The sequence below is a fragment of the Vibrio sp. JPW-9-11-11 genome (assembly GCF_013369335.1).
Classification (GTDB): domain Bacteria; phylum Pseudomonadota; class Gammaproteobacteria; order Enterobacterales; family Vibrionaceae; genus Vibrio.
The window spans coordinates 57,672-105,286 of record NZ_SZQJ01000002.1 but is presented as its reverse complement, the minus strand read 5'-3'; the positions used below and the strand labels follow the sequence as shown (position 1 = coordinate 105,286).

Here is a 47,615-nt window from a genome sequence, read left to right as displayed (position 1 = left end):
TCCTTTGCTAATAAATAGCTAAAGTAATGTTTGAATTGACTGTGCTGAATCTTTCGATTCAATGGTCACTTCGTATCATTGAAACCTAATTTGATACCGAAGTATCTAATTGGATTATCATCAACGAGTGCCCACACAGATTGATAGGTCTATATTTTTAAAGAGCTTCTCTTCTTTGTGATTCATATCACTTCGGAAGAGGCGGCCATTCTAGCGATTTAAGTTTTAGTGTCAACCACTTTTTTAAAAAGTTTTTTCAAGCGTTGCCACTTGGCTAGTAAACCGTGCCGACTTCGTTTGAACCCTTGTGAGCTCTTGCCCTGTCGACGAGGAGGCATTATAGAGATCGCGCTCACATTGGCAAGCGTTATTTTGAAAAAATTGCAAAAATAACGTTTAAGCGCTGACTTTTCGCTCAAAGCCTTATTTATCCAATTTTACCCCAATATAGCGAACACTATACCCACAGAGTTATCCACAATCGCTGTTTTTCAGGTAAAAGAAAAGGCCGCATTGCGACCTTTCCTCTTATATAGAAGAACAGATTAAATACCTGAACCATCTTGTTCGTCACTGCTATCTTCGTGCAGTCCACACTCACGCTTTAAACCAAAGAAACGAGTTTCTTCTTCACTCATTCCTGGCTCCCATTTTTTGGTCGTATGAGTATCACCTACCGACAGGTAACCTTCTTCACGAAGTGGATGATAAGGCAAGCCATGTTCTTCTAAGTAATAGTGGACATCTTTATTCGTCCAGTCGATCACCGGCAAGAACTTGAATACGCTATTTTGGATCGACAAGATAGGTAAGTTGGTACGCGATTTAGACTGCTCGCGACGTAGACCTGAGAACCAAGTCCCGACTTTAAGCTCATTAAGCGCTCTGCGCATCGGTTCAACTTTATTTATCTTATTATACTTTTCAATTCCCTCTATTCCTTGCTCCCACAGTTTTCCGTAGCGAGCTTCTTGCCAGTTAGAACTCTCAGCCGCACGATAGACTTTTAGGTTCAGGGTTAGTTGTTCACTCAACTGATCGATAAAACGATACGTTTCAGGGAAAAGGTAACCCGTATCAGTCAGAATAACCGGAGTATCTGGAGCCTGTTGAGTCACAAGGTGCAGCATCACCGCAGCTTGAAGCCCAAAACTTGAAGACACCGCAAACTGACCTTCGAGATTTTCTAGTGCCCAAGCCACTCTTTGCTGGGCGGTTAGCGTCTCTAACTCTGCATTAATTTCTGCAAGACGGAGTATTTGCTCCGTCTTAGTTAATGAGAGCAACTGCGCTAACTTCGGTTTGGAAGCGACAGAATCAAGCATGCAAGTCCCTCTTAGATACTTTGACTTCTTGGATGATGCCAGCACGGATAGCAAAATCACCAAATCCTTCACCAGCTTCACGCTCTTTAGCCCAGCGGCCTACGAGCTGATCAATCTCTTCTAGTATCTGCTTATCGGTAATGTTCTCTTTATACATCTTCGGAATACGCGTACCAGCGCGGTTACCACCTAAGTGAAGGTTGTAACGGCCAGGCGCTTTTCCAACCAAGCCAATCTCCGCCAACATTGCCCGACCACAGCCATTTGGACAACCAGTCACACGCAAAATGATGTTGTCTTCTTCAGGTAAACCGTGTTTCTCAAGGATGCCTTCTACATCCGTGACAAACTGAGGCAAGAAACGCTCTGCTTCTGCCATCGCTAATGGACAGGTTGGGAATGCCACACACGCCATTGAGTTTTTGCGCTGTTCACTCACGCTGTCATCAATTAAACCGTGCTCGCGGGCAATCTTCTCAATCTTAGCTTTCTGACTCTTCGCCACACCCGCAACAATTAAGTTTTGGTTTGCCGTCATACGGAAATCGCCTTTATGAATTTTGGCGATTTCAGCAACACCTGTTTTTAACGGTTTACCCGGAAAATCCAGTAGACGACCGTTTTCAATAAACAGTGCTAAGTGATGTTTACCATCGATACCTTCAACCCAACCGATGCGGTCACCACGATCAGTGAACTCGTATGGACGACTCTCGCCAAACTTCACACCAGCTCGCTTTTCTACTTCTGCTTTAAATACATCAATACCAACACGGTCTAGTGTGTATTTAGTTTTTGCATTTTTACGGTTTGAACGGTTACCCCAGTCACGCTGAGTCGTTACGACCGCAGCCGCAACATCAAGTGTCTTTTCTAGAGGAACAAAACCAAAGTCATCAGCGCGGCGAGCATAAGTAGAAGTGTCACCGTGCGTCATTGCCAGACCACCACCGACTAATACGTTAAAGCCCACCAGCTTGCCGTTCTCGCCAATCGCGACAAAGTTAAGGTCATTAGCGTGGACATCAACATCGTTTTGTGGCGGGATCACAACCGTTGTTTTGAACTTACGAGGAAGATAAGTCTTACCCAGGATTGGCTCGTCATCTTCTGTTGTTTCTACCTTCTCGCCATCTAACCAGATTTCAGCATAGGCTTTGGTTTTTGGCAGAAGGTGTTCACTGATCTTTTTCGCCCATTCATAAGCTTCTTGATGCAGTTCTGACTCGATCGGGTTCGTGGTACATAGTACGTTTCGGTTAACGTCACCGGCTGTCGCAATTGAATCAATACCAATGCTATTTAATGTCTGATGCATAAGCTTGATATTTGGCTTAAGCACACCGTGAAACTGGAACGTTTGACGAGTCGTCAGGCGGATACTGCCGTAAAGCGAATGTTCGGTTGCAAACTTATCGATCGCTAGCCACTGCTTTGGCGTAATGATGCCACCTGGCATACGTGCACGAAGCATCACGTTATGTAGTGGTTCCAGTTTTTGCTTAGCGCGCTCGTTGCGTATATCACGGTCATCTTGCTGATACATACCGTGAAAACGAATTAACTGGAAGTTATCCGCAGTAAAGCCACCAGTAATCTTGTCTTGCAAGTCTTGCTCTATGGTGCCGCGTAAAAAGTTGCTTTGTGTTTTCAGACGTTCGTTATCAGATAACTTTCCTAGCTCTTCACCTAATACAACCTGCTTATTATTGTCAGTAGAAAAAGTCATTAGTACACATCCCTTTGATAACGTTTCGCTTTGCGTAAATCATTAATAAACTGTTCTGCATCATCACGCGGCATTTGCCCTTGTTGTTCAGCCACAATCACTAAAGCATCGTGAACATCTTTCGCCATGCGCGTCGCATCGCCACATACATAGATGTAGGCACCGTCTTGGATCCACTGCCACACTTGCTCAGCATTCTCCAAAATCCGGTGTTGGACATAGACTTTTTCACCTTGGTCACGACTAAACGCCACGTCCAAACGGTTAAGTACACCAGACTTGAGGTACTTCTGCCATTCAACCTGATACAAGAAATCTTGGGTAAAGGTGCGGTCACCAAAGAACAACCAGTTTTTACCTTCAGCCTCTCGATTATCACGCTCTTGAACGAAGCTACGGAATGGAGCAATACCAGTACCAGGGCCGATCATGATCACTGGAGTATTATCATCCTCAGGCAGCTTGAAGTTATTATTGTGTTCTACAAACACTTTCACTTCGCCACCCTCTTCCAAACGCTGTGATAGGAAGCTAGAGGCTCCGCCGTAGCGCTTTTCATCACCGTGGTCGTATTCAACCAAACCTACTGTTAGATGTACTTCTTCATCGACTTCCGTTTGGCTCGATGCAATGGAGTAGAGGCGAGGAGTAAGGCGTCGCAATAAAGAAACCAGTTGTTCGGCGGTTAGCTGAGTTTTCTTCTCCGCGAATACGTCAACAATTTGAGTCTTACTTGCATACTCTCTCAACTTATCTTTATCTTCCACCAGCTTGAGTAGTTTCTTACTGTCAGAAAGCTCGGCAAATTTGCTCACAAGCTGCGGGTTAGCAGAGGTGATTTCAAATTTACTTACCAGCGCACTGTGGATAGAGAGGCTCTCGCCATCAACATCCACACTTTCGACGCCCGAAAGTCCCACTTTACCTAAGATTGCGTTTGCCAGTTTTGAGCTGTTTTCATACCAGACACCCAGCGCGTCACCTGGTTGATAACTCAACCCTGAACCTTCCAAATCAATTTCGATATGGCGGACATCTTTGCCTGAATCACGGCCAGTAATTTTTTGGCTGGTAAGCAGTGTCGCCGTATATGGATTCTGTTTGTTAAAAGTAGATTGACTCACGGCTTGGCCGACTGGAAGCTGCACAACTTCAGCTTCTGAACTCGAGGCGAGGGCTTGCTTGACGGTCTCTAATGCTTTGTGTCGCCACTCAGTAGCAGGCTGTTCGTAGTCAACATCACAGTCAACGCGGTCGATAAATGGCGTCGCCCCCAATTTTGCCAAGAAGCTATCGAAGTCTTTGCCAGTTTGGCAGAAAAACTCATAGCTCGAATCGCCAAGGCCAATCACTCCGTACTGAAGATTCGGTAGCTTGGGAGCCTTCTTAGACTGAAGGTATTCATGCAGTTCAATCGCGTTATCCGGTGCCTCACCCTCACCGTTGGTTGACGCAACGATAATTACATGGGTTTCTTTGGCTAGGTTTTTACCTTTATAGTCACTGGCATCAAACAGTTGAACGTTAATACCTTGAGACTGAGCTTCTTGCTCTAAAGACTCAGCAACACTTTTAGCATTGCCCGTTTGTGAAGCGTAAATAATGGTGAGCTTTCCGGCAGGCTTCGCTGCCACTGCCGCGACCGCCTGACTAATAGGTGCTGCGGCTGAAGCGGTTTGTGTTTGTGATAATCCCCAAAAGTAACCACTAACCCAAGCCAACTGTTGAGGAGACAGTTCGGTCACCGTTTGCTGTAAGTTACTCAACTGTTGATCGTTGAGTGGAGCAGCGATAGACGGTAATTCTTGTGGCGTGTTTCCTTGAGAGGACACGTTCTTGTTTAAAGACATGGTCTCGACATCCCTATTCATTGCGTGATGATAGATTAACCACTCTCTTTAATAACAAGAAAGAATAGAAGTGAATGTTTTATAACTTTTTGAATTAAAGAATGAGGATAAAAGCAGCACCGATTGCTATTTGGCTTCGACACGTACCTGCTTAAACCCGACTGCCATGGCAGACTTAGAAGCGAGATCTAAATCCATATAGTGGCACTCTTCCCCATTTGAGTCGGTTAAAAGAACGAAACCACCTCGCGCATGACGGAACTCTACGATCCAACGCCCTTCCTGCGCTGAAGGCTCTATGATGGCTTCGACTAACTGTTGCTCTCGGTACAAGTTTCTAAGTTCAGTAATCGTCATGAGGTTCCTTCTCGGGATGATAGACGCTCCCTGACTAAGCATGGTCAAAGCACAGGAAAGTGCTAAATGAAAACACAGTGATATAATCAATAGATATAAAAAAACGCCGCTATATACTGCGGCGTTTCTAAAAATAAACTTCATAGACAGCGCTTACCACTCTCTGGACAACCAAATCGTGCTCAGTATCCAGTGTGTTAGTGAAAACGGCTTTATCATCCTAGTCCTTCACGCTTTACTGTTACCTACCTAGCGTGGCTGAGCGACATGATTTTTGAAAAACCAAATTCCAACGGCAATAACAATCAGCCAAGGAATAAGCTTCAACGCCGCACTTAGCATTCCCAGTAGCACCATCACGACCAACGAAAAAGCGATACCCGCCAAGACAGTGACCATAGTTACCCCGGTCACCAACAAGGTTGCGACAAATACCAATATAAAGATCAACTCAAACATATGATTCTCCTTAGTTTGATGTTCTCTTTTCACGATACGTGCCAATTTAGGACCAATAGCTAACCAATTAAAATATATAGATAAAAAATAAGCACTCGGTTAAGAGTGCTCAACGAAGTGATAAGGGTTGGTAAAAATCACTCAATCAGGTGGTATTTTTCACACATCCAATTCTTGCGGAATTTTAGCCAGTGCGGTCTGCACCACTTCAATCCCAGATCCCGGTTTATGGGCATTTTCACTAATATATCGACGCCATTGACGGGCCCCAGGCATGTTTTGGAATAATCCCAACATGTGACGCGTGATATGGCCGAGATAGGCACCGTTCGATAGCTGCTGTTCAATGTATGGGTACATCTCTTCAACAACCTGAGTCCGTTTTTTGATGGGCTTATCTAAACCAAAAATCTGTTGATCGACTTCAGCCAAGATATAAGGATTCTGATAGGCCTCGCGACCGACCATCACACCATCAAGGTGCTGTAAATGTTCTTTTGTTTCTTCTAGAGTCTTAACGCCACCGTTCACCGCAATGACTAAATGGGAAAAGTCTTTCTTTAACTGATACGCACGCGGGTAATCTAGTGGCGGAATTTCACGGTTTTCTTTCGGGCTAAGACCAGAGAGCCAAGCCTTACGTGCATGAATGGTAAACTGCTCACAACCGCCTTTTTCAGACACGATTGAAACAAAGTCCGTTAAAAATTCATACGAATCTTGATCATCAATTCCAATACGCGTTTTTACCGTGACGGGCACATCAACCACATCGCGCATCGCCGCCACACAGTCGGCCACCAGCTGTGGCTCTGCCATGAGGCAGGCACCAAAACGACCGTTTTGCACTCGATCAGACGGGCAGCCAACATTAAGATTAATTTCATCATAGCCGCGCTCTGCCGCTAGCTTGGCGCACTTGGCTAAGTCTTGCGGATTGGAGCCCCCCAACTGGAGCGCGACCGGGTGTTCCTCTTCGTTATACGCTAAGAAGTCTCCTTTACCGTGAATGATCGCGCCAGTGGTGACCATTTCGGTATACAGCAAGGTTTGATTAGTCAGCAAACGATGAAAGTATCGACAGTGACGATCGGTCCAATCGAGCATGGGTGCAATGGAAAAGCGCTGCATCGGAAAAGCTTGTTGAGATTCAGGGTTAGACACAAAGCTACCTCTAAACAGTTAGTGCCGCTTGAGAACGTCTCTACATAACAGGCGGTGTAAAATAATCGCGCGATTATACACCGCAATAGTCAAAGAATCAGGACAAATCTGCTCATCAGCGCTAGGATCACTATGTTGTTTAGTTGAACAGTGACTAAAGCCATTCTCTTATTCGAAGTGACTGTCGCGATCTGAAGCACAGGTTTCGCGACCAGAAACGAGGAATCAATGCATGCTAGTATCGTTTTTATTGTAGATAAGGTAACTTATACCGTCTCGATCGAGGTCAAGTCCACCAGTTGCATAATAAGTAACACATTGACACGACTGTGAGAATTTACCTCTTGAGCAACGATAAACCTCAGGAAATGGTATATTATTAAAAATGTCCAATGGTAACGGTGACAAGTTTGGATCAGCAGTTAGTAAAACAAATTGAAGAGATATGCACAGCACGAGGAGTACGGCTAACATCGCAGCGTAAAAGAGTATTTGAACTCATCTGTGCGAGCCCAAAAGCCTCGAGTGCCTACGAACTGTTAGAAGAGCTCAAACTGAGTGAGCCTCAAGCAAAACCACCCACCGTGTATCGCGCTTTGGACTTTTTGCTTGAGCAAGGCTTCATCCATCGAGTTGAGTCGACCAATAGTTATATCCAATGTTGTTCGTGCAATGCACATAAGCACCACTCTCATTTGCTGATTTGTGATAAGTGCGGCAACGTTATTGAACTGCAAGATGATAGTTTGGTAGCCTTGCTTAAGGACAATGCTCAAGCTTATGGCTTTACCATTACGAATCATGTAATTGAATCACACGGCATCTGTCAGTCCTGTTTGGCCGACAATGTGAAATAAAGATATAGAAGAAGATTATGCGCGCTGAATTTGTAAACCCGTTTTTAGCTTCATTGATGAATGTCTTGAAAACGATGGCCTCACTGGAGTTGAAGCCACAGAAACCTCGTGTCAAGAAGGATGAGATTGCACGTGGTGACGTATCAGGTTTAATAGGGATGGTCGGCCCAAAAAGTCGTGGCTCTATGTCTATTACGTTTGATGAGAGTCTGGCTCTCGAAATCATGCAAAATATGCTCGGTGAACGCCCGAATGGTTTGAATGACGAAGTGACCGACATGGTGGGTGAAATCACTAATATGGTTACCGGTGGTGCCAAGCGTATTCTGGCAGAGAGCGGGTTTGATTTTGATATGGCAACGCCTGTAGTTGTCTCTGGTAAAGGCCATACGATTCGTCATAAATGTGAAGGCTCAATCATTATCATGCCATTCTCGTCGCAATGGGGTAATGCCTTCATCGAGATTTGTTTCGAATAATCGAATTGCTTGATGCTAAATCCGAACTAAAAACGCTTCCCTTAGGAAGCGTTTTTGTATTCTAGGCGATGATACCTCGCGTACGAAGCACTTCAAGGCAATCTTCGACCAATGCCTCGATGGCTTTCTCGCCAGCTAACAGGTCAATTTCGGGATTGAGCGGCGCTTGATATTCCGAATCAATCCCGGTGAAATTGGTAATCTCTCCTGCTCTGGCTTTCTTATACAGCCCTTTGGGGTCGCGCTGCTCACACACATCAAGCGACGTATTAACAAACACTTCGAGAAACTCGCCCTCTGGTAGCATTTCACGCACTAGTTGACGTTCGGCGCGATGCGGAGAGATAAACGCCGAGAGTACAATCAACCCGGCATCAGCCATTAACTTAGCCAACTCGCCAATGCGTCGAATGTTTTCTCGGCGATCTTGCTCAGAGAAACCTAAATCACGGCACAAACCATGACGCACATTGTCGCCATCAAGTAAGTAGGTATGATGACCTAGCTGCGCCAAGCGCGTTTCCAACGCTCCGGCGATGGTCGATTTACCCGCTCCCGACAAGCCTGTAAACCAAAGTACAACCGGTTTTTGCTGCTTTAAGCGAGCACGAAACGCTTTATCAATTGCGTGCTGATGCCAGACAATATTGTCATCTTTATTTGGCGTTTCCGTAGTCATAGCTCAATCCTTTTAAAACGGAAAGAAGAGTGGGATCAGCGTTAATACCAACGCGGAATATACGATAGAGATCGGAACCCCCACTCGAACATAATCAGTGATTGTGTAATTGCCTACGCTATAAACCAGTAAGTTAGTTTGATAGCCATAGGGAGAAATAAAACTAGCGCTGGCGCCAAATAGTACCGCCATTATAAACGGCATAGGATCGACGCCGTAGCCAAGCGCCATGCTGTAGCCGATAGGAAAAGCCAAAGCGGCCGCAGCGTTGTTGGTGACAAGCTCGGTTAAGATCAAGGTTAACAAGTAGGTGGCAACTAAAGCCCCAAAGGCTCCCCAACCGTTGAAGCCTTCGATAAACATCTGCCCTAGGCTAGCCGATAGCCCCGACGACAACATCAATTGAGCAATAGATAACGCCGACCCCACAATGACCACAATATCGACTGGAAATCGGCGACGTAACTCACCTAACTGAATCACGCCGCAAAACAGCGCCGCAATCAAAAACAGCGATAACCCTTTAATCAGTGGGAACAGACCAAGTAAAGCGAAGCCAATGACAGAGGCAAAACCGAGCAAAACTAAGGCCGACTTAGTGCTGTCGAGACGCGCGCTCGAGTCAAGATCATTGACCAAGACAAACTCTTTGCGGTGCGCTTGACGCTCTTGTTCAAAGCGCTTACCCGGCACAAGAACTAAGGTGTCTCCTGCACTCAAGGTAATGTTTCCAAGCCCGCCTTGGAGTCTTTCGTGACCGCGGCGAATCGCCACCACAACCGCATCGAAACGGTCGCGAAAATGACTCGATTTTAGGGTTTTGTTGCAAAAACTCGCGGAGGAGCTAACGACAACTTCAACAAAGCCTTGACCATTAAGGTGATGTTGACCAAATAGAGTGAGGCCTTGGATCTCTTGTAGCGTGGCGACACTCTCAATATCTCCACAGAACAGTAGTCTGTCGCGAGCTTGGAGTACAAACTCAGGATCGACCGAAGGTACCGACTCTCCATCACGCACCACTTCAGCCAAAAACAACTTACGCAGAGCTCGCAGGTTGTTTTCGCTGATACTGCGCCCGACTAAAGGGGAACCCGGCTCGACACGCGCCTCTAGAAAATAGGGTAAATCTTCCTGACTATGATCGTCGTAATTGGGCAGTAGATAACTGATCGGAATAAGGATCAATAATCCGCCGACAAGTACAGAGATACCGATCATCGTTGGCGCAAAAAAGTTCAAACTCGGCAGTCCGGCATCTTCAACGAAACTGTTGATGATCAAGTTGGTCGAGGTGCCGATCAAAGTCAACGTACCACCAAAGATCGCCGCGTAAGAGAGTGGGATCAATAAGCGTGATGGGGCATGCTGCTGATTACGTTTGATCGCTCCGATCAGCGACACCACCACGGCCGTGTTGTTAGTAAACGACGAAAGTAATGCCGTGGAAAGCCCCATTTTGGCTACCACTACCGCTAAACATCCAGTCGATAAGGAGCGACTCACCCAGCTGATCAAGCGGGTTTTCTCCAGTGCTGCTGAGGCTAAGATCAGCAACACCAGAGTTAGTAGCGACGAGTTAGTAAAATTAGTAGCCACATCGCCAAGCTCAATCATCCCAGCAATAAACGCGACAAATGCGGCGCCTGCAAAGATAAAACTTGGCTTAATTCGTGTTGTGATTAGGCAAGTGATGATTGCCAACAACATCGCTAACACAAAACCTTGTTGCCACATAAGCTTACCTATCGCCTTCGCTGACTATTTGAGTAGACGGCTGATATCTTTGGCTTCCCAATGAGGGAAGTGCTTACGCACCAGTGCATTCAGTTCCAGCTCAAATGCAGAGATATCAGTCACTTTTTGTTCCACTTGTGACAAACTCTCACGCACCAAGCCCGCACCGACGGTGACATTAGTCAAACGGTCAATAATGATAAAACCGCCTGTATCTTGGCAAGATAAATAGTCATCGACCGCCACCGACTCGGTGAGCGTCCATTCACACAAGCCTATTCCGTTCAGCGGCAGTTCAACCGCGCTGTGAGTCGAGAGATGATTGATATCGTACTGATGGCGAATCGCTTCCACTCGACCTACCGTCTTCTTACCAGCGATCTTGATGTCGTACTCGCGGCCCGGTTGCAAAGCTTGTTCGGTCATCCAAACCACATCGGCTAATAGGTGATTGGTCGACTCTACTTGAGCGTTGTCGAGAACAATCAAGTCACCACGGCTAATGTCGATTTCATCTTGTAAGGTTAGCGTCACCGCTAAGCCTGCTTGAGCTTGTTCGATATCACCATCAAACGTAACAATACGTGCGATTTTCGATGTTTTGCCAGATGGTAGCGCCTTGACCGAGTCGCCGACTTTAATTGACCCCGAGGCGATAGTCCCAGCAAAACCACGAAAATCGAGGTTAGGTCGATTCACGTATTGCACCGGGAAGCGGAATTCACCGACCTCCTTCTCGTGGTCAACGTCAACGTTTTCAAGCAGTTCAAGCAACGGCGCGCCATCGAACCAACCCAGATTGCTACTTGGTTCAACCACGTTATCGCCTTCTAGTGCGGATAAAGGAATGATCTGAATATCGATTTCACCATGGAGGTTTTTCGAAAACTCGATGTACTCATCACGAATCTGCTCAAAACGTTGCTGCGAGTAATCGACAAGATCCATCTTGTTCACAGCCACAACAAAGTGTTTGATCCCTAGAAGATTCGAGATAAACGAATGGCGACGCGTTTGATCCAACACCCCTTTACGCGCATCAATCAAGATCACCGCCAGATCACAAGTCGAGGCTCCTGTGGCCATATTACGCGTGTACTGCTCATGTCCAGGCGTGTCTGCAATAATGAATTTACGCTTCTGAGTAGAGAAGTATCGGTAAGCCACATCAATGGTGATACCTTGCTCTCGCTCGGCTTGCAGACCATCCACCAATAGAGCCAAGTCGGGGCGTTCGCCCGTGGTACCCACGCGCTGGCTGTCGTTATGTACAGCGGCCAATTGATCTTCATAAATTTGCTTTGAATCATGGAGCAAGCGGCCAATCAAAGTACTTTTGCCGTCGTCTACCGAGCCACAGGTTAGAAATCTAAGCAGTGACTTGTATTGGTGCTGTTTTAGGTACCCTTCGATACCGAGCTCGTCGAGTTGAGCTTCAACTGCGCTATTCATCTTATTTTTCCTCAATCCTTAGAAGTAGCCTTGGCGTTTTTTCAGTTCCATCGATCCAGATTGATCGTGGTCGATCGCACGGCCTTGACGCTCACTTGATGTCGCCACTAACATCTCTTCGATAATGCCCGTCAGCGTATTAGCTTCAGATTCAATCGCACCTGTTAATGGGTAACAGCCCAAAGTCCGGAAACGGACACTTTTATGCTCAACCTTCTCACCAGGCTCAAGCTCCATACGATCATCGTCTACCATGATCAACATGCCGTCGCGCTCAACCACAGGGCGGGTATCCGCGAGATAAAGTGGCACAATCTCGATATTTTCTAGATAGATGTATTGCCAGATATCGAGCTCAGTCCAGTTGGATAACGGGAACACACGAATGCTTTCCCCTTTGTTAATTTGACCGTTATACGTACGCCATAGCTCTGGACGCTGATTTTTAGGATCCCAGGTATGATGCTTATCGCGGAATGAGTAAACTCGCTCTTTGGCACGTGATTTCTCTTCATCACGACGCGCGCCACCAAAAGCGGCATCGAAGCCATACTTATTCAGCGCCTGCTTCAAACCTTGAGTTTTCATAATATCGGTGTGCTTAGACGACCCATGCGTAAATGGGCTACACCCCATCGCCAGACCTTCTGGGTTCTTATGGACTAAAAGCTCAAATCCATATTTTTCCGCGGTACGATCGCGAAACTTGATCATCTCTTTGAACTTCCAGTCGGTATCGACATGCAAAAGAGGGAATGGAATCTTACCCGGATAAAACGCTTTGCGTGCCAAGTGAAGCATGACCGACGAATCTTTACCGATCGAATACATCATCACTGGATTATCAAACTCGGCGGCGACTTCACGAATAATGTGAATACTCTCCGCTTCGAGTTGCTTTAAGTGGGTTAAACGTTCTTGGTCCATGTTAGTTGCTTCCTTTTCGGCTCAATGAGCCTGTGGCTAATCTAAAAAATGGCGTGAGTTAGGCAGTCTGACGCTGTAAGTTATTGGCCGCTTCAGGCTGTGGCTCAAACCAAGCCAACTGCTCTGACAGAGACACAACCTCACCAATCACAATCAATGATGGTGCCTGCGCGTCTTTTGCAAGGTCAGCAAGTTGAGCTAACTGACCTTTGAATACTTTTTGTTCGCGTTGAGTGCCGCGCTCAATAATGGCGATTGGGGTATCAGACTGACGTCCGTGCTCAATCAGTTGAGCTTGAATGTGCTCAGATTTCATTAAGCCCATATAGATGACTAGAGTTTGATTACCTCGCGCTAGCGTCGACCAGTCCATTTGGTCACTTTCGGCTTTAAGATGGCCGGTAATAAACATCGCCGATTGGGCATAGTCACGATGGGTTAGTGGGATACCAGCGTACGCAGTAGCACCGGCAGCGGCGGTAATCCCTGGCACAACGTGAAAAGCGACACCGGCAGCGGCTAACACTTCAAGCTCTTCACCACCACGACCGAAAATAAATGGATCACCACCCTTAATCCGTACAACACGATATCCTTGCAAGGCAAAGTCGAGCAGCAGTTGGTTAGTTTTCTCTTGGGGAACGCTATGGTGACCAGCGCGCTTACCCACACAAACTAAGATGGCATCGCTAGGAACTAGCGCCATAATGTCATCCGATACGAGATAGTCGTACAACACCACATCTGCTTGTTGCAGAAAACGCATCGCTTTAATGGTTAGCAACTCCACATCACCAGGGCCTGCGCCCACTAAGGCCACTTCTCCCTGTGACAGCACACTTGTGCCGATGGAGTTTAAATCTGTTTGATTGGTACGCTGTGCACGCTGATTACTCAGAGGAAATTGAGAAATCGTATCCTTGCTCGCCATAATGTCGCCCTATTTCGTTGGTCTAGGCATTATGGCGCTCTAGTTATATTACCTGAAATTCTAAAATTTCATTTTTTATACCGTTTTATGATAAGGAGTTGGCATAAGCTTGTTCAAGCCTTAATCGTTTTGAGAGATTATCGACAGAATAGAGCATACCAATCGCCTCACATCACAATTTGCTAGTGAGTGAAATCATTGTTTCATTTCATTTTGTTACATTATGCAGGTCTATAAAAACGCTATCGGAGCTAAAAATGAAAGTAGCAGTGAAACCTCTGTCTCTTGCCGTACTTGGCGGTATGTTGACTATGGCAGGTCCGGCAATTGCAGATACGATCAAACTTCGTATTGTCGAAACGACTGATATTCACACCAACGTAATGGATTATGACTACTACAAGGACAAACCTTCACAAAAAATAGGTCTTACCCGCACCGCTACTCTAGTCAAACAAGCACAAGCCGAGGTAGAGAACAGTGTCTTAGTGGATAACGGTGACCTAATCCAAGGTAGCCCGATGGGCGACTACATGGCGGCAAAAGGCATCGAGAAAGGTGACGTTCACCCCGTCTATAAAGCGATGAATCTATTGAACTACGATGTCGGAAACATTGGTAACCACGAGTTTAACTACGGCCTTGAGTTCTTAGCTGAAACTATCAACGATGCTGACTTTCCATACATCAGCGCCAACGTGTTCGACAAAAAAACCGGCGAGCACTATTTCAAGCCATACATTATTAAGTCACACACATTCAAAGATGTGGATGGCGTAGAACACCAAATTAAAGTCGGCTACATCGGCTTCGTACCACCTCAAATCATGGTGTGGGACAAGAAAAACCTCGAAGGCAAAGTGTTTGCCAAAGACATCAAGGAAACAGCTGAAAAACTCGTTCCTCAGATGAAAGCAGAAGGTGCTGATGTCATCGTCGCAATTCCACACTCTGGCGTCTCTTCAGACCCACATAAAGTCGGCGCAGAAAACTCCACTTACTACCTGTCTCAAGTAGAAGGTATCGATGCGATTGCCTTTGGTCACTCCCATGCGGTATTCCCTGGTAAAGGTTTCGACAACATCCCTGGCGTTGACAACACAAACGGCACCATCAATGGTGTCGCAGCTGTGATGCCTGGCCGCTGGGGCAGCCACGTTGGCGTGATTGACCTTGAGCTAAAAGAGCAAGATGGCCAATGGGTTGTCGTTAAAGGTCAAACTGAAGCTCGTCCTATTTACGACAAGAAAACCAAGACCTCTCTAGCAGACGCGGATGCTGAGATGGTTAAAGCGCTTGAAGCAGACCACAAAGGGACCCGCGATTTCGTCAACCAACCCATAGGTAAAGCAAGCGATGTGATGTACAGCTTCCTAGCGCTAGTACAAGATGATCCTACGGTACAAATTGTTAACCTTGCTCAAAAAGATTACGTTGAACGCTTCATCCAAGGCGATCCCGATCTCGCAGATATTCCCGTGCTTTCTGCCGCTGCCCCTTTTAAAGCCGGTGGCCGTAAGAACGACCCCGCCAACTTTACGGAAGTCGAGTCTGGTCAGCTAACATTCCGTAACGCTGCCGACCTGTACCTATATCCGAACACGCTTGTGGCAATGAAGGTCACAGGTAAAGAAGTGAAAGAGTGGTTAGAATGTACTGCTGGTCAGTTTAAGCAAATCGACGTGAACAGTACCGCTCCACAAAGCCTGATCGACTGGGATGGTTTCCGTACTTATAACTTTGACGTAATTGATGGTCTGAACTACCAAATCGATGTCACTAAGCCTGCGAAATACGACGGTAACTGCAAACCCGTTAACGGCGAGGCCGAGCGGATCGTGAATTTGACTTATCAAGGTAAGCCAATTGATATGAAGCAGGGCTTCATCATCGCGACAAATAACTATCGCGCCTACAGCAACAAGTTCCCAGGTACCGGTTCCGAGTTTGTCGCTTTCGATTCGCCCGATGAAAACCGCTCAGTCATCGCCTCTTACATCACTCGTGTAAGTGAAGAAAAAGGTGAGTTCACGCCAAGTGCTGACAACAACTGGACATTTGCGCCGATCAAATCCGATAAGCAATTAGACATTCGCTTTGAAACATCACCAAGTGATAAGGCAGCGAAATTTATTGAAGAGAAAGGATTATACCCAATGAAACGTGTGGGTACTGATGACGTAGGCTTTGCGATTTACCAAATTGATTTACAAAAATAATCGCTAATTTTTTCCAGCCAAAGCCGCGATGTTGTTCGCGGCTTTTTTATTCTCAGCATCAATTAAAGCGGGTAGAATTCGCCCATTGTCACTCATAGGAAAAGTCACGATGTTAGAGGGATTTCAGCAACAACTTCTCAGTTATGGTTTTAACTCTAGCGAAGCGCAGCAACTATGCCGTTCCGCTCAACGGATTGAGCTACCAACACGCCATATTTTACTTCACCAAGGCCAAATCGCGACAGAAATCTATCTGTTATTAGAGGGGATCTGTCACTCAGCCTATCTTACCGACAAAGGCAAAGAGTTCAGCAAGGAGTTTTATTGGGAGAACGACTGGATTATCGGCTTTGAAAGTTTAATCAAACAGCAAACCTCGCCTTACTTATTAGAATCACTCACCCCTTGTACCCTCATCGCCTTACCGGTTGATACGCTGAGGGCGTGGCGAGCTGAGAAACACAGCATTTATCTCAAACTGCTCGAAACGCAGTTGATGCACAAAGAAAACAAGGAGCGCTTTATGCTGCTTTATAGTCCAGAACAGCGTTACGAATTATTCTGTCGCAATTTTCCTCATTTACTCGACAGGCTCAACGACTATCAAATTGCCGCTTACTTAGGCATTACATCAATTAGTTTAAGTCGTATCAAAAAGCGGGCGCAAAGTTAACAATTGTTAATGTCGAACTTAGGTAGAGTTGCTACATTCACGTCAAACTCAGCACTAAGGCAATAGTACGATGATTGAATGGCAGCTTGTTCCTTTTTCCCAACTTACCACCACTCAGCTGTATCAATTGCTCAAATTGCGCGTTGATGTCTTTGTTGTCGAACAGAACTGCCCCTACCCCGAACTGGATGATAAAGATCACCAACAGGAGGTTTATCATCTCCTTGGCTATAAACACGAGCTACTGGTTGCCTGTGCACGTCTACTACCGAAAGGGGTTAGCTATCCATGCGTCAGTATTGGTCGCGTCGCAACAGCAATCACAGAACGTGGCGATGGACTGGGTCACCAATTGCTCAAACAAGCGCTCGAAAGCTGTCAGTTGTTATGGCCAAACGACAGTATTGAAATAGGCGCTCAGCAACACCTACAAAGCTTTTATCAACAACATGGCTTTGTTCAAACTTCAGAGATGTATCTTGAAGACGATATTCCTCATATCGACATGAAGCTTGAGAAGTAAGGTGTCAATTTCGGCGACATACAGCGCTATCTTGCTGTTGATTATAGGTAACCTCGCCGCTTCGCTATCCGATGGCGCAGTTAAATTGCTAGATGGGCAAGTCTCTACTTTTCAATATGTCTTTTTACGTCAATTGATTTCTACGCTGGTGATCTTGCCTCTGTGGCTAGCTCAAACACCCGATGCAAGACGTTTGAGAAGCCCCAAACTCAACCTCTTTCGAGCCCACCTGATTGTTATCGGCAGTGGTTGTATGATGGTAGCAATAACCCACCTAACCTTAGCCACAGCCAACGCAGTATTCTATGCCGCGCCCTTGTTGATGCTGCCTTTGGCTGTACTGCTGCTCAATGAGAAAACGTCTCTCTCACGTTGGGTCGCTTCGATATTTGGCTTTGCTGGTGTACTGGTTGTTTTACGTCCGTCAGAGTTTCACTGGGCGGCTATATTCGCTCTCGGCACCACCTTTACTCTCGCACTTTTCAATCTCAGTGCTCGTCAGCTTCCGAGCGAACAAAATGTTATCACGACACTGTTTTGGACATCGTTGTTATCCATGCCGATATCTGCTCTGCTGGCTTGGCTCTACTGGGCTCCGATCACTCTTACCAACTTACTGCTAATTCTAGCCAGTGCGAGCTTGATCCTACTCTACAATGGCTTAGCCGTAATTGCCTATCGACGTGCTCCTGCCGGCAATATTGCCATTGCCGAAAATTCTGGATTAATCTTTGTGGTCATATTGGGAGTGGTGGGATTTAACGAAATACCAGATTGGATAACGGCACTAGGGATTGTCATGATAGTTATTCCGCTAATACCGTGGCAACGGCTGCGCTATTTGCTGCGGCCAAAACCACCATCAGAAAGCCGAAAGAACATCACAGATTGATTACTTTTTTCCAATTGAAGAATGTCTAACTGACCATTTTCGTCCAGTTTGAAGCGAACCAATTGTCCTTGTTTAATTTGACTTAGAGGCTTGTCTGCCCCTTCTACTTTAACTAAAGCGTTCAAATCAGCCATAGCCAAACCATTACTACGAAATACTTTTGCTAAGGTGTCACCACTCTTAACTTGATACTCTTTCCAAATGTCTGAAGCCGGGACTTGCTGCGCGACACTTTTCTGCTCGCTCAAACTTCGAGTATTGATGTCGACGGCGACGCGTTCATTGACTTGCGGCTCAGAAGTCTCCTTGACCACCTCAGCATTCGGCGCGGGCAGAATCAATAGCAAAAGTAGAAGTGGTGCCAAGACCATTAACGCGCGCTGATGGAGTTTCGGTAATGTATGCCACTGCGCTCTGACTCTATGCGTTGGGTTAGACCAGTCTATCGAGCTGAGTTTTGTTGTGACTAATTCAACATAGTCCACTTGTTGCTGTCTCTTTTTCTTTCTGCGATTCATCGCAATTCATCTCCAAATGGCTAACGTTATTAAGTATAAAAACCAAGCGGCTATCAGTATAGGAATTTTGTCGAATGTTGGTAATCGCTCAGTCAAAAATAGCCTAAAACTGGTCAAAAAGAGAGACCGCTCTCATCGTGGACAAGACAAGAGGAATCTACCCGAGCCATTTCATCATGAACTCATAACTGGTATCCTTGGGCACTTTATACACCATAAAAAGAGAGACACCATGTCTGAAGTAAAATTTGACACTGTAGAGCAAAAAGCGAGCTACGGTATCGGTCTACAAATGGGCCAGCAACTAGCAGGTTCAGGTCTAGAAGGTCTTAACGTTGACGCTATCGCTGCAGGTATTGCAACCGCGTTAGTTGGTGAGCAACCAGCTATCGAAATCGACGAGATCAATACCGCTCTACAAGAGCTGCACACTCGTATGGAATCAGCACGTCAAGAAGCAGCAAAAATTGCCGCTGCGGACGGTGAAGCATTCCTAAAAGATAACGCTCTACGTTCGGAAGTAACCGTTCTTGAATCTGGTCTACAGTACGAAGTCATTACTGAAGGTACAGGTGAGATCCCAACTTCTGACAAGCAAGTTCGTGTTCACTACCACGGTGAACTAACTGACGGTACGGTTTTCGACAGCTCTGTTTCTCGCGGTCAACCTGCTGAGTTCCCAGTAACTGGCGTGATCAAAGGCTGGGTTGAAGCACTTCAACTAATGCCTGTAGGTTCTAAATGGAAACTCTACATTCCACAAGATCTCGCATACGGTGAACGTGGCGCTGGCGCGGCTATCCCTCCATTTGCTGCACTAGTGTTCGAAGTTGAGCTTCTAGACATTCTTTAATTTCTAGCGAAATCTAAGTAATGTATAACGGCGACCATTGGGTCGCCGTTTTTATATTCAGTGCTCCAGACACAAAAAAGCCGAGCTAATGCTCGGCTTTTCCGTTCATACGAACCTGATTACTCAGCAGCTTCTTCAGCAGCTGGGCGATCTACAAGCTCAATGTAAGCCATTGGAGCTTTATCACCAGTACGGAAACCAGCTTTTAGGATACGAGTGTAACCGCCCTGACGAGCAGCAAAACGTGGACCTAGTTCGTTAAATAGTTTTGCAACTACTTCGTTGTCACGAGTACGTGCAAATGCTAGACGACGGTTAGCAACGCTGTCAGTCTTAGCTAGTGTAATCAAAGGCTCAACTACGCGACGTAGCTCTTTTGCTTTTGGCAGTGTAGTCTTGATAACTTCATGACGTACTAGAGAGCTAGCCATGTTGCTAAACATCGCTTTACGATGTGAGCTGTTGCGGTTGAGTTGACGACCACTCTTACGATGGCGCATGACCTAATCCTTCTAACTATTATCGATTAATCTTCAGCGATAGACGCTGGTGGCCAGTTCTCTAGGCGCATGCCAAGAGAAAGACCACGTGATGCAAGTACGTCTTTGATCTCTGTAAGAGACTTTTTACCCAGGTTAGGCGTTTTAAGTAGCTCAACCTCAGTACGCTGTACAAGATCACCGATGTAGTGAATCGCTTCTGCTTTCAAACAGTTAGCAGAGCGAACTGTTAGTTCAAGATCGTCTACAGGACGCAGTAGGATCGGATCGAATTCTGGCTTCTCTTCCTTCTCCTCAGGTACACGTACATCACGTAGATCTACGAACGCATCCAATTGCTCAGCTAGGATAGTAGCTGCGCGACGGATTGCTTCCTCAGGGTCTAGAGTACCGTTCGTTTCCATGTCGATAACAAGCTTGTCTAAATCTGTACGCTGCTCTACACGAGCGGCTTCAACAGAATAAGCAATTTTGTCTACTGGGCTGTACGTAGCGTCAACCAGTAGGCGACCAATTGGACGCTCATCTTCTTCAGTATGGATACGAGCCGAAGCTGGAACATAACCACGACCACGTTCAACTTTGATACGCATTGCGATCTCAGCGTTGTCATCAGTAAGGTGACAAATAACGTGTTCAGGGTTAGCGATCTCTACATCACCATCATGGGTGATGTCACCTGCAACCACAGGGCCCGAGCCTGATTTGTTCAAAGTAATGAACACTTCATCTTTGCCTTCGGCAACACGTACAGCCAAACCTTTAAGGTTAAGTAGGATTTCAAGAATGTCTTCTTGAACACCTTCTTTAGTACTGTACTCATGAAGTACGCCTTCAATTTCTACTTCTGTTACAGCACAACCTGGCATAGAAGATAGAAGAATACGGCGAAGTGCATTACCAAGAGTATGGCCAAAACCACGCTCTAATGGCTCAAGAGTTACTTTTGCGTGAGTCGTGCTAACTTGTTCGATGTCAACAAGACGTGGCTTAAGAAATTCTGTTACAGAACCCTGCATTGTGTCCTCTCTTTAGTTTAAACCTTACTTAGAGTAAAGCTCGACGATCAATTGTTCGTTGATGTCAGCAGATAGATCTGAACGCTCAGGCAAACGCTTGAACGTACCTTCCATCTTACCACCATCTACTTCAATCCAAGTTGGTTTTTCACGTTGTTCAGCAACTTCTAGAGCAGCTTTGATACGAGATTGCTGTTTAGCTTTCTCGCGGATAGAAACAACGTCATTTGCCGCAACTTTGAAAGAAGGAACGTTTACAACTTTACCGTTAACTAGGATAGCTTTGTGGCTAACTAGCTGACGTGCTTCTGCGCGAGTCGCACCAAAGCCCATGCGGTAAACTACGTTATCAAGACGACCTTCAAGAAGCTGAAGTAGGTTCTCACCTGTGTTGCCTTTAAGACGTGCAGCTTCTTTGTAGTAGTTACGGAATTGTTTTTCTAGAACGCCGTACATACGACGAACTTTTTGCTTCTCACGAAGCTGAACGCCATACTCAGATAGACGACCGCGACGAGCGCCGTGTACACCTGGTGCGTTATCAATTTTACACTTGGTATCGATCGCGCGTACACCAGACTTAAGGAATAAGTCAGTACCTTCGCGACGGCTAAGCTTCAGCTTAGGACCCAAATATCTTGCCATGATCTTTCTCCAGTATTCTAAAAAACGTTATACGCGACGTTTCTTAGGTGGACGACAACCGTTATGAGGGATTGGAGTCGCATCAACGATGTTCGTGATACGGAAACCAGCAGCGTTCAGTGCGCGAACAGTAGATTCACGACCTGGACCTGGACCCTTAACCATAACTTCCAAGTTCTTTAGACCGTACTCTTTAGCCATTTCAGCACAACGCTCAGCAGCAACCTGTGCAGCGAACGGAGTAGACTTACGAGAGCCACGGAAACCTGAACCACCTGCTGTAGCCCAAGCTAGAGCGTTGCCTTGACGGTCTGTGATGGTTACGATTGTGTTATTGAAAGATGCATGGATGTGCGCTACGCCATCTGCAACTTGCTTGCGTACGCGCTTACGAGCGCGAGTTGGTTGTTTAGCCATTGTACTCTACCTTCCCGATTATTTCTTGATCGGCTTACGCGGACCCTTACGGGTGCGAGCATTGGTTTTAGTACGCTGTCCACGTAGTGGTAGACTGCGACGATGACGAAGACCACGGTAACAACCAAGGTCCATAAGACGCTTGATGTTCATAGATACTTCACGACGTAGATCACCTTCTACAGTGTATTTAGCTACACCATCACGCAGTTGATCGATCTGCTCTTCAGTTAGTTCACTGATCTTAACATTTTCAGCAATACCCACTTCAGCTAGGATAGCTTGAGAGCGAGTCTTACCGATGCCGTAGATCGCAGTTAGTGCGATTACAGCATGTTTTTGATCAGGAATGTTAATGCCTGCAATACGGGCCATTATTCACTCCTAGTGTTTCATAAAAGAATTAGCCGCAGCAAAGCCCGTTTCGGATACGCTGCGGAATACTACTTCTTTTGCACGCAAAAGGTAGGCCGAGGAATATACTCGACACTACCTTATATATCAAGTAAAAATTTCTGCTTATTAGCCTTGGCGCTGCTTGTGCTTTGGCTCACTGCAAATCACGCGAACAACACCGTTGCGCTTGATAACTTTACAGTTACGGCAGATTTTTTTAACGGAAGCACGAACTTTCATTGCTAAACTCCGTAAATGAAATCTGAGAATACCGCCGGATTAACGGCCGTACCCTTTCAGATTTGCCTTCTTCAACACAGAATCATACTGTTGAGACATCAGATGAGTCTGTACCTGTGCCATAAAGTCCATGATAACGACCACTACGATGAGTAGTGACGTACCGCCGAAGTAGAAACGTACGTTCCACGCGACCATCATGAACTCTGGAATCAGACAGATAAAGGTAATGTAAAGCGCACCGGCGAGGGTTAAACGCGTCATTACTTTATCAATATACTTAGCTGTCTGCTCACCTGGGCGGATGCCGGGTACGAATGCACCGGACTTCTTCAAGTTATCTGCTGTTTCACGCGGGTTGAAAACCAACGCCGTGTAAAAGAAACAGAAGAAAATAATCGCTGCTGCATAAAGCATTACATACAAAGGTTGACCAGGGCTAAGAGCCAAAGACACGTCAGTTAACCAACCGAACGTGCTGCTCTCACCATTCTGACCAAACCACTGAGCCAGTGTTCCAGGGAACAGGATAATGCTTGATGCGAAGATTGCTGGAATAACACCTGCCATATTAATCTTAAGTGGCAAGTGAGTGCTTTGTGCAGCAAAAACTTTACGACCTTGTTGACGCTTCGCGTAGTTGACAACGATACGACGTTGACCACGCTCCATGAAAACAACGAAATAAATAACTGCGAAAGCAAGTACAGCAATCAACAGCAGAAGAAGTACATGCAATTCACCTTGACGCGCTTGCTCGATTGTTTGACCGATTGCCGAAGGCAACCCAGCAACAATACCTGCAAAAATCAGTATCGAAATACCGTTACCAATTCCGCGCTCTGTAATCTGTTCACCTAACCACATTAGGAACATGGTGCCGGTTACTAAACTTACGGTAGCAATTAGCGTAAACATGGTTTGGTTGATAACAACCAGATTGTCGACCATGCTTGGTAGGCCTGTTGCAATACCTATAGCTTGGAATGTTGCAAGTACAAGCGTGCCGTAGCGTGTATATTGGCTGATCTTACGACGGCCTGCTTCACCCTCTTTTTTGAGTTCAGCTAACGCTGGATGAACTACAGTTAGCAGTTGGACAACAATCGATGCCGAAATATACGGCATGATGCCCAACGCTAATATAGATGCACGCTCAAGAGCACCACCGGAGAACATGTTAAACATTTCTACGATGGTACCTTTTTGCTGTTCGAACAAATCGGCAAGTACAGCAGCGTCAATACCAGGAATCGGCACGAAAGAGCCTGCTCGGAATACTAAAAGTGCACCAATTACGAATAATAAGCGCGACTTTAGCTCACTTAAGCCGCTCTGAGCACTACGAAAATCTTGTCCTGGTTTCTTAGCCATCTGTACCTCGTTCCTCGAGATTATTCCTCGATTTTACCGCCTGCAGCTTCGATTGCAGCTTTAGCGCCTTTAGTCACACGTAGACCTTTTACAGTCACTGCTTTGTTGATTTCACCAGATAGAACAACTTTTACGAATTCGATGTTCTTAGTGATAACGTTAGCAGCTTTAAGGCTGTTTAGATCTACTACGTCACCAGTTACTTTCGCTAGCTCAGCTAGACGAACTTCAGCAGACACTAGGCTCTTACGAGAAGTGAAGCCGAATTTTGGTAGACGTTGTTTCAGAGGCATCTGACCGCCTTCGAAACCTGGACGAACACTGCCGCCAGAACGTGACTTTTGACCTTTGTGGCCACGGCCACCAGTTTTACCTAGGCCAGAACCGATACCACGACCTACACGCTTAGCGGTAGTTTTAGCACCAGCTGCTGGTGATAGAGTATTCAAACGCATTCTGATTACTCCTCAACTTTAACCATGTAGTAAACCTTGTTGATCATACCGCGAACGCACGGAGTATCTTCAAGTTCTACTGTGTGGTTGATTTTACGAAGGCCTAGACCGCGCAAAGTAGCTTTGTGCTTAGGCAGGCGACCAATTGAGCTTTTAGTTTGAGTTACTTTAATAGTTGCCATGGTGTTCTTACTCCGAAATAGATTCAACAGTTAGACCACGTTTAGCAGCAACCATTTCTGGTGACTTCATGCTACCTAGTGCATCGATCGTTGCACGAACGATGTTGATAGGGTTCGTAGAACCGTATGCTTTAGATAGTACGTTGTGTACACCAGCAACTTCTAGTACTGCACGCATCGCACCACCTGCGATAACACCAGTACCTTCTGCAGCAGGCTGCATGTAAACTTTAGAGCCCGAATGGCGACCTTTCACCGGGTGGTGAAGAGTACCTTCGTTTAGCGCGATCGTAGTCATGTTACGACGTGCTTTTTCCATTGCTTTCTGGATCGCAGCAGGTACTTCACGGGCTTTGCCGTAACCGAAACCTACACGACCGTTACCGTCACCAACTACTGTTAGTGCAGTGAAGCTCATGATTCGACCACCTTTAACCGTTTTAGAAACGCGGTTAACGGCGATTAGCTTTTCTTGCAAATCATTCGCTTGAACTTGTTGTTCTTTAGCCATCTTCCAACCCTACCTTAGAATTTCAGACCAGCTTCGCGAGCAGATTCTGCTAGCGCCGCCACTCGACCGTGGTATTGGAAACCAGAACGATCAAATGCAACTGCGTCAACGCCTTTTTCAAGCGCGCGCTCTGCAATAGCTTTACCTACTGCTTTAGCTGCATCAACGTTACCAGTGTTCTTAACTTGCTCACGGATCGCTTTTTCTACAGTAGAAGCTGCTGCGATAACCTCAGAGCCATTAGCTGCAATAACCTGAGCGTACACGTGACGAGGAGTACGGTGTACTACTAGGCGAGTTGCACCCAGTTCTGCAATCTTACGACGTGCACGTGTAGCACGACGGATGCGAGATGCTTTCTTATCCATAGTGTTACCTTACTTCTTCTTAGCTTCTTTAGTACGCACATTTTCATCTGCGTAACGAACACCTTTACCTTTGTAAGGCTCAGGCTCACGGTAAGAACGAATGTCAGCCGCAACCTGACCAACAAGTTGCTTGTCACAACCAGTGATCACGATTTCAGTTTGGCTTGGACATTCAGCTTTAATACCCGCTGGCAACTCGTGCTCAACTGGGTGAGAGAAGCCTAGAGTTAGACCTACAGCGTTGCCTTTGATAGCAGCACGGTAACCAACACCCTTAAGGGTTAGCTTCTTAGTAAAGCCTTCAGTAACACCAACAACCATGTTGTTTACTAGAGCGCGAGCAGTACCTGCTTGTGCCCATGCGTTTACAACACCTTCACGTGGACCGAAAGTAAGATTGTTTTCTTCCTGAGCTACAACTACTGCGTCGTTAAGAACGCGAGATAGTTCGCCTTTAGCACCTTTTACAGTGATTTCTTGGCCGTTTAGTTTCACCTCTACGCCAGCTGGAATAGCGACAGGTGCTTTTGCAACACGAGACATATTCTACTCCTATTACGCTACGTAGCAGATGATTTCACCACCAAGACCTGCTTTACGTGCAGCACGGTCTGACATAAGACCCTTGGAAGTTGAAACGATAGCAACACCAAGACCACCCATTACAGAAGGAAGTTGATCTTTCTTCTTGTAAACACGTAGACCTGGACGAGAAACACGTTTTAGTTGCTCAATTACTGGTTTAGCTTGGAAGTACTTAAGAGTAACTTCTAGCTCAGGTTTTGCTTCGCCTTCTACAGCGAAGTCAACGATGTAACCTTCAGCTTTTAGTAGTGCAGCAATTGCAACTTTAAGCTTTGAAGAAGGCATTTTTACAGAGACTTTGTCTGCTGCTTGACCGTTACGAATGCGGGTCAGCATATCCGAAATCGGATCTTGCATGCTCATATGATTTACTCCAAATGATTAAGTGGCAATTACCAGCTAGCCTTACGAAGTCCAGGAATCTCGCCTTTCATGCAAGCTTCGCGAACTTTAATACGGCTTAGACCGAACTTACGTAGGTAACCGTGTGGACGACCAGTTTGGTTACAACGGTTGCGCTGACGTGATGCACTTGAATCACGTGGAAGTGTTTGCAGTTTAAGCACTGCATTCCAACGATCTTCTTCAGATGCGTTTACATCGCTGATAGTAGCTTTAAGAGCCGCGCGCTTTTCAGCGAACTTAGCTACAAGCTTCGCACGTTTTGCTTCACGTGCTTTCATTGAATTTTTAGCCATAACAGTAACCCTTCACCTTACTTACGGAATGGGAAGTTAAAGGCAGCCAGCAGAGCTCGGCCTTCCTCATCAGTACCAGCAGACGTCGTAATAGTGATGTCTAGACCGCGTACTCGATCAACTTTATCAAAGTCGATTTCCGGGAAGATGATTTGCTCGCGAACGCCCATGCTGTAGTTACCGCGTCCGTCAAAAGACTTAGCGCTAACGCCACGGAAGTCACGTACACGTGGAAGAGCGATGTTAATTAAACGCTCAAGAAAATCCCACATACGTTCGCCACGCAAGGTTACTTTACAACCGATAGGGTAGCCTTCGCGGATTTTGAAACCAGCAACAGATTTACGCGCTTTAGTGATTAGTGGCTTTTGACCAGAGATCGTTGCCATATCAGCTGCTGCGTTTTCTAGCAGTTTCTTATCGTTGATTGCTTCACCAACACCCATGTTTAGGGTGATTTTCTCGATTCTAGGGACTTGCATGACGCTTGTGTAGCTAAACTGTTTGGTCAGTTCAGCGACTACAGACGACTTGTAGTAATCATGCAGTTTCGCCATAGTAGAACTCCAAATTACTTCTATTAGTTAGAAACGATTTCGTTGTTAGATTTAAAGAAACGTACTTTCTTACCATCTTCGAAACGGAAACCGATACGGTCAGCTTTACCAGTAGCTGCGTTGAAAATCGCCACGTTAGAAACGTCGATTGCTGCTTCTTGCTCTACGATACCGCCTTGGATACCCATAGCTGGAACAGGTTTCTGATGCTTCTTAACTAGGTTGATACCTTCAACGATAACTTTACCAGTTGCTAGAACCTTAGTTACTTTACCTTTCTTGCCTTTGTCTTTACCAGCAAGAACGATTACTTCGTCATTACGACGGATTTTAGCTGCCATTTCTTCGTGCTCCTTACAGAACTTCTGGAGCCAGTGAAACGATCTTCATGAACTTATCGCCACGAAGTTCACGCGTCACAGGGCCAAAGATACGTGTACCGATAGGTTGCTCAGTATTGTCGTTAAGCAATACACAAGCATTACGGTCGAAGCGAATGACAGAACCGTCTGGACGACGAACGCCTTTGCGAGTGCGCACAACAACCGCCTTCAGAACGTCACCTTTCTTAACTTTACCGCGAGGAATTGCTTCCTTAACAGTAACTTTGATGACGTCACCGATATGTGCATAACGGCGGTGTGAGCCACCCAGGACCTTAATACACATTACCTTGCGCGCGCCTGAGTTATCAGCTGCGTCAAGTGTACTTTGCATTTGGATCATTGTTAGTGCTCCGCTAAATATAAAAAAAACTAGACCCTCTCGGGTCGGGCTGCCTCTTTAAAAGGGACGCGAATTGTACCACCCTTTTTTGTGATTGGGTAGTCAAAAAATAAACGGCCCCAAAATAATTTTGGAGCCGTTTTATTTCATAGAATTAGCTAAGGGATTAGCCTTTCGCTTTTTCTAGAACTTTTACCAAAGTCCAAGACTTAGTCTTAGACAGTGGACGACACTCTGCGATTTCAACTGTGTCGCCTAGGCCACACTCGTTGTTTTCGTCATGTGCGTGTACTTTTGTCGTGCGTTTTACGAACTTACCGTAAATTGGGTGTTTTACGAAACGTTCGATAGCAACAGTGATAGACTTATCAGCCTTGTCGCTTACAACACGACCTTGTTGAGTACGTTTTACTTCGCTCATTATGCGCCTGCCTTCTCAGTCAAAACAGTTTTCACACGTGCGATATCACGGCGTACAGCTTTCAGAGTATGAGTTTGCTGTAGTTGACCAGTCGCAGCTTGCATGCGCAAGTTGAACTGTTCACGTAGCAAATTCAATAGCTCAGCGTTAAGCTCTTCAACGCTTTTCTCGCGTAGATCTTGTGCTTTCATCACATCACCTGCTTAGTTACAAATGTAGTTTTGAATGGCAGTTTGCGAGCCGCTAGGCGGAACGCTTCACGAGCCAATTCTTCAGGTACACCACCCATTTCGTACATCACCTTACCAGGTTGGATTTGGGCTACCCAGTACTCAACGTTACCTTTACCCTTACCCTGACGAACTTCAAGTGGTTTTTCTGTGATAGGCTTGTCTGGGAACACACGGATCCAGATTTTACCTTGACGCTTAACGTGACGTGTCATTGCACGACGTGCCGCTTCGATTTGACGAGCAGTTAGACGACCACGGCCAGTAGCTTTAAGACCGAATTCGCCGAAGCTTACATCAGTACCTTTAGCTAGACCACGGTTACGACCTGTCTGAACCTTACGGAACTTAGTACGTTTAGGTTGTAGCATCTGTCGACTCCTTACTTACGGCCTTTACGCTGCTTCTTAGGCTTGTCGCCTTTAGGCTCTACAGCGTTAGCTGCTGGCATACCGCCTAGAATCTCACCTTTGAAGATCCAAACTTTAATGCCGATCACACCGTATTGAGTGTGAGCCGAAGAAGTTGCGTAATCAATGTCAGCACGTAGAGTGTGTAGAGGCACACGGCCTTCACGGTACCACTCTGAACGTGCAATTTCAGCGCCGCCTAGACGACCACTTACTTCTACTTTGATACCTTTAGCGCCTAGACGCATAGCGTTTTGTACCGCGCGCTTCATAGCACGACGGAACATAACACGACGCTCTAGCTGAGACGCGATGCTATCACCTACAAGCTGTGCATCTAGCTCAGGCTTACGTACTTCAGCGATGTTAATTTGCGCTGGTACACCTGCGATTTTAGCTACAGCTGCGCGTAGTTTTTCTACGTCTTCACCTTTCTTACCGATTACTACGCCTGGACGAGCAGTGTGGATAGTCACACGGATGCTCTTAGCAGGACGCTCGATAACGATGCGTGAAAGTGATGCTTTTTTCAGTTCACTTGTAAGGAACTGACGTACCTTGAAGTCGCCGTCTAGGTTGTCAGCGAAATCTTTGGTGTTAGCAAACCATGTAGCATTCCAAGGCTTAACGATGCCTAGACGAATACCATTAGGATGTACTTTTTGACCCATTGCTTACTCTCCTAGTCTCTTAGCGATCTGCTACAACAACAGTGATGTGGCTTGAACGCTTCAAGATACGATCCGCACGACCTTTAGCACGAGGCATAATACGCTTCATGATCGGGCCTTCATCTACGAAGATTTTTGCGACATTTAGATCGTCAATATCTGCGCCTTCATTGTGCTCCGCGTTAGCGATAGCTGACTCAAGAACTTTCTTGATAAGATCAGCAGCTTTTTTGTTGCTGAACGTCAAGATTTCTAGAGCTTGGTCTACAGATTTACCACGAATTTGGTCCGCAACTAAGCGAGCTTTCTGAGGCGAAATGCGAGCAAAGTTATGTTTAGCTAGTGCTTCCATCATCTACTCCTTAACGCTTCTTAGCTTTCTTATCCACGACATGGCCGCGGTAAGTACGTGTTGGTGCGAATTCACCCAGTTTGTGACCGATCATTTCTTCGGTTACAAATACTGGTACGTGCTGACGACCATTATGGACAGCGATGGTCAAACCGATCATCGTAGGGATGATCATTGAACGACGGGACCAAGTCTTAATAGGCTTCTTGTCTCCGCTTTCCACCGCTTTCTCTACCTTCTTCAGCAAGTGTAGGTCAATAAATGGACCTTTCTTGAGAGAACGTGGCATGGCGATTCCTCTTTATATAGATTACTTGTTACGACGACGTACGATGTACTTGTCAGTGCGTTTGTTCTTACGAGTCTTGAAGCCTTTAGTTGGCTGACCCCATGGTGAAACTGGGTGACGGCCACCAGAAGTACGACCTTCACCACCACCGTGTGGGTGGTCTACTGGGTTCATTACCACACCGCGAACGGTAGGACGAACACCGCGCCAGCGGTTAGCACCAGCTTTACCAAGTTCACGTAGCATGTGCTCAGAGTTACCAACTTCACCGATTGTTGCACGGCCTTCAGAAAGTACTTTGCGCATTTCGCCAGAACGTAGACGGATAGTTACGTATGCACCGTCGCGAGCAACGATTTGAGCATATGCACCAGCCGAACGAGCTAGCTGACCACCTTTACCAGGTTTAAGTTCAACGTTATGTACAGTTGAACCTACTGGGATGTTACGCATTGGAAGCGTGTTACCAGCTTTGATTGGTGCATCAACACCAGACTGGATAGCATCACCAGCTTGAACACCTTTAGGTGCTAGGATGTAACGACGCTCACCGTCTGCGTACAGAACTAGAGCGATGTTAGCGCTACGGTTTGGATCGTATTCTAGACGCTCAACTTTCGCTGGGATACCGTCTTTAGTACGTTTGAAGTCAATTACACGGTAGTGGTGCTTGTGACCACCGCCGATGTGACGTACTGTGATACGACCGTTGTTGTTACGACCACCGTTCTTAGAGTTTTTCTCTAGAAGAGGTGCGTATGGCTTGCCCTTGTGTAGGTCAGCGTTAACAACTTTAACAACGTGACGACGACCAGGGGAAGTCGGCTTACATTTAACAATAGCCATTTCTCAACTACTCCTGTTATTCCGCGCCGCCAACGAAGTCAAGATCTTGACCTTCTTTCAAGGTAACGTACGCTTTCTTAACGTCGCTGCGGCGACCTTGGCGTAGACCTTGACGTTTGGTCTTACCCTTATTGATAAGAGTATTTACAGACTTAACTTCAACTTCAAATAGCTTTTCTACAGCTGCTTTGATCTCTTTTTTAGTAGCATCTTTCGCTACTTTGAAAACGATAGTGTTCGCTTTCTCAGCTGCCATAGTTGCTTTTTCAGAGATGTGCGGTGCACGTAGAACTTTTAGGATACGCTCTTCTGAAATCATGCTAGCATCTCCTCAACTTGTTTAACTGCGTCAGCAGTCATTACAACTTTGTCGAACGCGATTAGAGAAACTGGATCGATACCAGCTACGTCACGTGCGTCAACTTTGTATAGGTTACGAGCCGCTAGGAATAGATTCTCATCTACTTCGCTAGTCACGATCAGAGCGTCAGTTAGCTCAAGCTCTTTAAGCTTAGCCACTAGCTCTTTAGTTTTTGGTGCTTCTACTGAGAAGTTATCAACAACGATTAGACGCTCTTGACGAACAAGCTCAGAAAGAATGCTCTTCATAGCACCACGGTACATTTTTTTGTTTACTTTTTGGCTGTGATCTTGTGGTTTCGCAGCAAAAGTAACACCACCTGTACGCCAGATTGGGCTACGAATTGTACCAGCGCGTGCGCGACCAGTACCTTTTTGACGCCATGGCTTCGCGCCACCGCCAGATACTTCAGAACGTGTTTTCTGAGCACGTGTACCTTGACGAGCACCTGCTGCATATGCAACAACTACTTGGTGTACAAGAGCTTCGTTAAACTCACGTCCGAAAGTAGTTTCGGAAACAGTTAGTGCATCAGCACCTTTAACCATTAGTTCCATTACTTACTCCTGAGACGTTATGCTTTAACAGCTGGTTTAACGATCACGTTGCCGCCAGTTGCGCCTGGGACTGCACCTTTGATAAGAAGCAGGTTGCGCTCAGCGTCAACACGTACGATCTCTAGGTTTTGAGTCGTTACACGCTCAGCACCCATGTGACCTGCCATTTTCTTGCCTTTAAATACGCGACCTGGAGTCTGACATTGACCGATAGAACCAGGAGCACGGTGAGACAATGAGTTACCGTGAGTAGCATCTTGAGTGCGGAAGTTCCAACGCTTAACAGCGCCTTGGAAACCTTTACCTTTAGAAGTACCAGTAACGTCTACTTTCTTAGTTTCGTTGAATAGTTCAACAGTTAGTTCAGCACCAACTTCAAACTCTTCACCGTTTTCCAAACGGAATTCCCAAAGACCACGACCAGCTTCAACACCTGCTTTCGCAAAGTGACCTGCTTCTGGTTTAGTTACGCGGTTAGCTTTCTTAGCACCAGTAGTAACCTGGATTGCTGCGTAGCCATCTGTATCAAGAGTTTTCACTTGAGATACACGGTTAGCTTCAACCTCAACAACAGTTACTGGGATAGAAACGCCTTCTTCAGTAAATACGCGGGTCATGCCCACTTTACGACCGATTAGACCAATCATTCTTCTAATCTCCCTTAACCTAGGCTAATTTGAACGTCAACGCCCGCAGCAAGGTCTAGACGCATTAGAGCATCAACAGTTTTGTCTGTTGGCTCAACGATGTCGATTAGACGCTTGTGAGTACGGATTTCGTACTGGTCACGTGCTTTCTTGTTAACGTGTGGAGAGATAAGAACTGTGAAACGCTCTTTACGAGTAGGTAGTGGGATTGGACCACGAACCTGTGCGCCAGTGCGCTTAGCTGTTTCAACGATTTCCGCGGTAGAAGCGTCGATTAGTTTGTAATCGAAAGCTTTTAGGCGGATACGGATACGTTGGTTCTGCATGAGACAGAGCTCCAATATTAAAAATTACACAAACAATATCGCCACTCAAACTCGTCAAGACGAGAGAATGCCGATTGATTTATGTGAAACCGTAGCATCCAAGATTAGGACGCATTGTCAGTTAATTTTCGATTAACTACCCCTATATACCAGAGTCACCTCTGAGGATAGTTTTTCCGAAGAAAAGATAGCTAATTGTATTAACTGCGAACATAAGCTGAGTTTACATTACCTGACAAATCAAATAGATAAGTCAGCTCCTCGCTGCTCATTGGTTCACAACTGGCTTAACCAGTGGGCTGCATTATACAGATCACAGTTTCACATGCAAGCACTGTTTGAAAATTAAACGCGATGGGAGGGAGCGGAGGACGAGAGTCTAGCGGTACCGCTAGAGTATGAACACTTGCAAGCTCGAATCGAAGACAAAAAAGCGCAGCCTAAACAGATAGTCTGCGCTTATTAATCAGGTTGTCAGTTAACTATGCGAGACGTTGACGCACCGCTTCAAACAGACAGACACCTGAAGCAACTGATACATTGAGACTCGATACACTACCCGCCATAGGGATCTTGATTAAATCGTCGCAAGTTTCGCGAGTCAGGCGGCGCATCCCATCCCCTTCCGCGCCCATCACGATAGCCAGTGGACCGGTCAACTTCGCTTGGTAAATGTCGTGAGTGGCTTCACCCGCCGTACCAACAAACCAGACCCCTTGTTCTTGTAGCGCACGCATAGTACGCGCAAGATTAGTCACGCGAACCAATGGCACGGTTTCTGCCGCGCCGCAAGCAACTTTACTTACCGTTGCATTAATATTGGCTGACTTATCTTTCGGTACGATAACCGCCGCAACCCCTGCTGCATCGGCGTTACGTAGACACGCACCTAAGTTATGCGGGTCGGTTACGCCATCTAGAACCAACAACAGTGGCGACTCATGCTTCGCTAAAATATCATCAAGATCATTTTCGTTCAGCTGTTTGGCGGGCTTAACTCGCGCCATAATCCCTTGGTGATTGGCACCACGTGCTTTGTCATCTAAGGTTTTTCGCGTCATCTGCTGAATCGAGACGCCGCACGTTTGAAGCTCGTTTAGAATCGGCATCAAACGGTCATCTTGACGCCCCTTCAAGACAAACGCTTCGATAAAGCGCTCTGGTTCGCGCTCAAGGACGGCTTTCACAGCGTGAATGCCGTAGATAAATTCGTTACTCATTTACAAACCTGTTGGTTAACTCTTTATTACGCATCTTTCTTAGCGCGTTTGGTTTTCTTTGGCTTAGCACCCGGCTTCTTCTTACGTGCCTTAGTGACTTTTGGCTTCTTGCCTGCTTTGCTTTCATCGCGGTCCGGTCGCTTAGTCGGCTCCACTTCCGGGCTGGCTTTACGCCCACCTTTAGTGGCTGCGCGTTTTTTCTCTTTGGCTTTTCGCTTAGCTTCCGCAGCTCGCTTCTTAGCCGTTTTCCCTTCGCCGCGTAGCTTACGGCTTGTTTCGACTAATTCAAAGTCAATTTGGCGATCATCCAAGTTCACCGAGAGCACTTTGACTTTAACCGCGTCGCCCAAGCGGTAGATTGCGCCAAAGCTTTCACCAATAAGCCTCTGACCAATCGGATCAAATTGATAGTAGTCATTTGCCAGGGCCGAGATATGCACTAACCCGTCGATATGAAGGTCGCTCAAGCGAACAAAGAAGCCAAACCCTGTGACATTCGCGATTACCCCATCGAGCTCTTCGCCAACGTGGTCTTGCATATATTCACACTTAAGCCAATCAGACACCTCTCGTGTGGCATCATCAGCTCGGCGCTCAGTCATCGAACACTGCTCACCGTAAACATCCATATCGTCGAATGAGTAATGGTAGCCACCGGTTGGTGTCCAGCGATCTTTGAGCGTGCCATTCTCTTTTGCGATGAGGTATTTGATCGCACGGTGCAATAGCAAGTCTGGGTAACGACGGATCGGTGACGTAAAGTGGGCGTAGCGCTTAAGCGCCAAACCAAAGTGTCCACAATTATCTGCGTTGTACACCGCTTGCTTCATCGAGCGCAGTAACATAGTTTGAATCAGCTCTTTATCTGCGCGCTCTCCGATTTGCTTAACTAGATCAGCGTAGTCGGTAGGTGACGGTTCTAGGCCACCATTTAAGTGCAAGCCGAGCTCACCGAGGAAATCTCGGAACCCTTGTAGGCGAAGTTCACCGGGCGATTCGTGGATACGATACAGCGCTGGCTCTTTAGCTTTTTCGACCAAAGACGCGGAGGCAATATTCGCAAGAATCATACACTCTTCAATCAACTTGTGTGCGTCATTGCGGATAACAGGTTCGATACTGTCAATCTTGCGCTCAGCGTTAAAGATGAACTTAGTCTCGACCGTTTCAAATTCAATGGCCCCACGCTGATCACGTGCATGCTTAAGCACCTTATACATTTTGTGCAGCTCTTCAAGATGAGGAACGAGCGGCTCATAGCGAGTACGCAACTCTTCATCACCTTCAAGGATGTCGTGAACTTTGTTGTAAGTCAGACGCGCATGCGAGTTCATCACCGCTTCATAATGTTTATAACCCGAAAGCTTACCCGTTTCCGAGATGGTCATTTCACACACCATGCATAAACGGTCTACTTGTGGGTTGAGCGAGCACAAGCCATTGGACAACACTTCAGGCAGCATCGGCACCACTTGTGATGGGAAATAGACCGAGTTACCGCGATTAATGGCTTCTTTATCTAAAGCGGAATCGGGACGAACATAATAGCTCACGTCCGCAATCGCCACCCATAAGCGCCAGCCGCCGCCTTTTTTCGCTTCACAATAGACCGCATCGTCGAAGTCTCGAGCGTCTTCTCCATCAATAGTGACTAATGGCAGTTCACGCAGATCAACTCGGCCCACTTTGGCTTCTTCTGGCACTTCTTCGCCAAGGTTTTCAATCTGCTTCTCAACCTCAACTGGCCAATCGTGTGGGATTTGGTGAGTACGAATCGCAATTTGTGTCTCCATACCCGGCGCCATATTCTCGCCAAGTACTTCAATCACTTTACCCATCATGCCACGGGAGCGTGAACCACGGTCGGTGATCTCAATCACCACCACGTTGCCCATGCGTGCACCTGCACGTAACTCATTGGGAATCAAAATATCTTGATGAATACGTGAATCATCAGGTACGACATAAGAGTAGCCATATTCCATAAAGAAACGACCAACAATTTGACTTTGACGCTCTTCAAGTACACGAACCAATCGTCCTTCCTTACGGCCGCGTTTTGAGTTGTCTGTCGGTTGTACTAATACGTAATCACCATGGATGATGTTTTTCATCTGGTGGTGTGGCAACACAATATCGTTATCTTTGCCTACGCTACCTTCAGGACGCACCCAGCCATGACCATCTTTATGACCAATGACATACCCTTTAATCATTTCGAGTTTTTCAGGCAAGGCGTAACATTGACGACGAGTAAACACCAATTGGCCATCGCGCTCCATAGCGCGTAAACGGCGACGTAAACCCTCGTACTGATCTTCTCCCTCAAGTTTAAGTGCCTCAAATAAGTCATTTCGGTTCATGGGAACGCCAGCTTGACTGAGGAACTCTAAAATAAACTCACGGCTAGGGATCGGATTGTCATAATTTTCCGATTCACGAGCTGCAAATGGGTCATTATGGGTATTGTCTGACATAGGCACGCCTACTATAGGAAGGAATTTAATTCTAGTATATCTGACTCACTGAGTAAGCTACAGGTAAGTCGAAACAAATTCGTAAATTTTCACCGTCTTTTTCATAACTTAGCACTCGCTATGCAGAAACATTAATGCCCAGCAAATCGCTGGGCATTGGAAGTCTCAGTCATAGTAGCCGGAGTGCAGTCGGCCTACTTTTTACCAGAATGTATCGCGTTTTTTCGCTCGGGCGATAATGTTTTGTGGCATACGTCGTTCAAGCCCTTGACGCAAAACACTAATACGTTTGTGCGTTCGTTGATCTGCGGTGACAGAGTTGTACAACCAACGGTAGGCATCTTCATAGTCGAGTGGACTGCCGTAATCGCGCAGCAGTAGCTCCGCAAGGTGAATACGAGCGTTGAGGTTCCCCATCGCGGCCGCCTCACGCAGGTAAGGGATCGCTCGTTCTTTATCTTGCTGCACCAAAGTACCGCGTGAATAGTAACGACCAATTTGCTCCAACGCAGCAGGTAAGCCCTGATGAGCGGCGTTTTCCATGTAGTAGAGACCCAGCTCTACATCTTGATCAACACACACACCCCAAGCGAGCATATCGCCATACAAAAACTCGTAAGCGGGCAAGCTAATACGGGTAGCTCGGGCAACAATATCTTCGACCAACTGACAATTATCGGCTTTTACTTGTTCAAGGTGTTGATTGTTGTTTATCAGTTTAATTAGTTCGGCTTCGGTATATATGGGTACAGGCTCACCAATTTCAGACAAGGTGTTTGCCTGCACCACTGAGGCACTCAATGCCAGCACCATCGAAGCAGCTAATTGTCTTAGCTTCATGTTCTGCACTCTTAACTTCGACTAAAGAACGCTCGTTACCTATCGTAATATGAGTTTGACACGTCAATCTCTCGACCAGTAGTGAGTCGTATCCTGATTTGCCACAAAAGCGGCAAGCTTGATACTAGTATCGGCAATCGCTGCTAACTCTTTAATCAAAATTGCCGCCACATGGCAAATTGTTGCCATAACAACATGAGATTTCAAGAAAAATGACCATAAAAAAACCAGTGCCTAAGCACTGGTTTTCAGATTATGGTTAACTATCAGTCATTAAGACTCAAATGGATGAACCTTGATGATAGTTTCATTACGGTCTGGGCCTGTCGAGATAATATCGACTGGCACACCGGTCAACTCTTCAATACGCTTGATGTAGTCTAGCGCCGCTTTCGGTAGGGCATCTAATGACTTAGCACCGAAAGTATTTTCAGACCAGCCCGGCATAGTTTCATAGATTGGCGTCGCTTCTTCAAAGGCTTCTGCAGCCATTGGCGACACTTCAAGAATAGAGCCATCTTTCATTTTGTAGCCAGTACAAATTTTTAGCTCTTCGAGGCCATCAAGCACATCTAACTTAGTCAGACAGAAGCCAGAGATTGAGTTGATTTGAATTGCGCGACGCATCGCCACTGCATCAAACCAACCTGTACGACGTAGGCGACCTGTTGTTGCACCAAACTCGTGGCCAACCGTACCTAAGTGTTTACCAATTGGATCTTGCTTGTCTTGGCCGTCATAAAGTTCTGTTGGGAAAGGACCCGAACCAACACGTGTACAGTATGCTTTAGCGATACCTAGAATGTAACCGATATGACGAGGGCCGAAACCAGAGCCTGCAGCAACACCACCAGCGGTCGTATTAGAAGAAGTTACGTACGGGTAGGTACCGTGATCGATGTCCAGAAGTGTGCCTTGTGCACCTTCAAACATGATTTTGTCGCCACGTTTACGAGCAGCGTCTAGCTCATCAGTAACGTCAATCACCATAGAGGTAAGCAGCTCAGCATAGCCTTTCGCTTGCTCAAGTACTTCATCGTAGCTGACTGGTTCTGCTTTGTAGAAGTTGACTAATTGGAAGTTATGGAACTCCATGACTTCTTTAAGCTTCTCAGCGAACGTGTCCATATCGAATAAGTCACCGACGCGTAGACCGCGACGAGCCACTTTATCTTCGTATGCTGGACCGATACCGCGACCGGTAGTACCAATCGCTTTGTTGCCACGAGCGATTTCGCGCGCTTGGTCCATTGCGATATGGTAAGGAAGAATAAGAGGACAAGCTTCAGAAATGAAAAGACGCTCACGTACTGGGATACCGCGCTCTTCAAGAGGCTTCATTTCTTTGATTAGAGCTTCAGGTGAAAGTACTACACCGTTGCCGATAATACATTTGATGTTATCGCGCAGGATACCTGATGGAATTAAATGAAGAACGGTTTTTTCACCGTCAATGACTAGAGTGTGACCAGCGTTGTGACCGCCTTGGTAGCGAACCACGTACTTTGCATCTTCAGTTAAAAGGTCAACAATTTTACCTTTACCTTCGTCACCCCATTGGGTGCCTAGAACGACTACGTTATTTCCCATCTTTCCAGTTCTGATTGCTAGTTAAAAATGGATTCTAGCACTGAATCACACTCAGTGCAGTCATTTTTTAAGCACGGTCACACTACTCAATGCTAAATCATTGACCTAGCATAATAACGCGCTCATTTTTTCTACAATTATTCTTCTGCGTAGATTTTTACACTAAGTTGACCATCAATATCGATCGCAGCGCGATACATGCCGGAGCTGTTCATCGCAAAGTGAATATCACCCTGGGCATCGATGGCAATCAAACCGCCCTCGCCTCCCATCTGCTTAAGCTCACCTTGGATGACAGCGTCGCTGGCGGTATGCACATCTTGATTTAAATAGCGCATACGTGCGGCCACATCCCCGGCCACGGTTTTGCGAATGAAGAACTCCCCCATGCCGGTTGTCGAGACCGCCACATTACCATTTTCAGCAAAGGTTCCCGCGCCAATAATCGAGGAATCGCCTACACGACCATACTTTTTATTGGTCACTCCTCCGGTACTGGTTGCGGCGGCCAAATTTCCATTTTGGTCTAGTGCAACCGCGCCGACCGTGCCGTATTTTTTATCATCAGGATATTTCGACTCTGACAGAGCAAACAAGCCTTTCTCTTTCATCGATTGTAACTGCTCATAGCGGCGCTCAGTGAAGAAGTAGTCTTGCTCGGTAAAGGCGTACCCGTTAGCAAAGGCAAACTCCTCTGCCCCTTCGCCGATCAGCAATACGTGATCACTGTTATTCATCACATCTCGAGCCAGCTCTATCGGGTTTTTAATATGACGAACGCCCGCAATGGCTCCCGCATTGAGTTCTCTTCCATGCATCACTGAGGCGTCCATTTCAACCATCTCTTTATTGGTGAGAACAGAGCCTTTTCCGGCATTGAAATTGGGTGAATCTTCCAACACTTTCACCGCCGCGACAACGGCATCTAACGCATCGCCACCTTGCGCCAAAACCTGATGACCACTACGCACCGATTGCTCCAGATCATGTAAGATGGATGCTTTCAGCTCTTTACTCATCTGCTGACGCAAAATAGTTCCAGCTCCACCATGAATAGCAATCGCAAAAGGTTGGGTCATTGGGGCACGCTCCGATTTAAGGCAAGGGTCCAACTAATAACAAAAAAGGCGCGACTCGTATAGCGAGCAGCGCCTTTAACTATCAGTTTTTGAGACTAAAGATTAGTGAGAACCGCAGCTACCGCCACCGCAGCAGCCATCTTTTTTCTCTTCACCGTGATCATGACCTTCGCCACCACAACAGCCACCTTCGTGGTCATGGTCGTGACCACAGCCACCAGCTTGGTGTACATGACCGTGTTCGATCTCTTCTGCTGTTGCTTCGCGCAGAGCGACAACTTCAACATCAAACGTCAAAGTTTGACCCGCTAGCATGTGGTTACCATCAACCACTACTTCGTCACCATCCACTTCGGTGACTTCAACAGGGATTGGGCCCTGGTCAGTATCCGCTAGGAAACGCATACCAACTTCGATTTGGTCAACACCTTGGAAAACGTCTGCAGGAACGCGTTGTACTAGTGCGTCGTTGTGGTCACCGTAAGCTTCTTCTGGAGAAACGGTAACAGAGAACTTAGCGCCCGCTTCCTTACCTTCAAGTGCCGTTTCAAGACCCGTAATGAGGTTGTTGTTGCCATGTAGATAATCTAATGGCGCTTCCGCTGTAGATTGATCAACAACGACACCATCTTCGAGTTTAACTTGGTAGGCCAGGCTGACAACTACGTTCTTTTCGATTTTCATATTAACTCCAAGGAGGATAAAAGACCGGAGTGTCACTCTGGTCTGCAAATTTACGACTCCGCCTATTATGGGGATGATTTATAGAAACACAATCAATCGGGTTTAAAAATCCCAATCATCTCTTGGCTGCTGTGTTCACTTTTTTCGACAGTTTGAGGTTTACGTTGATCGTGATGACCACATTCAACACACTCAACCAGTTCGATATTGTTCTCAATCCACCAGCGTAAGGTATCTTGCACACCGCATTTTGGGCAAGCGGCGCCAGCAATAAATCTTTTTTTCATGTGACTTCTCAGTTATTGGTTTAATCCCAGAACTTCTTGGCTTGTTGATCGCTCTCTAATTCACGACCAAAAATCTCTTCCAGTTCTTTACGGGCTTCCTTGGCTCTTAAGGCCAATTGTTTATCATCATTATGCTGAGGAAGTAACTCTTTCAGCATCGCATTATCCAGTTTTCTAAAATGCGCTTCGGCGCGTTTGGCTTGATAAGGGTGCATACCTAAGCTGACTAATGCCTGACGACCCAGATCGAGCGCCCCTAAGAAGGTTTCACGCGAATAGCTGTCGACACCGTGACTCAACAGCTGGTAGGCCTCAACACGACTGCGCGCACGCGCCAATAGTTTTAGGTTTGGGAAGTGGGTTTGGCAGAGCTCAACAATTTGCATGATTTCGTCCGGCGAGTCGGTGCAAATGATCATTGCTTCAGCTTTATCCGCGCCCGCAGCGCGCAACAAGTCGAGTTGGGTGGCGTCGCCATAAAACACCTTATAGCCATATTTACGCAGCAACTTTATTTGGCTGGCGTCACTCTCAAGTACGGTCACTTTGATTTTGTTGGCGTACATCAGACGGCCGATGATTTGGCCGAAACGACCGAAACCCGCGATGATCACACGCGGCTGCTTATTGATAACGTCGCTTTTCAGTAGTTCTTGGGTCTCACTGTTCAAACGCCTTGCGTACCATTTGCTTTGCACCATCAACAATAACGGGGTGGTCACCATAGACAAACTGACCACCACTAGCAGAAAAGCGGTTTGTTGTTGATTAAGCAAACCTTCACTGCTGGCGGCGGTAAAGATCACAAACGCAAACTCGCCCCCTTGGCTTAAAATCGCCGCCATCTTACTGCGCGATTTGGCATGACTGCCGGCCAAGCGTGCCAATAAATAGAGGATAAAGCCTTTCACCACCACTAAGACAACCACAGCAGACAGTACCGCCAATGGCTTTAGAGCCAGCAAGCCTAAGTTAACCGCCATGCCTACTGCGATAAAAAATAGCCCAAGCAACAACCCTTTAAACGGCTCGATGGCAATTTCTAACTCGTGGCGATACTCACTTTCCGCCAGGATCACGCCAGCGAGAAACGTACCCAGCGCCATCGAGAGGCCGATCTGCTTCATCACTAAAGCGATACCAATCACTAACAGCAGCGCGGCGACTGTAAAGAGTTCACGTACGCCGCTGAGTACCACATAACGAAACAGAGGCCGCAGCAAAAAATGGCCACCGACCAACAACCCGGCCACACCCGCTAACATCCATAGCGCGTCGAGCCAATCGCCTGCCGTATTGCCAGCCAGAATCGGTAATACCGCCAGCATAGGTATCACGGCAATGTCCTGGAACAGCAACACAGCAAAACCCGACTGGCCCGTTTCACTCCCCGCCAATCCTTGCTCATCGATCACGCGCAGCGCAATCGCAGTGGAAGAGAGCGCCAACCCCATGCCAATCACCACGCTGGTTTGCCACGAGGTGCCCACCAAGTAGGCGATACTGGCCAGAATCAAGGTCGTAATCACCACCTGAGCCCCACCCAGACCTAAGATAGGGCCTTTCATTTGCAATAGCTTTTTCGGATTCAACTCTAGCCCGATTAAAAACAGCAGCAGCACCACGCCAAATTCGGCAAAATGGAGAATCGCTTCCACATCACTGATAAGCCCCAGTCCCCATGGGCCAATGGCCACCCCAGCCAGCAAGTATCCCAGTACCGAACCCAACCCTAAGCGCTGAGCTATGGGTACGGCGACCACGGCCGCGGTAAGAAAAATGACGCTACTTTGAAGAAAATCACTTTCCAATGCCATTGGCGGCTCCTTGCTCAGATTCAAAAACGGCTAATGGGTCAAGTAACCAATGGCGATAAGCCTCGGCGTGTTGGTAACGATCTGCCTCTGAGACATTCCGCGCCCAGTAGAGTACCAAAGGCTCTATCCAGTGCATTTGACACAGTGCGGCGGTCAGTTCAAATGGTTGTAGAATTTCGGCCAACGGATAGCGGTTGTAACCTGACTTACCAAACGCTTCTTCTTTACCACCCGTCGTGATCACACTGCGCCAATATTTCCCTTTTAGTGCTTCGCCTTTACCAAACGCAAAACCTTTACCCAACACTCGATCCAGCCACTCTTTGAGCAGCGCCGGGCAAGAATACATATAGAGCGGGTGGTGAAAAACAATCACGTCATGGGCATCGAGCAGCGCTTGCTCGGCAACCACGTCGATAAAGAAGTCAGGATAGTGGGCATAAAGGTCGTGTACGGTGACGTGATCAAGTGACTCAATTTTTTTGATCATGACTTGGTTGGCCACCGACGCTCGTGACTCTGGGTGAGCATAAAGCACCAACACTTTGGGTTTGTCTGCGGCTGTAGTCTCCATGAATTCGATTGCAATCCTTACATATCTGGGAGTTAGGGGGGAACAGTCGTTATCAGTTTGTTATACGTTGTTCGCTAGAATAACGCAATAATCGACATAGTCTGTCAACTACCCTACTATTCGACCCATTACGAGCAAAGATAAAGCAAATATTATGATTACCTTCTCTGGCATACAGCTACTGCGCGGCGGCAAACCTCTGCTTGACCAAGCGTCGGCAACCATTCAGCCAGGCGACAAAGTCGGCCTAGTGGGAAAAAACGGCTGCGGAAAATCGACCCTATTCGCCTTAATTAAAGATGAACTGTCTATCGACGCAGGACATTTTGCGAAACCGGCCCATTGGGAACTCGCTTGGGTTGCGCAAGAAACGCCCGCGCTCGAACGCAGCGCTATTGAGTATGTCATCGATGGCGATCGTGAGTACCGCCGCTTAGAAGCGGAACTGGTGACGGCGGAACAACAAGATAACGGCACCTTAGTGGCAGAGATCCACGGAAAAATTGAAACCATCGGTGGGTACAGCATTCGCGCTCGCGCAGCAGAGTTACTCGATGGCCTTGGTTTTAGCCAACAACAAATGAGCTGGAGCCTGACTCAATTCTCCGGTGGTTGGCGCATGCGCCTTAATTTGGCACAAGCGCTGTTGTGCCGGTCTGATTTGCTGCTGCTCGACGAACCAACCAACCACTTAGACTTAGACGCTGTGATGTGGCTAGAACGCTGGTTGCAAAATTACCCGGGGACCTTGGTATTGATCTCTCACGACCGAGATTTCCTCGACCCTATCGTCGGACGAATTATTCACGTCGAAAACCAATTGCTCAACGAATACACAGGTAACTACTCGTCGTTTGAAGACCAGCGCGCGCAAAAGCTTCTGCTACAACAAGCCATGTTCCAAAAACAACAAAAGCAGATGGCGCATATGCAAAGCTACATTGACCGTTTTCGCTATAAAGCCTCGAAAGCGCGCCAAGCTCAGAGCCGTATTAAAGCACTGGAACGAATGGAGAAAGTTCTGCCTGCCCAGTTCGACAACCCATTTAGTTTTGAGTTTCGTCAGCCAGCCGCCCTGCCTAACCCGATCATCATGATGGATGATGTCTCTGCTGGGTACGACGACAACCTAATTTTAGAGAAGATTCGTCTCAACCTAGTTCCGGGCAGTCGTATTGGCTTACTTGGTCGCAACGGTGCGGGTAAGTCGACTTTGATCAAGTTGCTCTCACGCGATCTTAAGGCCCAAGGTGGCGACCTCACTTATTCCCAAGGCGTTAAGATTGGCTACTTTGCCCAGCATCAATTAGAAACTTTGCATCCAGAAGAGACGCCACTGCAACACATGATGCAAATCGCACCGGACAAAAACGAACTCGAACTGCGTAACTATTTGGGTAGTTTTGGTTTCCAAGGTGAGAAAGCGCTGGAAAAAGTGGCGCCCTTCTCCGGTGGCGAGAAAGCACGTCTTGTATTGGCGTTGCTGGTATGGCAAAAGCCGAACCTGTTGTTGCTTGACGAACCCACCAACCACCTTGATCTCGATATGCGTCAGGCGCTCACTCTGGCGCTACAGACCTTCGAGGGAGCGATGGTGATTGTCTCGCACGACCGCTACCTACTGCGCGCGACCACTGATGATCTGTACTTGGTTCACGATCGACAGGTCGCGCCTTTCGATGGCGACCTAAGCGATTACTATAAGTGGCTCACCGAGCAACAAAAACAGGAAAGACGCGAGGCGCAAGAGCAGCAGCCTGAAAAAAATTCGCTCAATAGTGCCGCTGCGAAAAAAGAGCAAAAACGTCGTGAAGCAGAGTTTCGTAAGCAAACCGCGCCAATTCGCAAAAACCTGACAAAACTCGAAGAGAAAATGGATAAGTTAGGCGTCGCGCTAGAGCAAGCCGAACAGCAACTGTCAGACAACTCGCTTTATCAAGCCGAAAATAAAGCTAAACTTAACGAAGTACTCGCCGTTCAAGCCAACAGTAAAAGTGCGCTTGAAGAGGTAGAGATGGAATGGATGGCTGTACAAGAGCAGCTAGAACAGATGGAACTGGAGTTCAATAGTCAATGAGTTCAGAGCACGCCAAACTCTCTTTAACCCTCGAGCACTTATGGCAATTTAGCTTGCAATATTATAGTGTTCGGGAGGTCAAAGAGGCGTGCCTAGCCCTGCAAAACCAATTCAAAGGCAATGTGAATCTGCTGCTGCTGCTCAAATGGTTAGATGAGCAGCAGGTCTGTTTTTCAGAACAAGATTGGCATCAGGTCGAAGAGTGCCTAGGTCGCAGCGAAGCGCTATTACTGAACTATCGCGAACTGAGGCGCAAACTAAAATTTCACCTGCCAGACACTCTCTATCGTGAATCACTCCAGTTTGAACTGCAGCTCGAAAAGCAGCAACAGTCGGATTTGGTCGACTGCATCAATAATATTTCGTTAGCCCCCAATCATGGCGAACCACTCACCCTGCGCTACTGCCGTCAACTGGGTGGAGAGCCCCTGTATTCCGTGTTCTCCCAGCCGTACGACAACATCGCCAACCATTAGGGACAAGCCATGACTCAATTTATCGCGGCAACCGGTTTAGCCAATCCGCACTTGCAGACATTAGCCCCGCGTTTGATTCGTAAAAAAGCGCTCTTTGAGCCCGTGTGGCAAACTCTAGATACCCCAGATGGTGACTTTCTCGATATTGCTTGGAGTGAGCCTTACGACCAACCCAGCGCGCAAAACAAGCCTCTGTTTGTCCTGTTTCATGGCCTCGAAGGCTGTTTTTATAGCCCGTATGCCAATGGGTTGATGCACGCCTTTGCCAACCAAGGCTGGTTATCTGTCATCATGCACTTTCGTGGTTGCAGCGGTAAACCCAACAAGCTGGCGCGCGCTTACCACTCAGGTGAAATCGAAGACGCTCGCTTGTTTCTCAAACACCTCAATCAGCACTTCCCCAACCAAAAAAAGGTCGCAGTTGGCATTTCGCTAGGCGGCAACATGCTGGCTAACTACTTAGCCCAATACAGCAACGATCCTTTGCTCGATGCCGCCACCATTGTCTCTGCGCCGCTAGACCTTTCTGCTTGTTCAGAACGGATCGAGAAAGGCTTTTCCAAGCTATACAAAAGCTACTTACTCTCTTCTCTCAAAAAAAGTGCTTTGCAAAAACACCATCTACTCAAAGGCGAACTGGGTGTCAGCTATCAACATATTAAGCGAGTCACTCGCTTGTACGATTTTGATGACCTCATCACCGCCCCACTGCATGGATTTAAAGATGCGGCAGATTACTATCAGCGCTGCTCGGGGATCCATCGCCTAAAAGAGATTCGACTGCCGACTCAGATCATCCACGCTAAAGACGATCCCTTTATGACCGACGCGGTGATCCCTAAATATATCCTGCCCGATAACATCGATTATCGACTTTTTGATCAAGGTGGTCATGTGGGCTTTGTTACCGGTAGCGCACTCAAACCGCGCTTTTGGCTAGAAGAGAGTCTCCCTGCCTACTATGAAAGTTTGGCGGTTTCGGCATAATAGCCGCACTGCACTATCGAGCATAAAATGACGAGGTATTTATGATCGTTCCATGGCAACAAATCGACCCAGAAACCTTAGACAACCTTATTCGAGAATT

The 47,615-nt window shown here is 46.8% G+C and carries 59 protein-coding genes and 1 pseudogene (1 of these 60 only partly in view); 11 read left to right on the top strand and 49 right to left on the bottom strand.

The window, feature by feature from the left end; translation table 11 throughout:
- Nucleotides 1-545 precede the first annotated feature (545 nt).
- The 6 genes from FCU94_RS01475 to dusA form a co-directional block, all read right to left on the bottom strand.
- Nucleotides 546-1,325 carry a phosphoadenylyl-sulfate reductase gene (locus FCU94_RS01475; RefSeq protein WP_176286793.1) on the bottom strand — a complete coding sequence of 260 codons (780 nt, stop codon included), beginning with the start codon at nucleotides 1,323-1,325 and terminating at the stop codon, nucleotides 546-548.
- Nucleotides 1,318-3,054 (bottom strand): assimilatory sulfite reductase (NADPH) hemoprotein subunit, encoded by a 1,737-nt coding sequence (gene cysI, locus FCU94_RS01470; RefSeq protein WP_176286792.1) that lies wholly within the window; start codon nucleotides 3,052-3,054, stop codon nucleotides 1,318-1,320. The genes FCU94_RS01475 and cysI overlap by 8 nt, the downstream gene beginning before the upstream one ends.
- Nucleotides 3,054-4,904 (bottom strand): assimilatory sulfite reductase (NADPH) flavoprotein subunit, encoded by a 1,851-nt coding sequence (locus FCU94_RS01465; RefSeq protein WP_176286791.1) that lies wholly within the window; start codon nucleotides 4,902-4,904, stop codon nucleotides 3,054-3,056. The genes cysI and FCU94_RS01465 overlap by 1 nt, the downstream gene beginning before the upstream one ends.
- 126 nt (nucleotides 4,905-5,030) lie before the next feature.
- Nucleotides 5,031-5,261, bottom strand: coding sequence for a hypothetical protein (locus FCU94_RS01460; protein WP_176286790.1), 231 nt, complete (start codon nucleotides 5,259-5,261; stop codon nucleotides 5,031-5,033).
- Between the two features lie 249 nt (nucleotides 5,262-5,510).
- Nucleotides 5,511-5,720 carry an envelope stress response protein PspG gene (gene pspG / locus FCU94_RS01455; protein WP_176286789.1) on the bottom strand — a complete coding sequence of 70 codons (210 nt, stop codon included), beginning with the start codon at nucleotides 5,718-5,720 and terminating at the stop codon, nucleotides 5,511-5,513.
- A 159-nt stretch (nucleotides 5,721-5,879) separates the two neighbouring features.
- Nucleotides 5,880-6,884 carry a tRNA dihydrouridine(20/20a) synthase DusA gene (gene dusA / locus FCU94_RS01450; protein ID WP_176286788.1) on the bottom strand — a complete coding sequence of 335 codons (1,005 nt, stop codon included), beginning with the start codon at nucleotides 6,882-6,884 and terminating at the stop codon, nucleotides 5,880-5,882.
- A 392-nt stretch (nucleotides 6,885-7,276) separates the two neighbouring features.
- On the opposite strand from dusA, the gene zur reads away from it, so the two are divergent.
- Both zur and FCU94_RS01440 read left to right on the top strand, forming a co-directional pair.
- Complete coding sequence (zur, locus tag FCU94_RS01445; protein ID WP_176286787.1) at nucleotides 7,277-7,741, top strand: zinc uptake transcriptional repressor Zur; 465 nt, start codon at nucleotides 7,277-7,279, stop codon at nucleotides 7,739-7,741.
- A 17-nt stretch (nucleotides 7,742-7,758) separates the two neighbouring features.
- Nucleotides 7,759-8,220: a chemotaxis protein CheX gene (locus FCU94_RS01440; protein ID WP_176286786.1), complete on the top strand. Its 462-nt coding sequence runs from the start codon at nucleotides 7,759-7,761 to the stop codon at nucleotides 8,218-8,220.
- A 61-nt stretch (nucleotides 8,221-8,281) separates the two neighbouring features.
- Here the strand turns inward: FCU94_RS01440 and cysC are convergent, their stop codons facing one another.
- The 5 genes and pseudogenes from cysC to cobA all read right to left on the bottom strand — a co-directional run bounded on the left by cysC (nucleotide 8,282) and on the right by cobA (nucleotide 13,946).
- Nucleotides 8,282-8,899 (bottom strand): adenylyl-sulfate kinase, encoded by a 618-nt coding sequence (gene cysC / locus FCU94_RS01435; protein ID WP_176286785.1) that lies wholly within the window; start codon nucleotides 8,897-8,899, stop codon nucleotides 8,282-8,284.
- Between the two features lie 12 nt (nucleotides 8,900-8,911).
- The gene (locus FCU94_RS01430) at nucleotides 8,912-10,636 is read right to left on the bottom strand and encodes an SLC13 family permease (RefSeq protein ID WP_176286784.1); all 1,725 of its coding nucleotides are present in this window, start codon (nucleotides 10,634-10,636) and stop codon (nucleotides 8,912-8,914) included.
- Nucleotides 10,637-10,660: 24 nt separating this feature from the next.
- The gene (cysN, locus tag FCU94_RS01425) at nucleotides 10,661-12,088 is read right to left on the bottom strand and encodes a sulfate adenylyltransferase subunit CysN (protein WP_176286783.1); all 1,428 of its coding nucleotides are present in this window, start codon (nucleotides 12,086-12,088) and stop codon (nucleotides 10,661-10,663) included.
- A gap of 18 nt (nucleotides 12,089-12,106) precedes the next feature.
- Nucleotides 12,107-13,036 (bottom strand): annotated as a pseudogene (gene cysD, locus FCU94_RS01420) (sulfate adenylyltransferase subunit CysD); the annotation flags it as partial.
- A gap of 37 nt (nucleotides 13,037-13,073) precedes the next feature.
- Complete coding sequence (cobA, locus tag FCU94_RS01415) at nucleotides 13,074-13,946, bottom strand: uroporphyrinogen-III C-methyltransferase (protein WP_176286781.1); 873 nt, start codon at nucleotides 13,944-13,946, stop codon at nucleotides 13,074-13,076.
- A gap of 257 nt (nucleotides 13,947-14,203) precedes the next feature.
- On the opposite strand from cobA, the gene cpdB reads away from it, so the two are divergent.
- From cpdB to FCU94_RS01395, 4 genes are all read left to right on the top strand, one after another.
- Nucleotides 14,204-16,165, top strand: coding sequence for a 2',3'-cyclic-nucleotide 2'-phosphodiesterase (gene cpdB, locus FCU94_RS01410; protein ID WP_176286780.1), 1,962 nt, complete (start codon nucleotides 14,204-14,206; stop codon nucleotides 16,163-16,165).
- Nucleotides 16,166-16,274: 109 nt separating this feature from the next.
- Entirely contained in the window at nucleotides 16,275-16,838 is a 564-nt protein-coding gene (locus FCU94_RS01405) for a Crp/Fnr family transcriptional regulator (RefSeq protein WP_176286779.1), read from the top strand.
- 70 nt (nucleotides 16,839-16,908) lie between these two features.
- Complete coding sequence (locus FCU94_RS01400) at nucleotides 16,909-17,361, top strand: GNAT family N-acetyltransferase (protein ID WP_176286778.1); 453 nt, start codon at nucleotides 16,909-16,911, stop codon at nucleotides 17,359-17,361.
- A 7-nt stretch (nucleotides 17,362-17,368) separates the two neighbouring features.
- A complete protein-coding gene (locus FCU94_RS01395) occupies nucleotides 17,369-18,253 on the top strand; it encodes a DMT family transporter (RefSeq protein WP_176286794.1) in 885 nt (294 codons plus the stop codon).
- Here FCU94_RS01395 and FCU94_RS01390 read toward each other — a convergent pair.
- Entirely contained in the window at nucleotides 18,199-18,771 is a 573-nt protein-coding gene (locus tag FCU94_RS01390; RefSeq protein ID WP_176286777.1) for a LysM-like peptidoglycan-binding domain-containing protein, read from the bottom strand. The two genes, FCU94_RS01395 and FCU94_RS01390, sit on opposite strands and share 55 nt — an antisense overlap.
- Before the next feature lie 232 nt (nucleotides 18,772-19,003).
- On the opposite strand from FCU94_RS01390, the gene FCU94_RS01385 reads away from it, so the two are divergent.
- Entirely contained in the window at nucleotides 19,004-19,624 is a 621-nt protein-coding gene (locus FCU94_RS01385) for an FKBP-type peptidyl-prolyl cis-trans isomerase (protein ID WP_176286776.1), read from the top strand.
- A 119-nt stretch (nucleotides 19,625-19,743) separates the two neighbouring features.
- On the opposite strand, the gene rplQ is transcribed toward FCU94_RS01385, so the two are convergent.
- From rplQ to kefG, 37 genes are all read right to left on the bottom strand, one after another.
- A complete protein-coding gene (gene rplQ, locus FCU94_RS01380) occupies nucleotides 19,744-20,124 on the bottom strand; it encodes a 50S ribosomal protein L17 (RefSeq protein WP_004410405.1) in 381 nt (126 codons plus the stop codon).
- A 26-nt stretch (nucleotides 20,125-20,150) separates the two neighbouring features.
- On the bottom strand, nucleotides 20,151-21,143 hold the full coding sequence (locus FCU94_RS01375) for a DNA-directed RNA polymerase subunit alpha (RefSeq protein ID WP_004410407.1): 993 nt from the start codon (nucleotides 21,141-21,143) through the stop codon (nucleotides 20,151-20,153).
- A 24-nt stretch (nucleotides 21,144-21,167) separates the two neighbouring features.
- Complete coding sequence (gene rpsD, locus FCU94_RS01370; protein ID WP_006963204.1) at nucleotides 21,168-21,788, bottom strand: 30S ribosomal protein S4; 621 nt, start codon at nucleotides 21,786-21,788, stop codon at nucleotides 21,168-21,170.
- A 27-nt stretch (nucleotides 21,789-21,815) separates the two neighbouring features.
- The gene (gene rpsK, locus FCU94_RS01365) at nucleotides 21,816-22,205 is read right to left on the bottom strand and encodes a 30S ribosomal protein S11 (protein WP_001118870.1); all 390 of its coding nucleotides are present in this window, start codon (nucleotides 22,203-22,205) and stop codon (nucleotides 21,816-21,818) included.
- 18 nt (nucleotides 22,206-22,223) lie between these two features.
- A complete protein-coding gene (gene rpsM, locus FCU94_RS01360; protein WP_005383154.1) occupies nucleotides 22,224-22,580 on the bottom strand; it encodes a 30S ribosomal protein S13 in 357 nt (118 codons plus the stop codon).
- Nucleotides 22,581-22,727: 147 nt separating this feature from the next.
- Nucleotides 22,728-22,841 (bottom strand): 50S ribosomal protein L36, encoded by a 114-nt coding sequence (gene rpmJ / locus FCU94_RS01355; RefSeq protein WP_000868186.1) that lies wholly within the window; start codon nucleotides 22,839-22,841, stop codon nucleotides 22,728-22,730.
- 39 nt (nucleotides 22,842-22,880) lie between these two features.
- A complete protein-coding gene (gene secY, locus FCU94_RS01350; RefSeq protein ID WP_176286775.1) occupies nucleotides 22,881-24,215 on the bottom strand; it encodes a preprotein translocase subunit SecY in 1,335 nt (444 codons plus the stop codon).
- Nucleotides 24,216-24,235: 20 nt separating this feature from the next.
- A complete protein-coding gene (rplO, locus tag FCU94_RS01345) occupies nucleotides 24,236-24,670 on the bottom strand; it encodes a 50S ribosomal protein L15 (RefSeq protein WP_004410426.1) in 435 nt (144 codons plus the stop codon).
- A 5-nt stretch (nucleotides 24,671-24,675) separates the two neighbouring features.
- Nucleotides 24,676-24,852: a 50S ribosomal protein L30 gene (gene rpmD, locus FCU94_RS01340; protein ID WP_000201159.1), complete on the bottom strand. Its 177-nt coding sequence runs from the start codon at nucleotides 24,850-24,852 to the stop codon at nucleotides 24,676-24,678.
- A 7-nt stretch (nucleotides 24,853-24,859) separates the two neighbouring features.
- A complete protein-coding gene (gene rpsE / locus FCU94_RS01335) occupies nucleotides 24,860-25,363 on the bottom strand; it encodes a 30S ribosomal protein S5 (protein WP_004745894.1) in 504 nt (167 codons plus the stop codon).
- Between the two features lie 14 nt (nucleotides 25,364-25,377).
- Nucleotides 25,378-25,731 (bottom strand): 50S ribosomal protein L18, encoded by a 354-nt coding sequence (rplR, locus tag FCU94_RS01330; protein ID WP_176286774.1) that lies wholly within the window; start codon nucleotides 25,729-25,731, stop codon nucleotides 25,378-25,380.
- 9 nt (nucleotides 25,732-25,740) lie between these two features.
- Nucleotides 25,741-26,274, bottom strand: coding sequence for a 50S ribosomal protein L6 (rplF, locus tag FCU94_RS01325; protein ID WP_006878392.1), 534 nt, complete (start codon nucleotides 26,272-26,274; stop codon nucleotides 25,741-25,743).
- A 12-nt stretch (nucleotides 26,275-26,286) separates the two neighbouring features.
- Nucleotides 26,287-26,679, bottom strand: coding sequence for a 30S ribosomal protein S8 (rpsH, locus tag FCU94_RS01320; RefSeq protein ID WP_176286773.1), 393 nt, complete (start codon nucleotides 26,677-26,679; stop codon nucleotides 26,287-26,289).
- A gap of 29 nt (nucleotides 26,680-26,708) precedes the next feature.
- Nucleotides 26,709-27,014, bottom strand: a complete 306-nt coding sequence (gene rpsN / locus FCU94_RS01315) for a 30S ribosomal protein S14 (RefSeq protein WP_093278401.1) — start codon at nucleotides 27,012-27,014, stop codon at nucleotides 26,709-26,711.
- A gap of 17 nt (nucleotides 27,015-27,031) precedes the next feature.
- A complete protein-coding gene (gene rplE / locus FCU94_RS01310) occupies nucleotides 27,032-27,571 on the bottom strand; it encodes a 50S ribosomal protein L5 (RefSeq protein ID WP_004745887.1) in 540 nt (179 codons plus the stop codon).
- Nucleotides 27,572-27,594: 23 nt separating this feature from the next.
- Nucleotides 27,595-27,912 (bottom strand): 50S ribosomal protein L24, encoded by a 318-nt coding sequence (rplX, locus tag FCU94_RS01305; protein ID WP_004410445.1) that lies wholly within the window; start codon nucleotides 27,910-27,912, stop codon nucleotides 27,595-27,597.
- A 13-nt stretch (nucleotides 27,913-27,925) separates the two neighbouring features.
- A complete protein-coding gene (gene rplN, locus FCU94_RS01300; protein WP_004745883.1) occupies nucleotides 27,926-28,297 on the bottom strand; it encodes a 50S ribosomal protein L14 in 372 nt (123 codons plus the stop codon).
- Nucleotides 28,298-28,463: 166 nt separating this feature from the next.
- Nucleotides 28,464-28,718: a 30S ribosomal protein S17 gene (rpsQ, locus tag FCU94_RS01295; RefSeq protein ID WP_176286772.1), complete on the bottom strand. Its 255-nt coding sequence runs from the start codon at nucleotides 28,716-28,718 to the stop codon at nucleotides 28,464-28,466.
- A complete protein-coding gene (gene rpmC / locus FCU94_RS01290) occupies nucleotides 28,718-28,909 on the bottom strand; it encodes a 50S ribosomal protein L29 (RefSeq protein ID WP_004410456.1) in 192 nt (63 codons plus the stop codon). The genes rpsQ and rpmC overlap by 1 nt, the downstream gene beginning before the upstream one ends.
- Nucleotides 28,909-29,319, bottom strand: coding sequence for a 50S ribosomal protein L16 (gene rplP, locus FCU94_RS01285; RefSeq protein ID WP_004410459.1), 411 nt, complete (start codon nucleotides 29,317-29,319; stop codon nucleotides 28,909-28,911). Before rplP ends, rpmC begins: the two co-directional genes overlap by 1 nt.
- An 11-nt stretch (nucleotides 29,320-29,330) precedes the next feature.
- Nucleotides 29,331-30,029 (bottom strand): 30S ribosomal protein S3, encoded by a 699-nt coding sequence (gene rpsC / locus FCU94_RS01280; RefSeq protein WP_005471060.1) that lies wholly within the window; start codon nucleotides 30,027-30,029, stop codon nucleotides 29,331-29,333.
- A 19-nt stretch (nucleotides 30,030-30,048) separates the two neighbouring features.
- Nucleotides 30,049-30,381, bottom strand: a complete 333-nt coding sequence (gene rplV / locus FCU94_RS01275) for a 50S ribosomal protein L22 (protein WP_004745877.1) — start codon at nucleotides 30,379-30,381, stop codon at nucleotides 30,049-30,051.
- Between the two features lie 10 nt (nucleotides 30,382-30,391).
- Entirely contained in the window at nucleotides 30,392-30,670 is a 279-nt protein-coding gene (gene rpsS / locus FCU94_RS01270) for a 30S ribosomal protein S19 (protein WP_004745876.1), read from the bottom strand.
- A 21-nt stretch (nucleotides 30,671-30,691) separates the two neighbouring features.
- Nucleotides 30,692-31,516 (bottom strand): 50S ribosomal protein L2, encoded by an 825-nt coding sequence (gene rplB, locus FCU94_RS01265; protein WP_138972779.1) that lies wholly within the window; start codon nucleotides 31,514-31,516, stop codon nucleotides 30,692-30,694.
- 16 nt (nucleotides 31,517-31,532) lie between these two features.
- A complete protein-coding gene (gene rplW / locus FCU94_RS01260) occupies nucleotides 31,533-31,835 on the bottom strand; it encodes a 50S ribosomal protein L23 (RefSeq protein ID WP_176286771.1) in 303 nt (100 codons plus the stop codon).
- Nucleotides 31,832-32,434 carry a 50S ribosomal protein L4 gene (gene rplD, locus FCU94_RS01255; RefSeq protein WP_138972778.1) on the bottom strand — a complete coding sequence of 201 codons (603 nt, stop codon included), beginning with the start codon at nucleotides 32,432-32,434 and terminating at the stop codon, nucleotides 31,832-31,834. Before rplD ends, rplW begins: the two co-directional genes overlap by 4 nt.
- 17 nt (nucleotides 32,435-32,451) lie before the next feature.
- Entirely contained in the window at nucleotides 32,452-33,081 is a 630-nt protein-coding gene (gene rplC, locus FCU94_RS01250; RefSeq protein WP_176286770.1) for a 50S ribosomal protein L3, read from the bottom strand.
- Nucleotides 33,082-33,095: 14 nt separating this feature from the next.
- Nucleotides 33,096-33,407 (bottom strand): 30S ribosomal protein S10, encoded by a 312-nt coding sequence (rpsJ, locus tag FCU94_RS01245; protein WP_004410492.1) that lies wholly within the window; start codon nucleotides 33,405-33,407, stop codon nucleotides 33,096-33,098.
- A 482-nt stretch (nucleotides 33,408-33,889) separates the two neighbouring features.
- A complete protein-coding gene (gene rlmB / locus FCU94_RS01240; protein ID WP_176286769.1) occupies nucleotides 33,890-34,627 on the bottom strand; it encodes a 23S rRNA (guanosine(2251)-2'-O)-methyltransferase RlmB in 738 nt (245 codons plus the stop codon).
- Nucleotides 34,628-34,653: 26 nt separating this feature from the next.
- Entirely contained in the window at nucleotides 34,654-37,104 is a 2,451-nt protein-coding gene (rnr, locus tag FCU94_RS01235) for a ribonuclease R (protein ID WP_176286768.1), read from the bottom strand.
- Between the two features lie 201 nt (nucleotides 37,105-37,305).
- Entirely contained in the window at nucleotides 37,306-37,944 is a 639-nt protein-coding gene (motX, locus tag FCU94_RS01230) for a flagellar protein MotX (RefSeq protein WP_176286767.1), read from the bottom strand.
- Nucleotides 37,945-38,217: 273 nt separating this feature from the next.
- The gene (locus FCU94_RS01225) at nucleotides 38,218-39,534 is read right to left on the bottom strand and encodes an adenylosuccinate synthase (protein ID WP_176286766.1); all 1,317 of its coding nucleotides are present in this window, start codon (nucleotides 39,532-39,534) and stop codon (nucleotides 38,218-38,220) included.
- A gap of 137 nt (nucleotides 39,535-39,671) precedes the next feature.
- On the bottom strand, nucleotides 39,672-40,613 hold the full coding sequence (locus FCU94_RS01220; RefSeq protein ID WP_176286765.1) for an isoaspartyl peptidase/L-asparaginase family protein: 942 nt from the start codon (nucleotides 40,611-40,613) through the stop codon (nucleotides 39,672-39,674).
- A 102-nt stretch (nucleotides 40,614-40,715) separates the two neighbouring features.
- On the bottom strand, nucleotides 40,716-41,297 hold the full coding sequence (gene slyD, locus FCU94_RS01215; protein WP_176286764.1) for a peptidylprolyl isomerase: 582 nt from the start codon (nucleotides 41,295-41,297) through the stop codon (nucleotides 40,716-40,718).
- Between the two features lie 92 nt (nucleotides 41,298-41,389).
- Nucleotides 41,390-41,584 (bottom strand): YheV family putative zinc ribbon protein, encoded by a 195-nt coding sequence (locus tag FCU94_RS01210; RefSeq protein WP_176286763.1) that lies wholly within the window; start codon nucleotides 41,582-41,584, stop codon nucleotides 41,390-41,392.
- A 20-nt stretch (nucleotides 41,585-41,604) separates the two neighbouring features.
- Nucleotides 41,605-43,401: a glutathione-regulated potassium-efflux system protein KefB gene (kefB, locus tag FCU94_RS01205; RefSeq protein WP_176286762.1), complete on the bottom strand. Its 1,797-nt coding sequence runs from the start codon at nucleotides 43,399-43,401 to the stop codon at nucleotides 41,605-41,607.
- Nucleotides 43,385-43,975: a glutathione-regulated potassium-efflux system ancillary protein KefG gene (gene kefG / locus FCU94_RS01200; RefSeq protein ID WP_176286761.1), complete on the bottom strand. Its 591-nt coding sequence runs from the start codon at nucleotides 43,973-43,975 to the stop codon at nucleotides 43,385-43,387. The genes kefB and kefG overlap by 17 nt, the downstream gene beginning before the upstream one ends.
- Nucleotides 43,976-44,129: 154 nt before the next feature.
- Between kefG and FCU94_RS01195 the strand changes: the two genes are divergently transcribed.
- The 4 genes in view from FCU94_RS01195 to FCU94_RS01180 are tightly spaced (at most 41 nt apart) and all read left to right on the top strand, a layout consistent with a single transcriptional unit that may run on beyond the window.
- The gene (locus FCU94_RS01195; RefSeq protein ID WP_176286760.1) at nucleotides 44,130-46,052 is read left to right on the top strand and encodes an ABC transporter ATP-binding protein; all 1,923 of its coding nucleotides are present in this window, start codon (nucleotides 44,130-44,132) and stop codon (nucleotides 46,050-46,052) included.
- Nucleotides 46,049-46,528, top strand: a complete 480-nt coding sequence (locus tag FCU94_RS01190) for a TIGR02444 family protein (RefSeq protein WP_176286759.1) — start codon at nucleotides 46,049-46,051, stop codon at nucleotides 46,526-46,528. The genes FCU94_RS01195 and FCU94_RS01190 overlap by 4 nt, the downstream gene beginning before the upstream one ends.
- 9 nt (nucleotides 46,529-46,537) lie before the next feature.
- Nucleotides 46,538-47,515 (top strand): hydrolase, encoded by a 978-nt coding sequence (locus tag FCU94_RS01185; protein WP_176286758.1) that lies wholly within the window; start codon nucleotides 46,538-46,540, stop codon nucleotides 47,513-47,515.
- A gap of 41 nt (nucleotides 47,516-47,556) precedes the next feature.
- Nucleotides 47,557-47,615, top strand: partial view of a YheU family protein gene (locus FCU94_RS01180; protein WP_176286757.1) — the start only. 154 nt of this gene lie beyond the right edge of the window; only the first 59 of its 213 coding nucleotides appear in the window; the start codon lies at nucleotides 47,557-47,559; the stop codon falls past the right edge of the window.

Excerpts from the sequence above, each read along its gene's own strand:
- FCU94_RS01405 (WP_176286779.1), top strand. The coding sequence starts at position 16,275 with ATGTTAGAGGGATTTCAGCAACAACTTCTCAGTTATGGTTTTAACTCT.
- rplR (WP_176286774.1), bottom strand. The coding sequence starts at position 25,731 with ATGGATAAGAAAGCATCTCGCATCCGTCGTGCTACACGTGCACGTCGT.
- FCU94_RS01225 (WP_176286766.1), bottom strand. The coding sequence starts at position 39,534 with ATGGGAAATAACGTAGTCGTTCTAGGCACCCAATGGGGTGACGAAGGT.
- kefB (WP_176286762.1), bottom strand. The coding sequence starts at position 43,401 with ATGGCATTGGAAAGTGATTTTCTTCAAAGTAGCGTCATTTTTCTTACC.
- rplV (WP_004745877.1), bottom strand. The coding sequence starts at position 30,381 with ATGGAAGCACTAGCTAAACATAACTTTGCTCGCATTTCGCCTCAGAAA.
- rpsJ (WP_004410492.1), bottom strand. The coding sequence starts at position 33,407 with ATGCAGAACCAACGTATCCGTATCCGCCTAAAAGCTTTCGATTACAAA.
- FCU94_RS01400 (WP_176286778.1), top strand. The coding sequence starts at position 16,909 with ATGATTGAATGGCAGCTTGTTCCTTTTTCCCAACTTACCACCACTCAG.
- slyD (WP_176286764.1), bottom strand. The coding sequence starts at position 41,297 with ATGAAAATCGAAAAGAACGTAGTTGTCAGCCTGGCCTACCAAGTTAAA.
- cpdB (WP_176286780.1), top strand. The coding sequence starts at position 14,204 with ATGAAAGTAGCAGTGAAACCTCTGTCTCTTGCCGTACTTGGCGGTATG.
- FCU94_RS01385 (WP_176286776.1), top strand. The coding sequence starts at position 19,004 with ATGTCTGAAGTAAAATTTGACACTGTAGAGCAAAAAGCGAGCTACGGT.
- rplX (WP_004410445.1), bottom strand. The coding sequence starts at position 27,912 with ATGGCAGCTAAAATCCGTCGTAATGACGAAGTAATCGTTCTTGCTGGT.
- rplC (WP_176286770.1), bottom strand. The coding sequence starts at position 33,081 with ATGATTGGTCTAATCGGTCGTAAAGTGGGCATGACCCGCGTATTTACT.
- FCU94_RS01190 (WP_176286759.1), top strand. The coding sequence starts at position 46,049 with ATGAGTTCAGAGCACGCCAAACTCTCTTTAACCCTCGAGCACTTATGG.
- FCU94_RS01185 (WP_176286758.1), top strand. The coding sequence starts at position 46,538 with ATGACTCAATTTATCGCGGCAACCGGTTTAGCCAATCCGCACTTGCAG.
- cysN (WP_176286783.1), bottom strand. The coding sequence starts at position 12,088 with ATGAATAGCGCAGTTGAAGCTCAACTCGACGAGCTCGGTATCGAAGGG.
- rplQ (WP_004410405.1), bottom strand. The coding sequence starts at position 20,124 with ATGCGCCATCGTAAGAGTGGTCGTCAACTCAACCGCAACAGCTCACAT.
- FCU94_RS01475 (WP_176286793.1), bottom strand. The coding sequence starts at position 1,325 with ATGCTTGATTCTGTCGCTTCCAAACCGAAGTTAGCGCAGTTGCTCTCA.
- rpmJ (WP_000868186.1), bottom strand. The coding sequence starts at position 22,841 with ATGAAAGTTCGTGCTTCCGTTAAAAAAATCTGCCGTAACTGTAAAGTT.
- FCU94_RS01390 (WP_176286777.1), bottom strand. The coding sequence starts at position 18,771 with ATGAATCGCAGAAAGAAAAAGAGACAGCAACAAGTGGACTATGTTGAA.
- rplN (WP_004745883.1), bottom strand. The coding sequence starts at position 28,297 with ATGATCCAAATGCAAAGTACACTTGACGCAGCTGATAACTCAGGCGCG.
- FCU94_RS01375 (WP_004410407.1), bottom strand. The coding sequence starts at position 21,143 with ATGCAGGGTTCTGTAACAGAATTTCTTAAGCCACGTCTTGTTGACATC.
- FCU94_RS01460 (WP_176286790.1), bottom strand. The coding sequence starts at position 5,261 with ATGACGATTACTGAACTTAGAAACTTGTACCGAGAGCAACAGTTAGTC.
- kefG (WP_176286761.1), bottom strand. The coding sequence starts at position 43,975 with ATGGAGACTACAGCCGCAGACAAACCCAAAGTGTTGGTGCTTTATGCT.
- cysI (WP_176286792.1), bottom strand. The coding sequence starts at position 3,054 with ATGACTTTTTCTACTGACAATAATAAGCAGGTTGTATTAGGTGAAGAG.
- FCU94_RS01430 (WP_176286784.1), bottom strand. The coding sequence starts at position 10,636 with ATGTGGCAACAAGGTTTTGTGTTAGCGATGTTGTTGGCAATCATCACT.
- rpsC (WP_005471060.1), bottom strand. The coding sequence starts at position 30,029 with ATGGGTCAAAAAGTACATCCTAATGGTATTCGTCTAGGCATCGTTAAG.
- secY (WP_176286775.1), bottom strand. The coding sequence starts at position 24,215 with ATGGCTAAGAAACCAGGACAAGATTTTCGTAGTGCTCAGAGCGGCTTA.
- rplP (WP_004410459.1), bottom strand. The coding sequence starts at position 29,319 with ATGCTACAACCTAAACGTACTAAGTTCCGTAAGGTTCAGACAGGTCGT.
- rpsM (WP_005383154.1), bottom strand. The coding sequence starts at position 22,580 with ATGGCCCGTATTGCAGGCATTAACATTCCTGATCAAAAACATGCTGTA.
- rpsD (WP_006963204.1), bottom strand. The coding sequence starts at position 21,788 with ATGGCAAGATATTTGGGTCCTAAGCTGAAGCTTAGCCGTCGCGAAGGT.
- rplW (WP_176286771.1), bottom strand. The coding sequence starts at position 31,835 with ATGATTTCAGAAGAGCGTATCCTAAAAGTTCTACGTGCACCGCACATC.
- rpsQ (WP_176286772.1), bottom strand. The coding sequence starts at position 28,718 with ATGAGCGAAGTAAAACGTACTCAACAAGGTCGTGTTGTAAGCGACAAG.
- rpmD (WP_000201159.1), bottom strand. The coding sequence starts at position 24,852 with ATGGCAACTATTAAAGTAACTCAAACTAAAAGCTCAATTGGTCGCCTG.
- FCU94_RS01220 (WP_176286765.1), bottom strand. The coding sequence starts at position 40,613 with ATGACCCAACCTTTTGCGATTGCTATTCATGGTGGAGCTGGAACTATT.
- zur (WP_176286787.1), top strand. The coding sequence starts at position 7,277 with ATGGTAACGGTGACAAGTTTGGATCAGCAGTTAGTAAAACAAATTGAA.
- rpsE (WP_004745894.1), bottom strand. The coding sequence starts at position 25,363 with ATGGCTAAAGAACAACAAGTTCAAGCGAATGATTTGCAAGAAAAGCTA.
- pspG (WP_176286789.1), bottom strand. The coding sequence starts at position 5,720 with ATGTTTGAGTTGATCTTTATATTGGTATTTGTCGCAACCTTGTTGGTG.
- cobA (WP_176286781.1), bottom strand. The coding sequence starts at position 13,946 with ATGGCGAGCAAGGATACGATTTCTCAATTTCCTCTGAGTAATCAGCGT.
- FCU94_RS01465 (WP_176286791.1), bottom strand. The coding sequence starts at position 4,904 with ATGTCTTTAAACAAGAACGTGTCCTCTCAAGGAAACACGCCACAAGAA.
- rpsS (WP_004745876.1), bottom strand. The coding sequence starts at position 30,670 with ATGCCACGTTCTCTCAAGAAAGGTCCATTTATTGACCTACACTTGCTG.
- rpsK (WP_001118870.1), bottom strand. The coding sequence starts at position 22,205 with ATGGCTAAACAACCAACTCGCGCTCGTAAGCGCGTACGCAAGCAAGTT.
- motX (WP_176286767.1), bottom strand. The coding sequence starts at position 37,944 with ATGAAGCTAAGACAATTAGCTGCTTCGATGGTGCTGGCATTGAGTGCC.
- rplB (WP_138972779.1), bottom strand. The coding sequence starts at position 31,516 with ATGGCTATTGTTAAATGTAAGCCGACTTCCCCTGGTCGTCGTCACGTT.
- FCU94_RS01440 (WP_176286786.1), top strand. The coding sequence starts at position 7,759 with ATGCGCGCTGAATTTGTAAACCCGTTTTTAGCTTCATTGATGAATGTC.
- rlmB (WP_176286769.1), bottom strand. The coding sequence starts at position 34,627 with ATGAGTAACGAATTTATCTACGGCATTCACGCTGTGAAAGCCGTCCTT.
- rplF (WP_006878392.1), bottom strand. The coding sequence starts at position 26,274 with ATGTCTCGTGTTGCAAAAGCACCTGTCGCTATTCCAGCTGGCGTAGAG.
- rpsH (WP_176286773.1), bottom strand. The coding sequence starts at position 26,679 with ATGAGCATGCAAGATCCGATTTCGGATATGCTGACCCGCATTCGTAAC.
- cysC (WP_176286785.1), bottom strand. The coding sequence starts at position 8,899 with ATGACTACGGAAACGCCAAATAAAGATGACAATATTGTCTGGCATCAG.
- rplD (WP_138972778.1), bottom strand. The coding sequence starts at position 32,434 with ATGGAACTAATGGTTAAAGGTGCTGATGCACTAACTGTTTCCGAAACT.
- rpmC (WP_004410456.1), bottom strand. The coding sequence starts at position 28,909 with ATGAAAGCACAAGATCTACGCGAGAAAAGCGTTGAAGAGCTTAACGCT.
- rplO (WP_004410426.1), bottom strand. The coding sequence starts at position 24,670 with ATGCGTTTGAATACTCTATCACCAGCAGCTGGTGCTAAAACTACCGCT.
- rpsN (WP_093278401.1), bottom strand. The coding sequence starts at position 27,014 with ATGGCTAAAAATTCAATGAAAGCACGTGAAGCAAAACGTGCGAAGCTT.
- rplE (WP_004745887.1), bottom strand. The coding sequence starts at position 27,571 with ATGGCGAAACTGCATGATTACTACAAGTCGTCTGTAGTCGCTGAACTG.
- FCU94_RS01210 (WP_176286763.1), bottom strand. The coding sequence starts at position 41,584 with ATGAAAAAAAGATTTATTGCTGGCGCCGCTTGCCCAAAATGCGGTGTG.
- rnr (WP_176286768.1), bottom strand. The coding sequence starts at position 37,104 with ATGTCAGACAATACCCATAATGACCCATTTGCAGCTCGTGAATCGGAA.
- FCU94_RS01195 (WP_176286760.1), top strand. The coding sequence starts at position 44,130 with ATGATTACCTTCTCTGGCATACAGCTACTGCGCGGCGGCAAACCTCTG.